Origin of the sequence: Enhygromyxa salina (genome assembly GCF_002994615.1) — a bacterium.
Taxonomy (GTDB): domain Bacteria; phylum Myxococcota_A; class Polyangia; order Nannocystales; family Nannocystaceae; genus Plesiocystis; species Plesiocystis salina_A.
The window spans coordinates 1-54,472 of sequence record NZ_PVNK01000211.1; the positions used below are offsets into that span (position 1 = coordinate 1).

44 protein-coding genes and 2 pseudogenes are annotated in these 54,472 nt (G+C 69.0%); 21 read left to right on the plus strand and 25 right to left on the minus strand.

Translation table 11 applies throughout. The features are described from left to right. Window positions 1-502: 502 nt before the first annotated feature. On the minus strand, window positions 503-1,753 hold the full coding sequence (locus tag ENSA5_RS24705; RefSeq protein ID WP_106394159.1) for a threonine/serine exporter family protein: 1,251 nt from the start codon (window positions 1,751-1,753) through the stop codon (window positions 503-505). Window positions 1,754-1,818: 65 nt separating this feature from the next. Between ENSA5_RS24705 and ENSA5_RS24710 the strand changes: the two genes are divergently transcribed. From ENSA5_RS24710 to ENSA5_RS24745, 8 genes are all read left to right on the plus strand, one after another. Further along, window positions 1,819-2,325 carry an Lrp/AsnC family transcriptional regulator gene (locus ENSA5_RS24710; RefSeq protein ID WP_106394160.1) on the plus strand — a complete coding sequence of 169 codons (507 nt, stop codon included), beginning with the start codon at window positions 1,819-1,821 and terminating at the stop codon, window positions 2,323-2,325. 15 nt (window positions 2,326-2,340) lie between these two features. Further along, window positions 2,341-3,162 carry a lysophospholipid acyltransferase family protein gene (locus ENSA5_RS24715; protein WP_106394161.1) on the plus strand — a complete coding sequence of 274 codons (822 nt, stop codon included), beginning with the start codon at window positions 2,341-2,343 and terminating at the stop codon, window positions 3,160-3,162. A gap of 34 nt (window positions 3,163-3,196) precedes the next feature. Next, entirely contained in the window at window positions 3,197-4,135 is a 939-nt protein-coding gene (locus ENSA5_RS24720; RefSeq protein ID WP_106394162.1) for an NAD-dependent epimerase/dehydratase family protein, read from the plus strand. Continuing rightward, complete coding sequence (ung, locus tag ENSA5_RS24725; protein ID WP_106394163.1) at window positions 4,135-4,821, plus strand: uracil-DNA glycosylase; 687 nt, start codon at window positions 4,135-4,137, stop codon at window positions 4,819-4,821. Before ENSA5_RS24720 ends, ung begins: the two co-directional genes overlap by 1 nt. 29 nt (window positions 4,822-4,850) lie before the next feature. Then, entirely contained in the window at window positions 4,851-5,795 is a 945-nt protein-coding gene (locus ENSA5_RS24730; RefSeq protein ID WP_106394164.1) for a UbiA-like polyprenyltransferase, read from the plus strand. Window positions 5,796-5,981: 186 nt separating this feature from the next. Next, on the plus strand, window positions 5,982-6,842 hold the full coding sequence (locus tag ENSA5_RS24735; protein ID WP_106394165.1) for a hypothetical protein: 861 nt from the start codon (window positions 5,982-5,984) through the stop codon (window positions 6,840-6,842). A 109-nt stretch (window positions 6,843-6,951) separates the two neighbouring features. Then, window positions 6,952-8,361 carry a cystathionine beta-synthase gene (locus ENSA5_RS24740; RefSeq protein WP_106394166.1) on the plus strand — a complete coding sequence of 470 codons (1,410 nt, stop codon included), beginning with the start codon at window positions 6,952-6,954 and terminating at the stop codon, window positions 8,359-8,361. 2 nt (window positions 8,362-8,363) lie between these two features. Further along, entirely contained in the window at window positions 8,364-9,548 is a 1,185-nt protein-coding gene (locus ENSA5_RS24745; RefSeq protein ID WP_106394167.1) for a cystathionine gamma-synthase, read from the plus strand. Window positions 9,549-9,733: 185 nt separating this feature from the next. Here the strand turns inward: ENSA5_RS24745 and ENSA5_RS24750 are convergent, their stop codons facing one another. The 3 genes from ENSA5_RS24750 to ENSA5_RS24760 are packed head-to-tail and all read right to left on the minus strand — an operon-like array spanning window position 9,734 to window position 11,202. Further along, window positions 9,734-10,129 (minus strand): helix-turn-helix domain-containing protein, encoded by a 396-nt coding sequence (locus ENSA5_RS24750; protein WP_106394168.1) that lies wholly within the window; start codon window positions 10,127-10,129, stop codon window positions 9,734-9,736. Then, window positions 10,126-10,584: a hypothetical protein gene (locus tag ENSA5_RS24755; protein ID WP_106394169.1), complete on the minus strand. Its 459-nt coding sequence runs from the start codon at window positions 10,582-10,584 to the stop codon at window positions 10,126-10,128. Before ENSA5_RS24755 ends, ENSA5_RS24750 begins: the two co-directional genes overlap by 4 nt. Window positions 10,585-10,626: 42 nt before the next feature. Then, window positions 10,627-11,202 carry an RNA polymerase sigma factor gene (locus ENSA5_RS24760; protein ID WP_181198107.1) on the minus strand — a complete coding sequence of 192 codons (576 nt, stop codon included), beginning with the start codon at window positions 11,200-11,202 and terminating at the stop codon, window positions 10,627-10,629. 77 nt (window positions 11,203-11,279) lie between these two features. On the opposite strand from ENSA5_RS24760, the gene ENSA5_RS24765 reads away from it, so the two are divergent. Beyond that, the gene (locus ENSA5_RS24765) at window positions 11,280-12,884 is read left to right on the plus strand and encodes a serine/threonine-protein kinase (RefSeq protein ID WP_106394170.1); all 1,605 of its coding nucleotides are present in this window, start codon (window positions 11,280-11,282) and stop codon (window positions 12,882-12,884) included. Here the strand turns inward: ENSA5_RS24765 and ENSA5_RS24770 are convergent. From ENSA5_RS24770 to ENSA5_RS39815, 5 genes and pseudogenes are all read right to left on the minus strand, one after another. Further along, window positions 12,881-13,393 carry a hypothetical protein gene (locus ENSA5_RS24770; protein ID WP_106394171.1) on the minus strand — a complete coding sequence of 171 codons (513 nt, stop codon included), beginning with the start codon at window positions 13,391-13,393 and terminating at the stop codon, window positions 12,881-12,883. The genes ENSA5_RS24765 and ENSA5_RS24770 overlap by 4 nt on opposite strands. A 171-nt stretch (window positions 13,394-13,564) precedes the next feature. Beyond that, window positions 13,565-15,118 carry a DUF2357 domain-containing protein gene (locus tag ENSA5_RS24775; RefSeq protein WP_106394172.1) on the minus strand — a complete coding sequence of 518 codons (1,554 nt, stop codon included), beginning with the start codon at window positions 15,116-15,118 and terminating at the stop codon, window positions 13,565-13,567. Beyond that, window positions 15,109-17,361, minus strand: a complete 2,253-nt coding sequence (locus ENSA5_RS24780) for an McrB family protein (protein ID WP_106394173.1) — start codon at window positions 17,359-17,361, stop codon at window positions 15,109-15,111. Before ENSA5_RS24780 ends, ENSA5_RS24775 begins: the two co-directional genes overlap by 10 nt. Before the next feature lie 273 nt (window positions 17,362-17,634). Further along, window positions 17,635-17,793 (minus strand): transposase domain-containing protein, encoded by a 159-nt coding sequence (locus ENSA5_RS39340; protein WP_258183006.1) that lies wholly within the window; start codon window positions 17,791-17,793, stop codon window positions 17,635-17,637. A gap of 24 nt (window positions 17,794-17,817) precedes the next feature. After that, window positions 17,818-17,934 (minus strand): annotated as a pseudogene (locus ENSA5_RS39815) (IS66 family transposase); the annotation flags it as partial. 172 nt (window positions 17,935-18,106) lie between these two features. Here ENSA5_RS39815 and ENSA5_RS38175 point away from each other — a divergent pair. Then, complete coding sequence (locus ENSA5_RS38175) at window positions 18,107-18,262, plus strand: RCC1 domain-containing protein (RefSeq protein WP_181198108.1); 156 nt, start codon at window positions 18,107-18,109, stop codon at window positions 18,260-18,262. Between the two features lie 138 nt (window positions 18,263-18,400). Beyond that, window positions 18,401-20,071 carry a glycosyltransferase family protein gene (locus ENSA5_RS24795; RefSeq protein ID WP_106394176.1) on the plus strand — a complete coding sequence of 557 codons (1,671 nt, stop codon included), beginning with the start codon at window positions 18,401-18,403 and terminating at the stop codon, window positions 20,069-20,071. A gap of 160 nt (window positions 20,072-20,231) precedes the next feature. Here ENSA5_RS24795 and tnpB read toward each other — a convergent pair whose 3' ends face one another. Both tnpB and tnpA read right to left on the minus strand, forming a co-directional pair. Continuing rightward, window positions 20,232-20,567 (minus strand): IS66 family insertion sequence element accessory protein TnpB, encoded by a 336-nt coding sequence (gene tnpB, locus ENSA5_RS24800; protein ID WP_106394177.1) that lies wholly within the window; start codon window positions 20,565-20,567, stop codon window positions 20,232-20,234. After that, entirely contained in the window at window positions 20,561-20,905 is a 345-nt protein-coding gene (tnpA, locus tag ENSA5_RS38180; protein ID WP_181198109.1) for an IS66 family insertion sequence element accessory protein TnpA, read from the minus strand. The genes tnpB and tnpA overlap by 7 nt, the downstream gene beginning before the upstream one ends. Between tnpA and ENSA5_RS39820 the strand changes: the two genes are divergently transcribed. Further along, window positions 20,899-21,408: an IS66 family transposase gene (locus ENSA5_RS39820; RefSeq protein ID WP_181198110.1), complete on the plus strand. Its 510-nt coding sequence runs from the start codon at window positions 20,899-20,901 to the stop codon at window positions 21,406-21,408. The genes tnpA and ENSA5_RS39820 overlap by 7 nt on opposite strands. Here ENSA5_RS39820 and ENSA5_RS24810 read toward each other — a convergent pair. The 4 genes from ENSA5_RS24810 to ENSA5_RS24825 form a co-directional block, all read right to left on the minus strand. After that, on the minus strand, window positions 21,405-22,859 hold the full coding sequence (locus ENSA5_RS24810) for an ATP-binding protein (RefSeq protein WP_106394179.1): 1,455 nt from the start codon (window positions 22,857-22,859) through the stop codon (window positions 21,405-21,407). The genes ENSA5_RS39820 and ENSA5_RS24810 overlap by 4 nt on opposite strands. Window positions 22,860-22,944: 85 nt before the next feature. After that, the gene (locus ENSA5_RS24815) at window positions 22,945-23,349 is read right to left on the minus strand and encodes a hypothetical protein (protein WP_106394180.1); all 405 of its coding nucleotides are present in this window, start codon (window positions 23,347-23,349) and stop codon (window positions 22,945-22,947) included. A 47-nt stretch (window positions 23,350-23,396) separates the two neighbouring features. Then, window positions 23,397-23,918, minus strand: a complete 522-nt coding sequence (locus ENSA5_RS24820) for a hypothetical protein (RefSeq protein ID WP_146156078.1) — start codon at window positions 23,916-23,918, stop codon at window positions 23,397-23,399. 454 nt (window positions 23,919-24,372) lie between these two features. After that, window positions 24,373-26,115: a peptide-N-glycosidase F-related protein gene (locus ENSA5_RS24825; protein ID WP_181198111.1), complete on the minus strand. Its 1,743-nt coding sequence runs from the start codon at window positions 26,113-26,115 to the stop codon at window positions 24,373-24,375. Window positions 26,116-26,203: 88 nt separating this feature from the next. Between ENSA5_RS24825 and ENSA5_RS24835 the strand changes: the two genes are divergently transcribed. Continuing rightward, on the plus strand, window positions 26,204-27,190 hold the full coding sequence (locus ENSA5_RS24835) for an NADP-dependent oxidoreductase (RefSeq protein WP_106394184.1): 987 nt from the start codon (window positions 26,204-26,206) through the stop codon (window positions 27,188-27,190). 74 nt (window positions 27,191-27,264) lie between these two features. On the opposite strand, the gene ENSA5_RS24840 is transcribed toward ENSA5_RS24835, so the two are convergent. After that, window positions 27,265-27,654: an AgmX/PglI C-terminal domain-containing protein gene (locus ENSA5_RS24840; protein WP_106394185.1), complete on the minus strand. Its 390-nt coding sequence runs from the start codon at window positions 27,652-27,654 to the stop codon at window positions 27,265-27,267. Then, the gene (locus ENSA5_RS24845; RefSeq protein WP_181198112.1) at window positions 27,651-28,325 is read right to left on the minus strand and encodes an OmpA family protein; all 675 of its coding nucleotides are present in this window, start codon (window positions 28,323-28,325) and stop codon (window positions 27,651-27,653) included. Before ENSA5_RS24845 ends, ENSA5_RS24840 begins: the two co-directional genes overlap by 4 nt. Before the next feature lie 454 nt (window positions 28,326-28,779). Here ENSA5_RS24845 and ENSA5_RS24850 point away from each other — a divergent pair, with 454 nt between their 5' ends. After that, window positions 28,780-29,472 carry a hypothetical protein gene (locus ENSA5_RS24850; protein ID WP_106394187.1) on the plus strand — a complete coding sequence of 231 codons (693 nt, stop codon included), beginning with the start codon at window positions 28,780-28,782 and terminating at the stop codon, window positions 29,470-29,472. Between the two features lie 52 nt (window positions 29,473-29,524). On the opposite strand, the gene ENSA5_RS24855 is transcribed toward ENSA5_RS24850, so the two are convergent. From ENSA5_RS24855 to ENSA5_RS38190, 5 genes are all read right to left on the minus strand, one after another. Further along, window positions 29,525-31,354 (minus strand): HEAT repeat domain-containing protein, encoded by a 1,830-nt coding sequence (locus ENSA5_RS24855; RefSeq protein ID WP_106394188.1) that lies wholly within the window; start codon window positions 31,352-31,354, stop codon window positions 29,525-29,527. Beyond that, window positions 31,351-32,913, minus strand: a complete 1,563-nt coding sequence (locus ENSA5_RS24860; protein WP_106394189.1) for a hypothetical protein — start codon at window positions 32,911-32,913, stop codon at window positions 31,351-31,353. Before ENSA5_RS24860 ends, ENSA5_RS24855 begins: the two co-directional genes overlap by 4 nt. A 38-nt stretch (window positions 32,914-32,951) precedes the next feature. Next, window positions 32,952-34,217: an AAA family ATPase gene (locus ENSA5_RS24865; protein ID WP_258183007.1), complete on the minus strand. Its 1,266-nt coding sequence runs from the start codon at window positions 34,215-34,217 to the stop codon at window positions 32,952-32,954. A gap of 16 nt (window positions 34,218-34,233) precedes the next feature. Continuing rightward, window positions 34,234-35,556, minus strand: coding sequence for a hypothetical protein (locus ENSA5_RS38185; RefSeq protein WP_181198113.1), 1,323 nt, complete (start codon window positions 35,554-35,556; stop codon window positions 34,234-34,236). Between the two features lie 222 nt (window positions 35,557-35,778). Then, window positions 35,779-37,353, minus strand: a complete 1,575-nt coding sequence (locus ENSA5_RS38190; RefSeq protein ID WP_181198114.1) for a hypothetical protein — start codon at window positions 37,351-37,353, stop codon at window positions 35,779-35,781. 81 nt (window positions 37,354-37,434) lie between these two features. Between ENSA5_RS38190 and ENSA5_RS38195 the strand changes: the two genes are divergently transcribed. Then, window positions 37,435-38,865 (plus strand): FHA domain-containing protein, encoded by a 1,431-nt coding sequence (locus ENSA5_RS38195; protein ID WP_181198115.1) that lies wholly within the window; start codon window positions 37,435-37,437, stop codon window positions 38,863-38,865. A gap of 40 nt (window positions 38,866-38,905) precedes the next feature. On the opposite strand, the gene ENSA5_RS24875 is transcribed toward ENSA5_RS38195, so the two are convergent. Then, window positions 38,906-39,979 (minus strand): hypothetical protein, encoded by a 1,074-nt coding sequence (locus ENSA5_RS24875; RefSeq protein ID WP_146156079.1) that lies wholly within the window; start codon window positions 39,977-39,979, stop codon window positions 38,906-38,908. 449 nt (window positions 39,980-40,428) lie between these two features. Between ENSA5_RS24875 and ENSA5_RS24880 the strand changes: the two genes are divergently transcribed. The 5 genes from ENSA5_RS24880 (at window position 40,429) to ENSA5_RS24900 (ending at window position 51,679) form a co-directional block, all read left to right on the plus strand. Beyond that, window positions 40,429-41,862: a serine/threonine-protein kinase gene (locus ENSA5_RS24880; RefSeq protein ID WP_106394191.1), complete on the plus strand. Its 1,434-nt coding sequence runs from the start codon at window positions 40,429-40,431 to the stop codon at window positions 41,860-41,862. Further along, window positions 41,859-42,539 (plus strand): L-type lectin family protein, encoded by a 681-nt coding sequence (locus ENSA5_RS24885; RefSeq protein WP_146156080.1) that lies wholly within the window; start codon window positions 41,859-41,861, stop codon window positions 42,537-42,539. The genes ENSA5_RS24880 and ENSA5_RS24885 overlap by 4 nt, the downstream gene beginning before the upstream one ends. A 141-nt stretch (window positions 42,540-42,680) precedes the next feature. Next, window positions 42,681-47,033 (plus strand): serine/threonine-protein kinase, encoded by a 4,353-nt coding sequence (locus tag ENSA5_RS24890; protein WP_106394193.1) that lies wholly within the window; start codon window positions 42,681-42,683, stop codon window positions 47,031-47,033. A 78-nt stretch (window positions 47,034-47,111) separates the two neighbouring features. Beyond that, window positions 47,112-50,945 (plus strand): serine/threonine-protein kinase, encoded by a 3,834-nt coding sequence (locus tag ENSA5_RS24895; RefSeq protein WP_106394194.1) that lies wholly within the window; start codon window positions 47,112-47,114, stop codon window positions 50,943-50,945. A 131-nt stretch (window positions 50,946-51,076) separates the two neighbouring features. Further along, a complete protein-coding gene (locus ENSA5_RS24900; protein WP_146156081.1) occupies window positions 51,077-51,679 on the plus strand; it encodes a hypothetical protein in 603 nt (200 codons plus the stop codon). Window positions 51,680-51,687: 8 nt separating this feature from the next. Here ENSA5_RS24900 and ENSA5_RS24905 read toward each other — a convergent pair whose 3' ends face one another. Next, the gene (locus tag ENSA5_RS24905) at window positions 51,688-52,545 is read right to left on the minus strand and encodes a hypothetical protein (protein WP_258183009.1); all 858 of its coding nucleotides are present in this window, start codon (window positions 52,543-52,545) and stop codon (window positions 51,688-51,690) included. Between the two features lie 168 nt (window positions 52,546-52,713). Beyond that, window positions 52,714-53,604, minus strand: coding sequence for a Cys-rich lipoprotein (locus tag ENSA5_RS24910; protein WP_506737590.1), 891 nt, complete (start codon window positions 53,602-53,604; stop codon window positions 52,714-52,716). 640 nt (window positions 53,605-54,244) lie between these two features. Here ENSA5_RS24910 and ENSA5_RS38955 point away from each other — a divergent pair. Beyond that, window positions 54,245-54,472 (plus strand): annotated as a pseudogene (locus ENSA5_RS38955) (hypothetical protein); the annotation flags it as partial.

A 54,472-nucleotide genomic window follows, 5' to 3' on the forward strand; every position in this document is an offset into this window, starting at 1 on the left:
CCTCCCCCCTCCAGCAAGCACGAACGAGCCCCCCTCAGGGGGGCCACGCAAACCACTGCGGACCACATGACAGCCCACCGAGCGAGGGAGCGCAGCGACCGAGCGACCTGCCGCGCAGCGGCAGTGCGTGGCAAAGTGCAGGACGCCTGCGGGGGTCAAAAGAACCCCACCGAGCGACCTGCCGCGCAGCGGCAGTGCGTGGCAAAGTGCAGGACGCCTGCGGGGGTCAAAAGAAGCCCACCGAGCGACCTGCCGCGCAGCGGCAGTGCGTGGCAAAGTGCAGGACGCCTGCGGGGGTCAAAAGAACCCCACCGAGCGACCTGCCGCGCAGCGGCAACAAGCCCAAACGAGCCCTCCAGCAAGCACGAACGAGCCCCCCTCAGGGGGGCCACGCAAACCACTGCGGACCACATAACAGCCCACCGAGCGAGGGAGCGCAGCGACCGAGCGACCTGCCGCGCAGCGGCAGTGCGTGGCAGAGTGCAGGACGCCTGCGGGGGGTCTAAACCGCCCTATGTTCGTGGGCGGGTCCGCGCACGTGCGGCAGCGCGACCGTGTTCGCGACCAGCACCCCCGCGACCAGCGAGGCCGCGATCAGGATCATGCGAAACGCCGCCTCGACCCCCGCGAGCGCGTCGTTGCTCACGAACAAGGTCACGCTCTGAAACCCGAGCGAGCCCGGGACCAGCAGCAGCAGACAAGGCAGCAGGATCACCGCGGCCGGCAGCCGCCGCCAGGCTGCGTAGCCGTTGGCCGCGAGCCCGACCGCGAACGCGCCCGTGAACGCCCCGAGCTCGGGCCCCGCGACCGCCCCAGCCAGCCGCGCGAGCTCGGCCGCGACGACTCCCGTGATCGCGATCGCCGGGACGTCCGCGCGCCGGACCTGGAACAGCACGCAAAAGCCGATCGGCGCCAACATCAGCGCCACCATCCTCGTCCACGGCGCGAGCTCGGCCGTGAGCGCGGGCGCGAGCGCGTAGCTCGTGTCGATCGGCAGCGCCCCCGCCAGCGCCCGCGCGACCGCGACGCCAAAGGCCATGGTCATGAACACGGTCAGCGCCCCGGCCAGCCGCGCCGTGCCCGAGACCAGGTGGCGCGTGGCCAGCTCGGTCATCGCCACGGTCAGGCTCAGGCCCGGGACCAGCACGATCAGGGCCGCCAGCGTCGTCACGTGGCTGTGAACGCCCCCGATCGCGCGGGCCAGGATCAGCGAGAGCAGCGCGGCCAAGAACGCGGCCAGGGGCGCAAACACCCGTCCGAGCCCAGTCCGGCGCCCGGCCGCGAGCGACAGCAAGCCGACGCCCAGGCCGAGCCCGAGCGAGCTCAGCGAGTCGCCGAGGTTGCCGCCAAAGAAGCGCGCGGCTCCAGCCGAGGCCAGGCCCGAGGCCAGGACGATCGCGCTCGAGCCATAGATCGGCGGCGCCGCGGCGGCCCGCCGCAGCGCCCGGCGACCCGAGACCGGGTCGCGCAGACCCGAGCGCACGTCGGCGATGACCGCGTCGAGGGCCACGAGCCGACCGAGCTCGGCCTCGCCCGCGTCCGAACGAATCATGTGCGCCCGCTGGCGCCGGCCACCGAACGCGAGCTCGACCGAGGTCGGCGTGGCGAACACCTGCAGCCGGACCCCGAGCGCGGCCGCGCACGCCATCAGCGTGTCCTCGAGGCGGTGGGCGGGCATCCCGTGGCGGTGCAACAGCTTGGCAGCCGTGGCCAAGAAGGCCTGGGCCTGATCGCGCGTTTCACGAACGTTCATTGGAACCTGTTGACTGGGGTCGAATTTATAACGATATTTTCACGCGTCTACCGAATTGAACTCGGATGAACACGGAAACTCGACCCCTCGACCGAATCGATCACGAAATCCTCGGGGCCCTGCAAAACAATGCGCGGCTGAGCAACAAGGAGCTGGCCGCGAGCGTCGGCCTGGCGCCGTCGAGCTGCCTCGAGCGGGTCAAACGACTGATCCAGGACGGTGTCATTCGGGGCTTCCACGCCGATGTCGATCCCGCGGCCCTCGGGGTCGTGCTCGAGGCGCTGGTCTTCGTTCGCCTCGGCCGCCACCAGCCCGAGCTGCTCGAGGGGGTGTGGACGCAGCTCGCCGAGCGCCCGGAGGTCCGCGACCTCTACTACGTCGCCGGATCCCACGATCTCGTCGTCCACGTGGCCGTGCGGGACGTCGAGCATCTGCGGTGGTTGGTCACCGAGCAGATCTCGAGTCGGGCCGAGCTCGGTCAGCTCGAGACCTCGCTGATCTTCCGCCACCGTCGCAGCGCCGAGCTGCCCGACTACGCCCGCGAGCACGCGCCGCAGCCCCGGGGGCGGTGATACACTTCCGCGCGCATGTGGCGGCGAGTGATCAGCGACGAAGTGCGCGAGCGAATCGAGCGGCTCGACCTGCCCTTCAACCGCTGGGGCCTCGATCCCTACGGCATCTCCAAGGATCACCTCGGGCTGTTCCTGACCGTGCTCGGCCAGGCCCACAAGCACTACTTCCGCGTCCGAACCCGCGGGATCGAGAACGTGCCCGGGACCGGCCCGGCGATGCTGGTCTCGAACCACTCGGGCGGGCTCCCGACCGACGGCGGCATGATCGTGGCCTCGATCTTCTTTGATCGTGAGCCCCCGCGCCTCGCCCACGGCATGGTCGAGAAATTCGCCCAGAGCTGGCCGTTCATGGGTCCGTGGTTCTCGCGCGTCGGCCAGCTGCCGGGGCTGCCCGAGCACGCCAAGCGCCTCCTGCTCGACGGCCGCCTCCTGATGGTCTTCCCCGAGGGCGCGCGCGGGACCGGCAAGCTCTACCGCGACCGCTACCAGCTCGAGCGCTTCGGGACCGGGTTCATGCGCATCGCCCTCGAGACCGGGGTCCCGATCGTCCCGATCGCCTTCATCGGCGGCGAAGAGGCGATCCCAACCATCTACCACGCCAAGTACCTGGCCAAGCTGGCCAACGCGCCCTACTTCCCGATCACCCCCTACATCTTGCCGGTCCCGCTGCCCGTCAACTGCGAGGTCCTCTACGGCGCGCCGATGCACTTCGAGGGCACAGGCAACGAGCCCGACCACGTCATCGACGGCTACGTCGCCCAGGTCAAGGCGCGGGTCGAAGAGCTGATCGCCGAAGGACGCGGGGCGGGCGTCAACCACGAGGCCGAGGCCAGTTGAGCCGACCGGTCATCCGTGGCCTAATCTCAGACTCGTGAAGGTCCTGATCACCGGCATCGCGGGCGCCCACGCCCAGCTCGTCGCGCTGCGCCTCGTCGACAACGGTCACGAGGTCATCGGCATCGACGTGCGCCCGTGGCAGGGCGCGCCGCGCGGGGTGACGATCTTCCAGACCGACGTGCGCAAGCGGCCCGCGGCCGACGTGTTTCGCGTGCATCGGCCCGACGTCGTCATCCACATGGCCACGGTCACGCACTTCAACGCGAGCGCCGAGCAGCGCTACCGCGTGAACCTGCGCGGGACCCAGGCGGTGTTTCGCTACTGCGACGAATTTGGCGTCAAGAAGGCTGTGTTCGTCGGCCGCCACACGATCTACGGGGCCGCGGCCGACGCTCCTTTGTACCGCAACGAGGACGAGCCGCCGCTCGCGGTCTCGACCTTCCCCGAGCTCGCCGATCTCGTCGCCGCCGATCTGTACGCCAGCCGCGCGCTGTGGAGCTGCAAGAACATGCGCACGGTCGTGCTGCGCCTGGTCTACGCCCTCGGCCCCAGCGGTCGCGGGACCCTCGCCAGCTTCCTCGCCGGACCCCGGGTGCCGATGGCGATGGGCTTCGACCCGCTGTTTCACGTCATGCACGAGGACGACGCGGCCAAGGCGATCGTGCTCGCGGCCGAGTCGGAGATCGCCGGGGTCTTCAACATCGCCGGGCCGCCGCCGGTCCCGCTCTCGGTCCTGTGTCGCGCGACGCACCGCACGGCCGTGCCCCTGCCCGAGTCGGTGCTCAAGCGCGCGCTCGGTCGCTTCGGGCTGCCGCGGCTCCCGCCCGGCGCGATCGCCCACCTCAAGCACCCGGTCGTCGTCGACAACGCCGCCTTCGTCGAGGCCACGGGCTACGACTACGGCTACGACGAGCACCAGACCATGGCCTCGTTTTGCGACGCCAACATCCTCCGAGAAGATCGAGGCCTGTGATGAGTGACGCCTTTGGCGAGCTGCCCCCGAGCTGGGAGTCGGTCCTCGGCGACGAGCTCGGCGCCCCCTACTTTCGCAAGCTCGAGGACTTCGTGGCCAAGGATCGCGCCGCCGCCGAGGTCTTCCCGCCGCCGCAAGAGGTGTTCGCCGCGTTCGAGCACACGCCCTTCGACGAGGTCCGGGTGCTGATCCTCGGCCAGGACCCCTACCACGACAACGACCAGGCCCACGGGCTGTGCTTCTCGGTCCGACGCGGGGTCAAGGTCCCGCCCTCGCTGCGCAACATCTACAAGGAGCTCGAGTCCGACGTCGGCGTCACGGGCCCCGAGCACGGCTTCCTCGAGGCCTGGGCCGGGCGCGGGGTCCTGCTGCTCAACACCGTGCTCACGGTCCGCGCCCACAAGGCCAACTCGCACCGCAAGAAGGGCTGGGAGACCTTCACCGATCGGGTCATCGAGGCGCTCGCCGCCCGCGAGGATCCGCTGGTGTTCGTGCTCTGGGGCAAGCCCGCGCAAAAAAAGATCCCGCTGATCGAGAAGCACGGCGACCACCACGAGATCCTCGCCGCGGCCCACCCCTCGCCGCTCTCGGCCCGCAACGGCTTCTTCGGCAGCAAGCCCTTCTCCGGGGTCAACGCCGCGCTCGAGCGCTGGGGCAAGCCTGCGATCGACTGGTCTCTAGACTAGATCGTCTCGGGAGCTAAGCTGCGGCCGAGATGGCCGAGGGCGAGACCGTGAAGCCAGCCGAGAAAACCGCGCCCGGCGGCGTGTGGACCACGCTGGTCCGCTACGCCAGCCTCGTGAAGATCAGCCACACGATCTTCGGCCTGCCCTTCACCCTCGCGGCTGGGATCCTCGCCCACCGCGCGGCCGTCCACGAGGGGCTCGGCGACGGCGTCGGCATGACCGCGCTCAAGCTGGTCTGGATCGTGGTCGCGTTCACGGGCGCGCGGACCACCGCGATGGGCTTCAACCGGATCGTCGACCGCAAGATCGACGCGGCCAACCCCCGCACGGCCACCCGTGAGCTCCCGGCCGGAGCGATCAGCCTGCGCGCCGCCGTGGCTCTGACCAGCCTCGCAGCCTTGGTGTTCATCGGCGCAGCGGCGGCGCTCGGCCCGGTCGCGCTCGCCCTCTCCCCCCTGTGCCTGGTCGTGATCTGCGGCTACAGCCTGTTCAAGCGGTTCTCGTGGGCGGCCCACCTGATCCTGGGCGTCGCGCTCTCGCTCGGCCCGGCCGGGGCGTGGGTCGCCGTCACCGGCGGCCTCGACGGCTTCGCCATCCCGGGGGTCATGATGGTCGCGGTCGCAACCTGGGTCGCGGGCTTCGACGTCATCTACAGCCTCCAGGACCACGACTACGACGCCGAGGTCGGGCTCCACTCGATCCCCGTCGCGTTCGGCGTGCGCGGTGCGCTGTGGTTCTCGGCCCTGCTCCACGTGGTGACCGCCGCCGCGCTCGTCGCCCTGCAGCTGCTCGCGGGGCTCGGCGTCGCCCACATCGTCGGCGCGGTCGCGGTCGTCGCGATCCTGATCTACGAGCACTGGATCGTGCGGCCCGACGATCTGAGCCGGATCGACAAGGCCTTCTTCGATCTCAACGGCTGGATCAGCATCGCCTACTTCGCGGCGATGATGATCGACGTGCTCGTGCTCGCTTGAGCGCCCGAGGGAGCCCCGTCCATGGCCGCGCCCCCCTGCTCGCTTCACGCTTTGTGATCCGCGGCGCCCCCGGCCGGGTCGAAACCCGGCGCGGGCCCCAGTCGGTTTGACAGCCGCCCCGGGTGCCCGGATGCTTACTCGGTGACGCGTGGGTCGAGGCGGAGCCTGAGTGGGCATGGGGCGACCTTGATCGGGGTCGCCCTGCTCGCGCTCGCCGGGCCCAAGCTCGCGCGAGCGGCCGAGCCCGAGGCCGCGCTCGAGGGCCCGGCGCGCGCGCTGGAGGCCGAGCTCGACGCCCGCGCCCAGGACAACCTGAGCGCCCCTCCCCTCGCGCTCACGATCCCCGGCCTCGCCGCGCTTCAACCGGCCCCGGCCAGCCTGTTCGCGCCATCGGTCCTGGCCAAGCGCAGCCGCGACCGCGAGTTCGACACCTCGCTCGGCGAGAGCGATCCCCGCGTCCGCAGCCTCCCTCGCACCCACCGCTTCCGCCTCACCCTCCACGCCCAGTGGGTCAAGCTCACGCGCACGCAAAATCCCTCAACCGGCGAGTTCGAGCGCTTCCACTTCGCGCCGATGATGCTCGACCTCGGCTACCAGGCCCAGTTCCTCAAGTACGTCATGGTCCGGCTCGCGGTCGCGGCGGGCGGAAACGTCGCCAACACCCGCAACGCGATGCCGATGACCGTGTTCCCCCAGGCCTACGTCGGCTTCCAGCACAAGATCATCGGCCTCGCGTTCGGCTACGGCTTCGACTGGACCATCCCGCCGACCTTCGGCGCGAGCGCCAACACCAGCACCGCGCTCGAGCAGCCCGTCATCACCCGCAACCATGTCGTCATGGGTGAGATCAGCGCGACCAGCCGGATCGACAAGGTCGCCCTGACCCTCGGCCTGACCCTCGGCGGGATCCAGTCGGACCTGACCCACTTCGAGACCTACAACCGCAAATTTCGTTTTTACCTCGGCCTCCAGTTCGGGGCCTTCTTCGACGGCACGAAACGCCGGGAGAAGAAAGCCCGCAAGAAGGCCGAAGCCGAAGGACGGTGAGCGTGCTCGCCATGCGCGGGCCGCGGGCCACGCCGACCGTGCCGCAGCTCACGCGTTGCGTGATCTGCCGCCCTCGTCCCCCGCTAGGTCGACGTTTTATGGTCCGCCCATGCCGAAGCTCATGCCAGGCGCGGTGCCGTCGATCATCGAGGCGATCGGGAGCACCCCGATCGTCCGACTGAACGCCGTCACCGCAGACATCGAGTCCGAGATCTACGTCAAGGTCGAGTACATGAACCCGGCCGGGTCCATGAAAGACCGCGTCGGCCTCAACATCATCCGCGACGCTGAAGAGCGCGGCATGCTCGGACCGGGCGGGACGATCATCGAGGCGACCTCGGGCAACACCGGCGCGGGGCTCGCGATGGTCGCGGCGATCCGCGGCTACAAGTGCATCTTCGTCATGCCCGACAAGATGTCGCAGGAGAAGGTCTCGGCCCTGCGCGCCTACGGGGCCAAGGTCGTGATCTGTCCGACCGCGGTCGAGCCCAGCGACCCGCGCTCGTACTACTCGGTCGCGAAGCGTCTGGTCGAAGAGACCCCCGGAGCCTTCTACGCCAACCAGTATCACAACCCCGCCAACCCCGAGGCCCACTACGTCAGCACCGGGCCCGAGATCTGGGACCAGACCAAGGGCGAGTTCGACGTGTTCGCCTCGGGCATGGGCACGGGCGGCACGCTGTCGGGCTGCGGGCGCTACTTCAAGGAGCGCAAGCCCGAGATCCAGATCGTCGGCGTCGATCCGGTCGGCTCGCTCTACTACGAGTACGTCAAGACCGGGCGCATGACCAAGGCCTTCTCCTATTATGTGGAGGGCATCGGCGAGGACTTCTTGCCCTCGACCATGAACCTCGACATCCTCGACGACATCGTCCAGGTCGACGACCGCGAGTGCTTCATGATGACCCGCGAGCTCGTCCGCCGTGAGGGCATCTTCTGCGGCGGCTCGTGCGGGGCCGCGGTCATGGGCGCGATCAAGTACGCCCGGAGCCTCGACGAGCCCAAGCGGATCCTCGTGCTCTTGCCCGACAACGCCCAGAAGTACCTGTCGAAGATCTTCAACGACGACTGGATGCGCAGCAACGGCTTCCTCGACGAGCGCGAGAACGAGGGCACCGTCGCCCACATCCTCAAGCGCAAGCCCCAGAAGCTGATCACGATCGACGCGGCGACGACCGTGCGCGACGCCGTCGCGACCCTCAAGAGCCACGGCATCTCGCAGCTGCCCGTGCTCGACGAGGACGGGCGCCACTGCGGGATCGTGGCCGAGATCGACCTGCTCAACTTCCTGGTCGAGCATGAAGGCAGCGCCCTCGACACACCGATCGCCGATCTGATCGAGAGCGACTACGCGACCGTCACCCCGCACACGCGCATCACCTTGCTCAAGCGGATCTTCAACGACGCCAAGGTCGTGCTCGTGACCGAGAACAACCGCCTGCGCGGGCTCCTAACCAAGATCGACCTCATCGACTACCTCGCGCGCGACGCCGCCGCGGGCAGCAAAGGCAAGGAATAGCCATGGCCGAATACAAGCGCGACGACGACCACTGTGGGCCCGAGGCCCGAATCGAGACCCTGGCGATCCACGGCGGCCAGCACAGCGAGCCGGTCACGGGCGCCGTGATGACGCCGATCTTCCAGACCTCGACCTACGTTCAGAAGTCCCCGGGCGAGCACACCGGCTTCGAGTACAGCCGGACCCAGAACCCGACCCGCTTCGCGCTCGAGCGCGCGATCGCCTCGCTCGAGGGTGGGACCCACGGGCTCGCGTTCGCCTCGGGCTGCGCGGCCACGACCGCGATCATCCAGCTGCTCGACGCGGGCGACCACGTGATCGCGGGCGACGACATCTACGGCGGGACCTTTCGCCTGTTCGACAAGGTCATGAGCCGCCGGGGCCACCGCTTCAGCTACGTCGATCCGCGTGATCTCGGCGCCGTCGAGGCCGCGTTCGAGGACGCGACCAAGCTCGTGTGGCTCGAGACCCCGACCAACCCGATGCTCAAGCTCGGCGACATCGCGGCGATCGCCAGGATGTGCAAGGAGCGGGGCGTGCTCCTGGCCGTCGACAACACCTTCATGACCCCGGTGTTCCAGCGCCCGCTCGAGCTCGGCGCGGATCTGGTCGTGCACTCGACGACCAAGTACATCGGCGGCCACTCCGACGTCGTCGGCGGGGCGATCGCCACGGCCAGCGCCGATCTCCACGACCGCCTCCACTTCATCCAAAACTCGTGCGGGGCGGTCCCCGGGCCTCAGGACTCCTACCTGACCCTGCGCGGGATCAAGACCCTGGCCCTGCGCATGCAACGGCACGAGCAAAACGCGCTCGCCGTGGCCCGCTACCTCGAGGCCCACGCCAAGGTCGAGCGGGTGATCTATCCAGGCCTCGCCAGCCACCCGCAGCACGAGCTCGCGAGCCGGCAGATGTCGGGCTTCGGCGGCATGGTCAGCTTCTACTTGAAGGGCGGCCTCGACGAGGCTCGGCGCTTCCTCGAGGCCGTCCGCGTGTTCACCCTGGCCGAGAGCCTCGGCGGGGTCGAGAGCCTGATCGAGCACCCGGCGATCATGACCCACGCCTCGGTGCCCAAGGAGAACCGCGACAAGCTCGGGATCGCCGACGGCTTCGTGCGCGCGAGCGTGGGCATCGAGCACCTCGACGATCTGCTCGCCGACCTCGAGCGCGCGCTCGCGGCTTGCTAGATCTTGAAGGGGGGCCTTCGCAGGCCCCCCTCCCCTGGATTTATCCAAGTTTCTTCGCTTCCAGCGGACTAGCAGATCTCCGCGCCGTCGACTCCGGGGAACACGAGCTCGCTGTCGGCGTCGACGAGCTCGCGCTGGGCCTCGCCAACGTGGATTGGGCCCGAGAGAGCCCTCCCCCAGGTCGGCTACACGTCATGGACTGTGCCGCTGACGTCGAAGGCGTCGAGTTCATCGAGCAGGGTCCGAATCACGTTGGTAGCGAACGCGAGCACTCCGGGAGCACGGCCCGCGAGCAGGCCAAGCAGCTCACGGGACGCGTCGTCGATCTGCAGCTCGAAGCTCTCGAAGCTCTCGAAGAGGGTACTCACCAGGAGGTCGAGTCCCCCGGTGAGCTTGCGGATGGTGTCGAGGCTCGGAGAAAAAGCCCCATGCTCGAGCCGACGGATGGTGTCCGCCGACAACCCGCTACGTTCTGCGAGCTGCTCCTGTGTCATGCCACGGGCCTTCCTCAGCTGTCGGATGTGCTTGCCAAACGCAGCGCGCTGAGAATCCAGAGGCGGAGTCGACTTGGGCTCGGTCATGGCGCCTCCGCGTCGAGCGCCCGGTAGCGCGTCGTGCTCGTCTTGCCCTTGCGCTCGGCCTTCCCCGCTTCGATGAGGCGTTTGAGCCCCTTCCTCAGTTTCCAGGGAGGCCCGCCGACGCGCGCAGTCAGGTAGCAGGCAGCGACGTCCCCTTCAGCCTCTGCGAGCACCCTGTAGAGGTAGTCGTCAAAGTTCGCGCCGTGGGCCCGCTTGGCGAGTTCGAGTCGCCGTCGGTCGATCAACGGGCCTCCATCCATCGGGAGAGCGAGAGCCTCGCCCTCGGGATCGTCGAGCAGCTCACCGATGGTGACCTGACGCAGCGCGGGCCCCCGGGGGCCGTTGTACAGGTGCTCAAAGACATCGCCGAGCGTCCAGTCGAGGTGTGCACGCAGCACGAGCGCTACGGCGCGACGTTCGGCTTCGGCGAGGAGGGGGTCGAGGTGGGAGGCCGCCATCGCCCCGCGGTCGTCGCTCGGGGTGAAGCGTTCCCGAGAAAATCAGCTTGGCGGCGTCGGGGTTTGTCGGGGAGGCGACGTTGGTGTCTCGGCGCGCCGCTGGACCCGGTCGGCGAGCTCGGTCTGCGCGCGGTGGCGGCGAGTTCGAGCCGTTGTCCGCGAGATCCCTTCGTGCTCGGCAAAGGACCCGGCGTCGCCCCCTTCGAGATCGTGCTCGATGACGTCTCGGTAGTGATCGGGGAGCTGCTCGAGCTCTTCGTTGGCCAGCTCCCACCGCTGGCGCCAACGCGCGTGGGAGCTCGGGCTCCGTGCGGGAGCCAGCGGCTCGTGCTTCACCCCCTCCGCGAGCTCACTGCGGCGGTATCGGGCGCGCAGCTCGTTGTGCGCGAGGTTGCGAGCGATCCCGAAGACCCACCCCCGGAGGGACTCCCGCGCCTCGAAGCCCGGGAGTTTGTCCAAGAGGACCACGAGGGTGGCCTGGGTGAGATCCTTGGCGACATCGGGCCCGAACCAGGACGAGAAGTAGCGGCGAAGCTCAACTGTCAGAACCGGCGCGAGCCTGGCCCACGCACCCCGCTCCTCGTCGCGGACGGCACGGAGTAGCTCGTCGAGGTCCATCCCGGGTGACCATACAGCCGACGCCCCCGTGACCCAAGAGCTGATCCAACACGCATGCCGGATGAAGCCGCGCACCCATGCGAGTACGCTCGACCTGGACCGGAGCAGCCTTGCCCTCAGATCCACCATCAGACGACGAAGTCGACGACGCCGAGCTCGACCGCCTGGCCGCGGGGCTCGAGCGTCGTGACATGCCAGAGGACGTGGCTGAGCTGATGTGGGCCATCGCCGAGAAGACCTTCGTGCGGATGGGCGAGCCGAACGCCGAGCCGTACTTGTTCGAGGGCTTCGAGGCGCTCGACACCAAGTTCGGCGGCATGGGCATGGTGATCGAGGCTCGTGATCCGCAGCTCGACCGCAAGGTGGCGATCAAGCTGTGGGTGAGCTCGGGACCCGAAGCCGAGGCTGCCCTGCTGGCGGAGGCGAAGCTCCTCGCCAAGCTCACCCACCCGAACGTCGTGACGGTGTACGAGACCGGGCAATGGAATGGCCGGGTGTACTTCGTGATGGAGTGGGTCGAGGGGCTGGACGGCCACGAGTGGATGCAGACGCCGCGCGACTGGCGAGAGCTCCGTGATGTCTTTGCAGGCGCGGGAGCCGGGCTGGCGGCCGCTCACGACGCCGGGGTTCAGCACCGCGACTTCAAGCCGGCGAATATGCTCATTGGCAACGATGGTCGGGTGTTGGTTGCCGACTTCGGCGTCGCTGAGAAGGTCCGCGCGTTCGACTCGGATGACGATCACCCGGCGCCGCTCGTCGGGACCCCCAGCTACATGGCTCCCGAGCGGCTCCGCGGCGAGCGAGGCGACCCTCGCTCGGATCAGTTCTCGTTTTGCGTGGCGCTGTGGCGTGGGCTCCACGGACAGCGCCCCTATCCGGGCGATGCACCCGACGAGTTGCTCGAGGCCATCGAGGCCGGCGCGATCCGAGCTGGCTCGCCAGACTCCAGCGTCCCACACTGGCTCAGCCGGGTTGTCCGCAAGGGGCTCGAGTACGATGCCGAACGCCGCCATCGTGACATGCACGAGCTCGTTCGTGCGCTGCTCGATGAGCCCGACGGTGGGGGCGAGTTCTCTGACGGTGAGTCAGATGAGAAGGAGACGCTCGTTCCCGGTGAAGGGCTGCTCAACGTACCCGTGGCAGGCAAAGACCAGCCTCGGAAAGCGTGGCAGATCTTCTTGTACGGCTCCATGACGGGCATCGTGCTGGTGATGATGGTGCTCCTCGGCCTGGCGATTGTCCGCGGCCAGATCGAGCGTACCTTCTCGGCCGATCAGCCCACGCCCCCGCAGATATCCGAGTCCGAGTCCGAGTCACAGAGGCCAGAGCCAGCCGATCAAGCCCAGCAGACCGAGACGGGTGACGAGGACCCCTTCGACGCGATCCTTCAAGCCATCGAGCGTGGCGAGTTCACCGAGGCCCACAGCTCGTGGCTGCGCGAGCGCTCGGTTGATGGTGCCCCGGGTCTGACCGACCACGAGTCGTTGGCGATCGGCCGGGCGAGTTTTGAGCGGGCTGTCGAGCTCAGGACGACCGCGCCTACCGGGTCAGATGAGGCCGAGTTTCTAGCCGCGTCCATCGCCTTGTACCTTAAAGACTCCGGGGACACGGCCGACACGCGAGGCGCCGGAGAACGGCTCGGGCAAGATCTGGAAGAGCTGCGCGGGGCCAAGGCTCGCTAGTCGAAGCAGTCCACGGTTCCATCCACATTCTGGATGCCGTGCTCACACCAGGCGAGGTAGCCCATGCAGTCGTCCAACTGCACCACCGTCTCGACCTCCGTGCAGTCGCTCGCTCCACAGCAGATGATGTCTCCGAGCGGACCTGGTGTGATCGAGAGCCCAGCTTCCTGGCAGTGCCCGAAGTCGCACACACTGGGAAAGGGCTGGTAACAGACGACCCCTCCGGTAGGGGTCACGGTCGCGTGCTCACAGGCGTACCTCGAGCCCGCTGTGCACTGCCCCTCGCGGTCGGGGAGCCAGCACGCGGCCCCTGTCGCGTCGTGGACGCAGCACACGTCTGAGTTGAACCGTGGTGCATCTGGGCCAGCCCACTCGCAGAAGCGCGCGAAGGTCTGCCCGATCGCGTCCGTCAGCGGCTGGCCGGCTGAATCGAGATAGACGTCGGCGCACAAATCGGGGCTCGTCGCGAAGGTGTTGAGAACGGTGGTGAGAATGATTGAGAGCGTCATGCGCGGACGCTAGCACGCGCAATACGCGCCGAATCCGCTGCAAGAATGGCCTGCGACGAGATCGCGGTCGAGCCGCACGGATGGGATGGGCAGTCTCAGAAACGACCCACGCAACGAAGAGCGAATTGTGGAGAGCGCCGACCACCAGGTCGTTCACGCTCGCATCTGAGATCAACCCAGCAACGCGGCAAGGGCCTGCTCCAACCGGTTCGTGCAGCGCGGCCTGGCAACCACGACTCCAACACCGTGCGCCTGATGAAACGCGTCCTTCTCGAGCCACGGTGCCCCGCCCGCGGCGGGAACCACGAGCAGCGCGCGTTCGGGCGGGTGCCCGCGCCAGCGCAGGGCGTCGTGGTACAGGTGCGCGCTCGTCATCGCGTCGAGAACGTTCGCACGAGACACGCGGTACTTGGCGTCCAGGACTATCCAGCGTGCGCTGTCGCCGGTCTCGACGCTGACTACGAGGTCGGGGAAGCGCGTGACGTTCAGCGATCGAAACTCGTGCTCTTTCTTCATCGACCACGTCGCGCACTTGACCTGGAACCCGAGCCAGACTCGACGTCCCGCGCCGTCGCTTCCGCTCCAGGCCAGGTCGGCCGGCGGCGAGGTGACGGTCGCCAGCTCCTCGAAGCCGAACGACTCGCGTAGCAGACGACGCGCGGTCACAAAGCACCAGCGCTCGTAGAGCTCCCACGTTGGTGGCAGCCACAGATCCTCGTCGCGCGGCTCACCCTCGAAGCCCAGGCCCAGCGTTCGCCAGCCGAGCTTGTAGGTGCGCGAGTAGACCGGGTGCGCGCTAATCGTGTTGAGCCCCCCCGCGGTGATCTGCGCGCGCGTCACCGCCGACAGCACGGGCCCGCGCAGCGCCCGGACGAGATGACGCTCGAGCCCGAGCAAGTAGCGCTCGCGGACCGGCCAGCGCTCGGCCAGCGTGGTCCGCGTTCCAGACTCCCGCTCCCGCTCGACCTTGACCGCCAAGCGCTCACGACAGTCGACGACACGCCGCAGAACACTCTGGGTCAGCGCCTTGATGCAGCGGTTGGCGGCCTCGTCGACGTGTGGCTCGACCACGGGCGCGTCCAGCCGCGGGGCCGGCCCGGAGTTCGCGGGTTGTTCTTGACCGACGAGCAGCGACGCGAGCTGTGGGTTGCGAAGCGCCTGAAACACGGTCCGTCGATCGGCGCGCCGGACCTGGGCGAGCGCGAGCATGCGTCGCTCCTGACGTAGACGACGCACCGGCGCAGCCAGGACGCGCTCGAGACTCGACAGGAAGTCCTTCGCGTAGGTCCGCAGCTTCCCGTAGGCGAGCAGCGGGTCGTCGAGCTGACCCAGGCTCCCGGTGCGCGTCGTCGCAGGTTCGCTGCCGAGGACGAACTCTGGCTGGGCTTGGCGAAGCTCCGCGATGATCTCCGCGAAGCGATCGCGCCCGAGCTTGTCCGGGTTGGGCGAGACGTCGAGGCGCAGCACGTGTTCGGCCCCGCCGCGAAGGTCGACCAGGCGCGCCCGGACCTCGCCCGCGTAGAAACTCGGCTTCCAGCGCCAGCGGGATTGGCCAGCGCCGTGCTCGACCGCGACGGGTTCGTCATCGATCTCGAGGCGCCAGTGCTCGCCCTCGCTCGCCAGCTCAGCCTCGACGAGTTCGCGGAAGCCCTCGATGGCTTCGCGCGCGTCGACGAGGTTGAGCTCCAGATCGGGGCGAGGCCGCGCGTGCAGACTCAGCGCCAAAAACGCGCGCTCCCAGTGGTTGTGAGGTCGTGTTCGAGCTCTTCGAGCTTGCTCAGGCAACGCTCGAGCTTGTATCGCTTGGCGACCTTCTTGGTCTCGTCGAGGGCGGCGCGGAAGCGGGGCGAGTCGTCGCCGCGCAGCTTGGGCACGATCTTGGCGTAGACGATCGCGTCGAGGGCCGCGTCGAACTCCAGTTGGCCACCGTGCTCCTGGTTACGAGCGAGAAAGTCGACGACGTCGTCGACCACCCGCCAGCCAAAGTGCAGCCGCGCGGGCACCAGCGCCTGCATGAGCTCGGTCAACGCCGTCCGCAGCCGCTCCGTGTCCTGCTTGCCGAGATTGGTCCGGTCCCAGCCGGCGTAGTCGTTGATGTCGATGTCCCAAAATTCGAGGGTGAAGGCGCGATCGAGAACCTTGTCCGAGAGCCCGTGGGTGGTCTCGTCCATGTTGACGGTGCCGATGATCACGAGGTTGCTCGGGTAAGGGATCCGCTTCTCGACACCGTCGTGCATGTCGCCCTCGCTGTGGAGGTCGATGCGATCACCGGTCTCCATCGCGGACAGGAGAGGCGCGAGGTACTGCTCCGGGCGAGAGAGGTTCATCTCGTCGAGGATCAGTACGTGCGGGGCCTCAGGCCTGCTCACGGCCTGGCGCAGGAACTCGAGCACTGGGGTGCGGACGTAGGCCGTGGGCTGGATCGGGTTCACGTAGCCGAGCAGTGGTCCAGGGTCGTACCAGCCGGGCTGGACCGCGATGATCTTGACACGTGCGCGCGCCGCCTCGCCGCCGCCAGCGAGGGCGAGGCCGTACTGACGAGCGAGCTGGGTCTTGCCGGCGCCGGACAGACCCGTGAGCACGGCGAAGTGCCGGCGCGGATGGGCCCAGAGGCCGGCGTGGAGCTCGGCCACGAGGGCGCGGGGGAAGTTGTAGGTCAGCCCGGCGTAGAGTTCGTCGAAGGGTGACTTTTGAATCCCTCCGACATCGGTCGTGAGGGCTTCTTCCTCCTCGTCGGGCTCGTCGGCTCCGTCGGGTTCGTCGATCGGTTCGAGGATCGCCGGCTCCCAATGGATCTGCTTGGCCCATTCCCGACCGCGTTCGGTGAGCACCCACAACCTGTTTTCTGGTGTGAAGAGGCCGAGGTGGTTGCACCACCCCACAATCGCGCTCGGGGCGACGGTTCCCGTCCACCCTGGGTTGGCCTTCTGGATCGCGCGCAAGAGATCGGTGTTTCGGATCGGGCCGTGGTCTCGCACGTGAATGAGAGCCAGGTCGAAGCCGAGTATCCGCGTCAGCAACCACTTGGCGAGTTCATCGGGGTCTCCGGTCTCGAGCACCGCGCGGCCGGAGGGGGTCAATTTGTAGACGCGCCCATCTCGATAGACCACGCCCAGCTCTCCTTGCAGCACACTGATGGTCGTGCCATGGCTCGAGTCCTTCTTGCCGGGCTGCTCGGTACGGAGAAAGTCGATGAAGTCCTCCCGCGTCAGCCCCCCCTCAACCGCCTGGAGCATCGCCAACACGGATTGGAAGTAGCCCCGGCTAGCGGTCATCCCTTTGCGACGTCGAGCAGCCGGCAATGGCTTGAGCTTTGCCTCGCCTGTGTTCGTAACAACCTCGGTGACGTCTTCCTCCGTCTCGGCGTTGCTCCGGTGCAGGTGCATCAGCCACGGCAGGCTCATGCGGGCCGCGAGCGCGTCGTAGTCGTCGTGGGCGACCGGGCCGAGGACATCGTTGAGGCGGCCGACGATCGCCCGGTTGACCGCGAGCGCGCCCTTGGGGGGATCGGCGAGGAACCAGCCCGCGATCTCGTGCAGCAGCCTGCGGCTGGCCAGGGTCGTGAACTCGGTCGGGAACAGCGCGGAGAGCAGACGGAGGATCTTCAGCCATGGGGTGCGGCGACCCTCGAATTGCGCGACGAGGCGGTCGAAGATCGTCTTGATGTGCGCGGCCTTGATGACCTTGCCCTCGGGGAGGGGGGCCATCGCTTCGGTGGCGAGCCACTCGCGGAAGTCCTCGTCGTCGAGGGCGACGTCGACCTTGACCGAGCCCATGCCGGTGCTGGTAATTGCCTCGGACTCCCACAGCTTGCGCTGGAACTCGCGCGATCGTCGGAGCTCGGGGGGCGCCTGCGCAACCTCGCGGAGCAAGGCGGCGGCGCCCTGGCGCCAGCCAGAGACCCAGTCGGGGGGCTTGGCCTCGACGGTGTTGCAGAGCGAGCGGAGATCCTCGTCGGTGTAGGCCATGGGAGCGGTTCGATCTAGTAACATGCCCGCCGAGTGCCCAGGCCCACGAAACGCTCATGCCTCGAAACCCTGACCCGGGCGAGCTTGCTCGAGCTTGCCTCTGCTTTCGACGTCGAGGTCAACGTAAGGTGACGGTGAAGGCATCTTGCAGACGCACGGAGCCTGTGGCAGCGCCCAGCTCCGCAGCTCGCGGCTCTGGACCCCGACCTCGGCACCATGCTGCTGAGCCTCGGCCAGAGCGTGCTCGCGCTCGAGCGCGCAGGCTCGATCTGCTCAGGCTGCCGAAGCGACGGCGTCCGGCGACCAGTTCTGCGGCAGCAGCTCAGCCAGTCGCTTCTGCGGCCACCCATCGGCGATCCGCGTCAAGACCTCACGCAGGTAGGCCCACGGCTCAACGCCGTTGAGCTCGCAGGTGCGGATCAGCGAATACATGGTCGCCTTCCGCCTCCCGCTCGCGTCGTTCCTTGCAAACTGCCAATTGTTCCGGCCGACCGCGATCTGCCTGAGGGCCCGCTCGGCGGCAGTGTTGTCCAGAGGTAGGCGACCATGGATCCAGCCTTCGCGCGCGCGCAAGAACTCGCGCGTCGCGTCCGCCTTCCAGTCGGGCGTGTACTCGAAGTAGGAAGCCTACTGCTGGGGCAGCGCGGAATTTGGCCAAATCGGCTCGGGTGATCTCGAAGACATCGGCGACGACGAAGCTCCTACTGCAGGCGGACCGCTGGATGTCGGTGGTGCGATCCGCATCTTGGATGCAGGTTTCTTCCACACCTGCGCGGTCAACGAGTTCAACGAGCTACGCTGTTGGGGGAACAACGACACGGGTCAACTCGGGCAGGGCCACACGAAAACCCTCGGCGACAACGAGGATCTTCTCGACATCGAGCCCATCTCGCTGTTCTGAAGTCATCGATCCTGTCGCCCACACGCGCGCGAGATGGGCGGCCCCGTGTCGGTCGGGTACACTCCGCCATCAATGTCAGCGGATGCCCCAGCCCTCCGCTACCCAGCCCTCGGCAGGCTGCTGGCGCATCCTCGGTTTGTGTGGGTCGTCGTGGGGGTGTGCTTGCTGCTCGGGCTCGCGTCCCTCGGCAACGGGCTGCTCGCTGACGACCTGATGCACTACCAGTTCCTCTCGGCCCACCGCGCGGGTCGGAGCGAGGCAGCCTGGTGGGACATGTTCGTGCTGGTCGAGCATGACCCGAGGCGAACGATCGGCATGCGGACCTCGGGGCGGTATCCGTGGTGGGTCGACCCGAACCTGAGGATCGCGTTCTTTCGGCCGCTATCGGCGGCGACCCATCACCTGGACTTCTGGCTGTGGCCCAACTCACCGGGCCTCATGCACGCGCACAGCGTCGTCTGGCACGCCGGGGCCTGCGCCATGGCGTGGGCCGTGGCTCGACGACTCAGCTCGGATCCTCGCGTCGCAGGGCTCGCGGCGATCTTCTACGCGCTGTCCTTCACCCACGTGGTGCCGTGGAGCTGGCTCGCCCACCGCAATGGTCTGGTCTCAACCTTTTGGGCGCTGGCTTGCCTGCTGGCCCATATTCGCTGGCGATCGGATCGCAAGTGGATCGCTGGAGTGGTCGCGCCCGGCCTGCTTGGCGCCGCGCTGCTGAGCGCCGAGGGAGCAGTGGTGACGCTGGCGTTCTTGGTGTCGTACGAGCTGCTCGTCTCCAAGGGCCGGCTCCGGTCGCGGCTGCTCGCCCTGACCCCGGCGCTCGTGACCGTCGCTGCGTGGCGCGTGGTCTACAAGCTCCTCGGCTACGGTGCCCTAGGGTCGGGGGGCTACATCGACCCGATCGCCGATCCCCTGAATTTCTTGCTGGCTTTGCCCGCGCGCTGCGGCTCGCTGATCGCGCTGAGCGTCTCGCCGCCGTTCATTCCAGACCTCCCGTTGTGGTTGTGGGCCGCCTCAGCCTTCGGTGTCGGGATCGCAGCGCTGGTCTTCGTGCTGTCACCGGACTCCAAGCGCGGCGCCGCCCGCTTTGGTCTCCTCGCTGCGTCCTTGGGGTGCCTGCCCCTGGCGGCGAGCTTCCCGGTCGATCGCCTGTTGGTGTTGACCAGCTTTGGCATGTCGCTCGTGTTCGCGGAGCTCGTCGACGGGGCCTTGTTGCGTCGAGCCGGCGCGGCGCGGACCCTCGGCGCGGCTTGGGTCGGGGTCATTCACCTCGTCGTTCCGACGCTCGCCGACCCCTACGTGTCGAGTCACCTCGAGGCGGTCCTGCTCGTTCACAGCGACGCCCACGGTCCAGACCTCCCCGGCGAGGGCTTGAAGCGCAAGGGCCTGATCATTGTCCACACGCCGGACTATCCGGCCGCCGACAAGCTCGCCGCCAACCGTGCGCGCCGCGGCCTCAGCGTGCCCAACTTTGTGTGGATCCTGCACTCTGGCCCGGCCGAGCCCGAGCTCGAGTGCGTCGACGAATCCTCAGTCGTGGTTCGGGAGCCAGAGTTTGGCTGGCCGGTCGGTGGCTTCGCCGTCCAGTTTCGAAACACGAGGGCGACCCCCTTTCGGGTCGGGGACACCGTCCGCACGGTCGACTACACCGCCGAGATCACCGAGGTCGAAGACGGCCAACCGACCGCGGTCCGGTTTCAGTTTCGAGCCAGGCTGGACCACGAGAGCTTTGTCTGGGCGACCTGGGACGAGGGCGAATTTGTCTGGATGAAGCGGGGGCCCTCATGCGAGCCCTCGCGCGGGGGCTGATGTGCGGTGGCTCGCGCATTTTGTTACTCAGCGAGCTGACCAAGCCGCTCTCGAGGGCGGCCACCTCCCTGCTCGAGGTTGAGCTCGTCGCGGCTTCCCACACTGGTATAAGGCAGCCTCAGCAGCGAAGTGTCACAGTTTTTTTCTCCGGCACCCACCGCTACCGCCGACGCGGTCCCGCGAGCTCGATGCCCTCGAGGATCAGCATCAGCTCGGCCGCTTCGACCTCGACCTTGACCTCGCCGAGCCCGGGACGCTTCGGCGCGCGGAACGTGCCTCGCTCGATCTGCTTGTAGTAGATAATCCAGCCCGTGCGATCCCAAAACAGGATCTTCGCCCGGTTCCCGCGGCGGTTGATGAACACGAACAGGTGGCCCGGCATCGGATCCTCGGCGAGCAACGAGCGGGTCACGTTGAACAGGCCGCCGAAGCCCTTGCGCAGATCGACGGGGTCGAGGGCGAAGTAGATCCGCACGCTCGGCGGCAGGCTCAGCATACCGACCCCACGACGCGGAGGACGCGAGCGAGGAGCTCGTCGTCGACGCTGCGCTCGACGTGCACGCGGGCCTGGCCGAGCTCGATGACCAGCGAGGATGACCTCGCGCTCGGGAGCTCGCCGACCACGGCGACCTCGGCGAGCCTCGGCGGCGCCAGGTAATTCTTGGCCCAGCGAGCCAGGCGCTGCTCGTCGATGTCGTGGCGCTCGCAAGAGGCCCGCCGGCTCATGTCGCTGTCGCGCCAGGCCTGGACGACCGTCGCGGCGTCTGGACGGGTCCAACGGCGCTTGGCGGCGAGGGAGGCGAGGTCTCGAGGGTCTACGCGTCGAGTTGGCATCCGCCGATCGTCGGCGTCTACGCTCGCTGGCGACAGATGTCCTCACCGAGTGCTTACCCGGCGCCGAGCGCCTCGCAGCCCGCCGCGAGCACAGCACCCCCTGCTACGACGACATGGTGTCGTGGTGTCGAGCCTACGAGCCTGACGTGCCGCCGAAGTCGCCGCTCGGTCGCGCGATCGGGTATCTGCTGAAGCATCAATTGGCTTTGCGTCGTTTCGAGAGCGACGGCGGGATCCCGATCGACAACATGGCCGCGGAGCACAACTTCGTCCCGGTCGCGCTGACGCGGAAAAACTTTCTGTTCGCGGGGCGCGCTGAGAATCCATGGAGGTTCGCGGCGAGCACCTCGTGGACAGGACGGCGTTCGATCACGACCGAGACGATACACCTCGTGAAAGACCGAGATCGCGCAATATGCGCGAAGGAGGGAGGGTGTTGGGTTTCATGGACCTGTCCACCGTGCTCGGCTACGGGCTGGAGGAACTGCATGGATGACAGCTAGTCACTTTCGATCAGTGGTAGCTGTTCGTCTGAGTTCTCTGAGTTCTCTGAGTTCTCTGAGTTCTCTGAGCGCACTTTCCGGTAGCGCCGATTGAAGCGACTAGCCTCTGCATCCGAAGGTTCGATTTTCTTTGCCTTGAGTAACCTCTGAAGACTGCGTTTGATCTTGTTCTCAGAGCCTTCACCAGTCAACTGACGAGCCTCGCGGTTAGCGATGGAGTCATGAGTCTCAAGGAACTCCATGATCTGGTCCTCGTAGGATGCTAGTCGCTGATGTTTTAGCGTAACCTCGACGCTGTCATCCATCGCAGCAATCTCTGGCGGCACCAGTCCTGCATCCCGCATTTCATTGAAAGCGGTGTCGAGGCCCTCGCCCAGATCATGATTGATCGGGTTGGGGAGCCGATGGATCATCCTCACTATATTCGGATTTCGGTTGAAGTGTGCCTCACGGATATTGTCGACGGTCACATTGCCTGGAAGTTTACCGGGCGACTTGATTGAGATTCGGTTGTCGTAGATTGTAACATGAACATCCGAGGACAAACTGTAGTCCCGATGGAGGATCGCGTTGACCAAAATTTCGTGAACCGCTTTTGCGGGATAGGCGACCCTGACAACCTTGTCGCCAACCGAGTATGTACTGTCCTTCATGACTTCAAATATCTTCTCCTTGCAGGCGTTGGCGAGGTGTTCGATGGGCCCGTTTATTACAGATGTGCCCTCAAGCTGCGAACGCTTGTAGTCTTTGTCAATCGTCTGCATTCGAATGATCTTCACGCTGCACTTTGAGGGAATGACTTCTTGTGGCTCCGGGTCAAAGAGGAGAGCGCAGGCAACTGAGGGCCGGCGAATGCCATTCACCTCTGGCAGCAACCGGTTGCGTCGAAGAAGGGTTTGAGGGTCTTGGGATGTACCCACTCGCCCGATAAAGTCCTTCAGGAACGGCGAGCCAACAATGTCATCGATCTCAAGATTGGGGACCTGGGTGTCCTCAAATTTGTAGAATCCTTTGGCATATGCAAGCCGAGTCACTGCGTCGCCCTTGATTTTTTGGGAACTCGCATTGCTCCGTGCATAGCAGACGCTACCTGATGTATAGTGAACGACGGATGACTTTGGAATAATCAAATGGAGAATGTAGCCCGCTGATGGCTCATGAAGGAACTCAGTCTCCACACCTTCAACGGCTGGCTGAGTGTTATGCAGCAACTCGGCGATGTGGGCGTTGGCATCCTCGGGTTTTTCAAAACCACGGAGGCGCTCTCCGGCTTCACTGTGGTCGGCGATCCCAACGTAGAGATCGCCTCCGTCAGAGTTCGCCATCGCCACAAACGTTTCTTGGAGTTTGGCTGGCTTAATCTCCTTTGCTTTGAAGTCCAGGAGGTACCCTTCCTCCTGACTGGCGATTAAGTCTAGTTCACTCCTACTCCGTTCCGAGACGTCGAACATTGTTCTCGCTCCTCACCGCCGAGCCTACCATATGGATCCAACTCCGTGTACTGCGCGCGGGGGGCGCGCGACCGTGGGCGCCGCGCTACAGACAGGCATCAAACGTAGTTTGCACACCAGCGGGCATACTCGGGCAGGCCGCGGTCGCTACCATGTAGTCGCCTGTGCACGCGTCGTATGCACCCTCTTCGCATTCGACGTTCGCATCCAGGCACTGAAGGTAGGACTGGAGCGCCATGTTCACGCAGTCCAGGTGTGCCTGGGCATCGTCTTCACTGCCAGCAACCGCGTCGTCGAGGCACTGGCGCTCGGCGATCGAGACTGGCCCGTAGGCGTCGTCGCACTCGACGCGATTGGCGAAGCCCAGGTCTTCAGGACAGCGACAAGCGCTCGCACGGGTGTCGGTGATCAGCTCGTCATACTCAGTCAGCTCAGCAGAGATGTCGGGCACAGCCGAGCACGAAAGCATGGCGCCGAGCAGGAGCGGCACAGTCGAGCGGAGCGCACGCGCGATCGTACGCGCATCCTACACCGGTGTCAGTCCTCGGTCATCTGGCTGAGGCCCCAGAGGCCGGCAGCGGTGAGCACAACACTGCCCGCCGCAACTCCGAGCGCGACCCGGCCTCGATTGCTCGTCGTTGACTGCGGCGACGCGGTGAGCTCACCTCGCGCGGGCCGTCGGCGCCGAGGCGCTCGCTTGCGGAGGTTCGCGGCGCCCGCGAGAGGGGAGAGGCGAGAGAACTTCGGCCAGATCGCCCCCCGCTTGGGCCTGATCTTGGGCCGGAGTATCTCGTGCCCGCTGACCCCGGGGCTCCCGTGCAGCGATTTGTTGACGGGCGATGCTTTTACGCCGGCCTTGGCGAGCTCGGCCCGGTACTCGGGATCGCTCACGTGGCGCAAGTCGACGAGCATGCGCTTCGTGCTCGACAAGAGCTCTCGGCACGCCGTCATGAAGTGATCCGCGAGCGCGACCTGGCTCGAGTCCGCGACCGCTGCATCGGACGCCCACTGCTGCTCGCCGCTCGCGTCGTAGCGACGAAAGACCCCGTTGCCGGCCACGACCACACCCGCCCGGGTGCGCGCCGAGTATCAGCGGCGTGAACAGAAGCTCGCTGGCCGCCTGTCCGAGGGCCACCGTCCAGGCGGGGTCGCGCTGGGGGGCGTCGGTCGCCCACCCGCTCGTGCAGGTGAAGACCGACTCCCCCGGCACCGGTACGGCGACCGGCTTGGCCTCGAGCAGCAGCTCGGTCCCCGGATCGCTGCAGTCCCGGGCCTCGTCGGTGCCGTCGTCGGTGCCGTCGTCAGTGACCTCGTCGGTGCCCTCGTCCTCAGCGGCGGGGCCAGTGCAGGCTGACAACAGCAGCGTGGCGAAGATCGAGAGCTGACGGGGGAGCGGTCGCAAGTAAGCCATGGGACATGGCTGGCGTACCACGAGCCGGCTGGTTCGATCGTCATCTCGCTAAGTTCGACGCCCCACGGGGTTCGGTCGGGTCTTGCACCCAGGCGCTCGTCGCTACTCGTAGAAGACGACGTAGCTGCTGAGCAAGATCCGCCCCCGGTTGCCGGTCACCGGCGCCCCGCCAAACATCCCGACGTAGTCGATCGTGTTGACCTGGCCGAGGGTGACCTCGTCGGTGATGTCGACGATCCAGGGCTGGACCGGCTGGCCCGGACACCAGCCCGCGCGACCCGGCGTCCAGTTGCCCCACTGGCCCGGGACCACGCCGATGTCCGCGGCCTCGCCACAGCGCTGGTTGACGACGTCGGCCGGAAATTCGCGCGTGTATGAGGCGCCGCCGTTGACGGTGAACTGGTGCTGGTGGTTGCACCACTCGGCGCAGTTACCCGTGTCTTGACCGTGGCCCGAGATCAACGCGACGAGCTCGACCTTGGTCGCGCCCTCCGGCGGCGTGAACTCGACGCTCGGCCAGTCGTCGTTGTAGGTGTCGTTGAAGCCCTTGTTGCCGGTGAAGGCCGGGATCAGGGTCTTGCTGGCGCCGGCCTGCCCGGTGTTGCGGAGGCGAAAGCGCATGTCCCAGGTCGAGGGGTTCATGTTCCAGCGCATGCCGAAGCGGAAGTAGTGGTCGCCCCCGCCCGCGACCAGGCCGAGCATCGGCGTGGCGTCGAACACCCACTTGCGCACGCCCGCGCGGGCGTAGGGCGTGATCCAGCGGAACACCTCGTGGACCGCCCCGTCGCAGGCCTCGGTGTCGCACCAGTGGACGAAGGCCTCGTAGTCCCAGTGCCCGCAGTCGTCGCCGGGGCTCGGCCCGCACTCGCCGGTCACGACGACGTCCATGGTGTCGAAGCCGGCCATGGTCGCGGCGTCGGGGAAGCTCGCCGTCCACACCTGATTGTTGAAGTTGTTGGCGAAGGGGCCATCTTGGCCGCCGGGGCCGTCGGGCGGGAACTCAACCTGGTCGAGGATCGCGACCTCGGTCACGTCGGCCTGGGCGGCGAGCTCCCGCTCCTGGGCGTGACGAAAATTGTAGTAGCGCGGCGTGTAGGCCAAGACCGCGGCGGTCTGGGCGAAGCTGCCGCCGCCCGTGTCGCTGGTCGAGTTGGGGTACTCCCACTCCTGGAAGCGATCGATCGCCGCGACCATGGCCCCGGGGTTTTGAGCGTAGAACTGGCCGAGGCTGCCCCCGAGGCTGGCCGGCGCCTCAGTCACGAAGTGCACGCGCAGCGACCAGAAGTCGATCGCGTCCTGATCGAGGGCGGCGAGGGCCTGGCCGATCTTGGTCTGCCACGCGATCGCGCCCGCTTCGGGGTCCGCGTCGTTGTTGACGAAGAACCAGTGGACGTTCTGCGGCGCGCGCTCGAACAGCTCGGCGTTGAAGCTGTTGCGCAGCGAGTCGCTCGTGCCGTCGCCGAGATGGTTGACAAACACGTAGCTGTCGCAGCCCGAGAAATTCTCCGCCAGGTTCCAGGTCCCGAAGGTCGTCTCGACCGTGAAGTCGCCCGCGACGTCGCCCCAGTCGGCCCCGGTGCCGTCGAGCAGCTCGGCGACCGGGAGCCCGAGCTCATCGCAGATCTGGCTCGGGTCCTCGCCGTCGCCGTCGCCGTCGCCGGGATCGCCGTCTCCGTCGCCGCTGTCGCCGTCGCCCCCGGTGCCCGTGCCCGTGCCCTCGCCCTCGCCCCCCGTGCCGGTCTGTGTGCCCGAGTCCGCGTCGCCCGAGGGCTCGCTCGCGCATGCGGGCAGCGCGAAGGGCAGCGCCAACAGCAACACCAACGAACGGACACGCAACTCGCTCATTGCGCGACGATAGCGAACAGCCCCGTGTTTGACGAGCGAGGCGGCGGTGTGCGAATCAGCTCGACGACCTCGGGGTCTCGGGGCTCAAATGCGCGCACAGGTCTACTCGGAGTACGGCGGCCCAGAGGTTCTGGAGCTGCGCCAGGACCTCCCCGAGCCGCGGCCCGCCGCCAACGAGGTCCTCGTCGAAGTCCGCGCGTCAGCCATCAACCCGATCGACTGGAAGCTGCGCAAGGGCCACCTGCGCCAGGTGCTTCGCCAGCAGCTCCCGTTTACCCCGGGCCGGGATTTTTGCGGCGTCGTGCTCGAGTGTGGTTCAAACGCGACGACCGTCGCCCGCGACGACGCGGTCTTCGGGATCACGCCTCTGCGCGGCCCCGGCAGCCACGCCGAGCGCATCTGCGTGTCCGAGCAGCACCTCGCCCTCGCGCCGCGCCGCCTCCACGGGATCGAGGCCGCCGCGGTTCCGCTGGCCGGGCTGACCGCGATCCAGGCCGTCGACGCCGCGCTCGTCCGACCCGACGAGCGCGTCCTTGTCCATGGCGGTGGCGGCGGCGTCGGCTCGCTCGTGGTCCAGTACGCCCTCCACCTCGGCGCCGAGGTCCTCGCAACCGCGAGCGCGCGCAACCAGGACTATTTGCGCGCGCTCGGGGCCGAGCCGATCGACTACCACCGCGAGCGCTTCGAAGATCGGGTCCACGGACTCGACGCGGTCATCGACTGCGTCGGCGGGGAGATCGAGCGGCGCTCGTTCGCGGTCCTGCGCCGGGGCGGCCGCCTGGTCGGCGTCGCTGGCCCCGACCCCGACGGCGAGGTCAGCCTGCCCAACATCGCCAAACATGGGCTGCGGGCGTCGGCGCGGCTGCTCGGCCAGCTGACTCGCGGGCGTCGCTATCGCTTCGTGACGGTGCGCGTCGATCACCGTCGCCTCGCCCACCTCGCGCAGCTCGTCGACAAGGGCGTGCTCGAGGTCCGCATCGATCGCAGCTTCGGGCTCGACGAGCTCGCCGCGGCCCACATCGCGAGCGAGCGCGGCGAGGCCGTCGGCAAGCTCGTGCTCGACCACCGCGGGTAGATCCGGCCGCAGACGGGTTAAACCAAACAGGAGCGGCGACTGCCGCTCCTGGTTGGAGAGCGCTGCGAGCGAGCTCAGCTGGCCGGCGCGGCGGCGGGCTGGGCCTCGAACTTCCAGCGGAAGGTCGCCTGGCCCTCGCGGGCGTCGGGCGGATCGAGCTGGAGCCCGTCGATCGCCGTGACCACGCACTGCGAGAGCTCGGCCGGCGCGTCGCTGCTGGCGTCGACGACCGGGTTCATGATCTTGCCGGTCTTCTTCTCGACGCTGAAGTTGACGACCACGGTCCCCTCGACGGTCTCGTTGGTCGCAAGCGCGACGTCGTAGCAGTCCTTGATGTCGGCGCCGCGGGTCTCGACGAGCTCGCGGGTGACCTCGCGGTAGCTGTCGGGGTCGCGGGCGATGAACGAGCACCCGACGCTGAGCAGCAGCGGCGCGATGACAGCCAGTTTGATCGTGGTCTTCACTTGGCCTCTCCCTTGTTGGCGGTGTCGGGAGCCGCGACCCTGGCCTGGGGCACGGCCTTGCTCTCGACGACCCTCTCCTCGCCGGTCTCGGGGTCGATCTCGACCACGTTCTTGACCTCTTCTTGCTCGACGATGATGAACTCGACCCGGCGGTTCTTCTCTTTGTTCTCGGGCGAGTCGTTGGCGACGATCGGGATGTCCTCGCCATGACCGACGGCGGTAAGGCGCTCGGCCTCGATCCCGTGCTCGACGAGGTAGCTCATGACCGAGTCGGCCCGCTTCTGCGACAGCTTCTTGTTGTAGTTCTTGGACCCGTCGTCGTCGGTGTGGCCCTCGATCGAGATCTTCTTGATCCGGGGGTTCTCCTTCACGACCTGGGTGATCTCGTTCATCAAGTCGAAGGACTCGGCCCGGATCACGGCCTTGTCGACCTCGAACAGGATCTTGTCGTTGATCACGATCGCGGCCGCGGTGACCTCGACCCGCTTGGGCTTGGGCGGCGGCTCGGGCTCGGGCTCGGGCTCGGGCGGCGGTGGCGGCGGCTCACCGATGACGGTCAGCGCGTCCGTATCCGCGAAGATGGTCGGACCACAGGCCAGGGCCGGCAGAGCCAGAAAGGCCGTGGCCAGGGTGATTCCGACGGTCCGGGGGTGCTTTCGATGTTGGCGCATGGGGGATTCCCTCGTCCGCCGCCGATCAATGGGCCGGTGACGGGTCCCGACATCATCGAAGTCGATCGCGCCTTTGGCAACCCTTTGCGAAAACTTGTTCGCGCCTTCCCAGGCTCGGCTCGGCGCCATTGGCACGCGCGGACTCGCGCCAACGAACCAAGGAGAGTAGCCTCCGCAGATGGCCCCTCGCTGCGTGGCTCCGCTGTATCTGATCATGCTGGTGCCGAGCCTCGCCTTTGCGGCTCCAGCCGACGAGGGACCGCAGATCCAACAGCCGTCGAGTCCTGCGACCCCCCCCGCAAAAACCGTTGGTCCCGACACGACTGAACCTGAAGACGAAGATCAACCAGTGTCCGAGGACACCGCGGATGCTGACGCCGCAGATCCGAGCGAGCTTGTCTCCATGTCCCCGGACACAGCGGCACCGAGCGCTGAGCCAGTCGAACCCGCGCCCGTGACCCCCCCGGACGCTGCAGCGGAGGAAAAAGATCTCTCCAACCTCCTGACCAGCGACGAGCCCGACGAGACCCCCCGTGTCCGCGCGTCGAGCCCCAACAACGCGGCGCGGGTCGATCGAAGCGAGCGACTTCGAAACTACTACGCGCGGACCTACCGGCCCGAGCACAACCCCTCGCGCCTCTACTTCGCGGCCCGCGGAGCCTATGCGCTGTCGGGCACGAGCGAGGGCTTCGGCGGCGGGCGCATGGGCCTCGCCAACGTCGAGCTCGGCCAGACCTGGAACATGATCGGCTACGGGGTCGGGGCTGCCCTCTACGCGGGCGAGCTGACCTTCGGCGAGGACGGGGTCGAGAAGTTCGGCGGCGTCCTCGTCGGCGGCGGCCCGAGCCTCGGCCTCGGACGCCTCGGGCTGTTCGGGCGCGGCTACATCGACGCGCGCCTCGGCTACAACTTCTTTTATGCCCCGGTCTCGACCACCCGCGTGGGCATGGCCGATCCCCCCGACGCCGCGCCCCACGGGCCCAAGCTCCAGCTCGACGCGGGCTTGCTGCTGCATGACTCCGAGCGCCGTCGCTTCCGCCACGGGATCGGGGTCAGCCTCGGCTGGCAGCTGCTCGTGCACAGCTTCGCGGGCGAGTATCCGATCCTGAACACCTTCAACGTCGGCTTCAGCTACTTCTTCGGGTAGCAGCCCCTCGAGCATCGTCGTGCGCGAGGGCATGGCTGTGAGACGAAGCCCCTCACCCGCCCATGCGCTGGGCCGCGTCCTCGAGGACCGAGCGATAGGCTGGCGGGACCAGGTCGATCTGCTGCCGAATGTAGGGCGCGAGGTCGGCGTTGTTGAGCTCGGAGATCGCCGCGGTCACGTGGCTGATGTAGCTGTGGTCGGCCTCGCGCAGGCGGTCACACAGGAAGTCCAGGGCCTCGACCGTGTTGATGCGCCCGATCGCCTTGACCGCGGCCGTCCGCGCGTCGTCGGCGTCGGGCAGATCGCGGGCCTCGAACACCCGGCGGAGGCGATCGAAGGCGTGGGGAAAGTAGAGGTTGCTGATCGCGTCGGAGGCCTTGGCCCGGACCTCGGGGTCGTCGCTGCGCAGGGCCTTGCTGAGGGTTGAGAAGCTCCGCTTGAACCTCAGGGCCCCGAGCGCGTGGGCGACCTCGCGGCGGACGGCGGCGTCGCCGGTCGCGTACATCCGCTCGAGCGCGGCGATGACCGGATAGGCGCGGATGCCCTTGAGCCGCCGGACGATCTCGACTTGCGAGCGCGGCTTGTCGCGGCCGGTCTTGCCGAGCTCGAGCACGAGCAGCAGGGCGTGGCGGCGAACGTAGTCGGGGAAGCGGCGGTCGGCCATGACGCCCGCGGCGATCAGCGCGGGGTCGCCCTCGAGCTCCCACTCGGCGAGATCGACGTACCAGACCTCCTCGAACTCCGGGAGCCGCTTGAGGAACTCGGGCACCGGGACCGGGCGGGGGGCGTCCTCGGGGTTCTTGCCGAGGCGCTGGAGCAGCCTGCGGTAGCGCTCGCGGCCTTTGATCTCGAGCTGGGCGACGCGGCTGTAGACCTCGGCCGCCTGGCGAAAGGCGCGAACGGACACGTAGGACTCGGCCGCGGCGAGGTAGGCGTTCTCGACGATCTGAACCGGGTGCGCGTGGGCGGCCGCGTCGTCGCCAGCTTTGAGCCAGGCCTCGCCCGCGCGCAGGCGCAGGTCGTCGCCGTAGGGCAGCCCGGCCCGGGCGCAGTAGTCGGCGGCCTCGCGCAGGATCCCGGCCACGGCGTGGTACTCGCCCGCGCGCCGGGCGAGGGTCACGAAGCCCTCGTAGAGGCGCAGGGCGTCGAGCTTGAGCGCGTCGTCCCGCAGGATCCGGACGCTGTTGAGGTAGCCCTCGGCGACGTTCTCGAACGCGCCGGTCTCGAGGCCGATCCGCGCGAGCAGCTGGTAGCAGTCGAAGGCGCGCTCGCGCAGGCCCTCGGTCTCGAAGCGATCCGCGACCTCCTCGACGGCGGTCGTGGCCTCGGCCAGAGCCTGGCGCGCGCGCTCGGACTCGAGCCGATGGAGGCACAGGCCGTAGTTGATCCGGGCCAGGGCTTGCTCGTAGGGCCGCTCGGCCAGGAGGTCGGCCCGGCGCCCGTCGATCAGCTCGCTCCACAGCTCCGCCGCCTCGGCGTCGTGGCCCGCGCGCTCGAACTCGATCGCGCGGTGGATCGGCATGTGGGCGAGCTCGAACCATGTCGCCGCGTCGCGGTGGTGACCGGCGCGCGAGAGGTAGACCCCGAACAGGCGCACGGCCTGCATGTCCGCGTCGCCAGCGTCGATCTCGACGCGGAGGCGATCGAGCTGGGCCTTGCCCGGGGCCTCGGTCGAGCCGAGGTAGGCCCAGCAGGCCGCGGCGTCGCGAAATTGGCCGAGGGCCCGGAGCGACTCCGCCATCGCCCGCAGCCACTCCTCGTACTCGAAGTCGATCCGATCGACGACCTCGATCAGCTTGCGGAGCTGGGCGAGGGCGTCGTTCCAGCGCCCGGCTCGCATCGAGGCCTCGGCCCGGACCCACAAGACCGCGGTGTCGATCACCCGGGCCTCCGCTCGCGCCCGCGCGAGTCCTCGGCGACGCCGCTGACCTGGCTGCGGGCGGCGTCTTCGAGATCACTCTCGACCTCGGAGATGATCTGGCGCGCCCGCGAGGCCCGACGACCGTGGGCGATCGCGTCGTCGTCGATCACGTGAACGCGATGGAGCGCGTCGAGGTAGCCGAGGTTGAGCGGGCCGCGTGGGAGGATGAAGACCCCGTAGATCGGCGCGCGGCTGGCGAGGAGCTGGACCTCGGACGCGGGGAACTGGGCCTCGCCGTGGGTCAGCATGTAGACCAGGGTCGAGGCCGCGTCGCGCCGCGGGGCCGAGAGCTCGGCGTTGAGCTGGCGCAGGACCGCGGCGTAGTTGCGCCCGCGCTCGGCCCGGAACTGGAGCACGTAGGGCACCTCGACGTGGCCGGCCGCGCCGACCTTGACGCCGTCGTAGAGCCGGCTGTCGAAGAAGCGCAGCACGACCTCCTCGCCGAGCAGCGCGAGCCGCTTGCACAGCGCGAGCGCGAGCCCGCGCGCGAAGACCTCGCGCACGCCTCGCATCGACGCGCTGCCGTCGACGAGCACGTAGTGGATGCGGCGCTCGTTCTCGTACTGCTTCTCGTGGGTGTAATAGAACAGCTCGTGGTCGACGAACTTTTGCTCGAAGACCTCGTCGTCGAACGCGAGCTGGGTCAGGACCATGTTGTCGATGTGGCCGATCCGCTCGATCGACGCGTAGCCGTCGATGCCGAAGGTCTGCTGGCCCATCTCGCGCCGGACCTCGAGCAGCGAGGGCAGCAGCTCCAGCGAGAAGTCGATGACGTCGGCCAGCTGCGGCGACAAGATCACGTTGTAGAGGTCGGCGAGGTCGACGCCCGCGACGCCGCCTTGGCCCGTGCGAAACAGGCCGAGCAGGCGCAGGGCGTCGACGTCGATCTGCTCGGTCTCGAGCAGCGGCAGCAAGCGGTGGCTGGTCATGGTCCGGAGCCAGGCCAGGGCCAGATCCTGATCGTAGCGGGTGTAGGCCGAGCGCGGATCGATGCGCGCGTACTGGACCACGTCGACGGGCAGCTCGCGCGGGCGCGCGACCCGGGCGTCCTCGGGCAGCTGCGGCGCGACGCTGGCCAGGACCCGGGCGAGCACGACCCCGACCATCGGATCGCGGTGCTTCCAGGCCGCGGGCTGACGGACCAGCTCGGTCTCGCCGAGCTCGACGAGCAGCTGGCGCCAGGCCTCGCCGAGCCGCGGGTCGCCGATGCCCTGGGTGACCGAGGCCGGGCGCCCGAGCCCGCACATCAGGCAGCCGACGTCGTGAATGATGACCAGCGGGACCGCGATCCCGAGCCGCGCGAGCACGTTGTTCCACGCGACCGCGCGCATCAAGGCCATCGGGCCGACGCCGTCGAGCTCGCTCAGCGCGAGGCTGCCGACCTGGCGCTCGAGGATCGGCATCAGCTCCCGCGGCGGCGCGCCCCGGGGCTCGCGCTCGTCCGCGCTGCCCTGGCCGTGCTCGCGCGAGGTCTCGCGCCCGTCACGGCCCTTGGCCTTGTCGCTGTCGAGCTCGGCCACGACCTCGTCCTCCTGCCCTTCCCTACCCTACCCGCGGCTCAGACGAAGCGGCTCGACGCGAACATCGTCTCGAGCAGCTTGTCGACCTCGCCGATCATCCGCTCGGCCGCGGGGTTGTCCTTCATGCGCTGGAGGGCGGCCTTGATGTCGCCGAGGTTGCGCAGCTGCGAGAACAGCTGCATGTCGGACAGGACCTCGGCGCTGGCGAGGGTCTCGCGGATGATCCGGAGCTCGGCGAGCAGGTCTTGGAGGCTCGTCGGCGTCGCGCCGATCCGCTGCTGCTCGGGGTGCTGCTCGTACCACGCGTCGAGGATCGGGCCGACGATCTCCTGGAGGATGTCCTGCTGCTCGGGCGTGTTCCACACGTGGCGGAGCACGAAGAAGTCGGCGTCGTTGACCTGCTCGCGGCCGTCGAACACGGCCGAGGCCGCGAACAGCTTGAGCATCTTGACCACGCGGCGGTCCGAGAGCCCGATGCCCTCGGACCGGATCTGGAACACGAGGCCCTTGTAGGTCGCGAGGAATTCCTCGTCCATGCTCTCGAGCAGGCGACCAAACTCGGCCTGGATCGTGACGAGGTCGCGGGCCGAGACCGTCGCCGTGGCCGCGACGCCGCCGCCGGCCTGGGCCTCGAGGGCCTGGGCCTCGAGCGCGGCGCCCTTTTGCAGCAAGCCGCGAAATTGATAGCTGTCGAGGTAGTCGACGCGGACCCGAAGCAAGAAGCGATCGAACAGGGCCGAGAGCGCGTCGTCGTTGGGGACCTCGTTGCTGGCCGCGAACATCGAGATCAGCGGGACCCCGATCGTGGTGTTGCCGTGGGAGAAGCGGCGCGAGTTGAGCACGCCCAGCAAGCTGTTGAGGATCGCGCTGTTGGCCTTGAAGATCTCGTCGAGGAACGCGATCTCGGCCTCGGGCAGCATGCCCTCGACGCGCCGCCGATACGCGCCCTGGCGAAAGGCCTGGATGTCGACGGGCCCGAAGATCTCGTTGGGCTCGGTGAAGCGCGTCAGCAGGTAGTCGTAGTAGCGGGCGTCGATCGTGTCGGCGAACGCGCGCACGAGCGCGCTCTTGGCCGTGCCCGGCGGACCGACCATGACCATGTGCTCACCGGCCACGGCCGAGATGAACAGCAGACGGATGGTCTCTTCTTTGCCGAGGAATTGAGCCTCGAGCCGTCGGGCGCCGTCTTGCAGACGCCGCGCGAGCTCGGGGATCGTCAGCGCCACGGACACCGTGGGCTCTTGCTTCTTGCCGAGCCCCGCGCCGACGGACGGCTTGGCTGGCGGTTGCAGCGGTTGGGTCATGCAGGCTGTCTTTCTACTATTCGCGTATTCGCCGGACCAGGGTCGCGTGCAGGTTGTCCACGACGTTGCGTGGGACCAGCCCGGCGAGGTGATCGCGGTACTCTTCCCAGCGGCGCGCGAAGCCCTCGTCCACGGCTCCGGCGCCACCGCGGGGCCCTCGCGACGCCTCGGGCTTGTCGGTGGGGCTGTCAGCGGCCGGATCCAGAAAAAAGGGCCGGCCGAGGGTGCGCTCGAGCGCCGGCAGGAGCAGCGGCAGGGCCAAGAAGGTCTGCACGGCCCAGTCACGGGCGCCGAGCCCGATGCTGATGCGGGCGTCGAATTCGAGCACCTTGAGCACGTGGAGGTGGATCAGCGCGCCGACCACGGCGCCAAGGTCGGCCGCCTCGGTCGGGATCGCCGGGGCCGGCAGGGCCGGCTGCTCGTCGCCGAATTCGCGGTCGAGCTCATCGTCGAAGCCCAGGTTCTCAGCGCGGGCGGCCTTGGCTGCCCGCTGCATGGCCGCGGCGCCGCCCGGGACCCCCGCGATCTCCACGTCACCAAACACCGGACCGTGGAGATCGAGCGAGCGCAGCAAGCTCCCGGCCACGACCCCGCCGATCCGCAGCCACTCGCGCTCTTGGGCCCACGCGTGACACACGGCCCGGGCGTAGGGTCGCGCGCGCAAAAACTCGACCGCCATCAGCGGGGTCCAGCCGGGCGGCGCCCAGGCCGGCCGCAGCAGCGAGGTCAGCGGGCTGACCCACATCACGTCGGGGAGCAGACGATCGACGATCGTCGCGTGCGGCTGGTCGATCCAGCGGACGAGCTCGGTCCGGACGTCGGCGACGCTCGGCGAGAACAGGCCAAAGCGGCGGCGCGGGGGCTCCTGACCGCGAAAGCGAAACTCGCCGTCGGGACCCGAGACCACGTGATCTTCGCGGCGCAGATCCAAGAAGGCCCCGACCGCGAGGTGACGCGCGAGCGCGTCGGCCATGTCGACCGGTCGCGCGAAGGCCAGCAAGCTGCGGGTCTCCGTCTCGACCTTTTGCCAGGTCGACGTGCGCGTCCACACCCGCTCGGTGTCCGGGTGATCGAGGGCCAGGACATCGTGGAGCCCGAGCCACAGCGACAGCTCATCGGCCCCCGGATCTGGCAGCGCCGGATCGGCGACCAGGCGCTGGCCCACGCGCCCGCGCAAATGGACGAAGCTCGGATCCAGCAGCGGCCCAGCCTCGGTCAGCATCTGCTCACGATCGTGGGCCGAGAGCGGCGCCTCGACCTCAACCTGCCCGCCCCCAAGCAGCGGCTCGACAAAGCGCGCGAGGAACCCCGCGGTCGTGTTGAACGGCGGCGCAACCAAAGCTACGCGCCCCCCCCACCACGACACGACCCCGCAAAGCTCATACCAGCCCCCCAGCGAGGAACGAGCGACGCCTGTGGGGAGCAAGACAAGCCCCCCTCTGGGGGGCCACGCAGACCGGCGCGAGGCTCATCCCAGCCCACCGAGCGAGGAACGAGCGACCGGCCGCTTGCGGCCGTGCGTGGCAGAGTCGCCGACGCCTGTGGGGGGCAAGACAAACCTTTAGCTATCCTGGCTGCGGAAGCCCCACAGCGCGAAGCGGCCGAGGCGTTGGTTGGTGATCGTGCCGGGCTCCAGCGCCGGGAGGCTGGGCTCGACGAGCTCGGCCTCGGTCGTCTCGAGCGTGCCGATCGCGGCCGCGTCGAGCGACATCATGCGCTCGTCGGCGATGTGGATCGGGTCGCGGCCCGGGCCCAGGAACACGGCCCGGTCGTCGCCCTCGAGCCCGAGCAGCTCGCGGATCAGATCGGCGCGCAGCCGCGGCCACAGCTCGAAGCCGTCGGGTACGAGCACGCCCGGCGCGACCTCGCAAAAGCGCTGGCCGAGCGGAATCACGGTCCCGACCGAGAGCGCGCGGCCATCTCGTGCGAAACGCGCGCCTCCCCCGAGGACCAGGAGCCCCTCGCTCAGCGGGACCAGGCGTGCGGCCGCGAGCGCGCTCGGTGGGACCAGGTAGACCAGCCGCCGCAGCAGCTCGAGCTCGCTCCAGGCGATCAGGGAGGCCCGGGGCTCCCGCGCCATCGACGAGGGCCGGAGCCGGAGATCGACGTGGAGCTGACCCGCCTCCTGCATCTGGACCGGCTCGACCTCGAACTCGGCCTCGCGCAGGTGGACCTCGGTCTGGACGAGGTAGCGCCCGTCGACGAAGCGCGGGGCCCCGTCGATGCGCTCGACCCTGCCCGCGCGCCCTCGAAACAGGTACATCTCGTCCCCGGGCAGGCACGAGCTCGCCGACGCCAGGTGGATCGCGTGGACCCAGCCGGCCTCGACGGCGGCTCGCGGCGAGACCGGAACCAAGAGCTCGACCCCGGGGATCGGCCGCAGCACGTCGAGGATCCGCCCCGGCGGGTTGCGCAGGCGCAGCAACAGGCTTGGGCGGCGATCCTCCGCGAGCCCGACCCGGACCCCGGCCATCGCGATCTCCTTGCGCCACAGGTAGGCCAGCACGCGATCCGCGATGCCCGGCGCGACCAGCAGCAGCGCCATGTCCCGCATCCCGCACAGCTCGGGATCGGAGGCGATCCCCTGCATCGGCAGCGCGACCGCGCGCAGCTCGAGGCGCTGGATCAGCTCGATCGGGTCGATGCGATCCTCGCTCTTGTAGCGCGAGAAAAACTCACGGTCGACGACCAGGACCTCGTGGGCCGACAACCCGGCGCTGTTGCCCTCGCGCGCGAGCAGCTCGGCGACGGGGACGGCCAGATCGTAGCCAAAGGGCGCGAGGGACTCTCGGTAGCGGACGAACACCGAGCCCGCGCCAACGTAGACCTGACTGCGGGCCGCGCCAGCCAGACGCGAGAGCCGATCGAGCGCGTAGCCGTCGGTGGCCTCGCAGCGCATCAGCAAGGCCGTGCCGCCGCCACCTCGGCGCGCGCGCTCGAGGGTCATGCTGGGCAAGAGGTCGTCGAGGCTGGCCTCCACGCTGTAGGCGCCCAAGAAGGCCACGCAGCGATCGAGGGACTCGAACACGACCAGCGCCTCGCGCCCAATCGCAATCCCGCGGGCGTCGGGCGCCAGACCCTGCATCCGAAACCGAGTCTGGCCGGCCGCGACCGGGTCGAGGATGCTCTGCGCCACCGCAGGAGGATGCCGGGCGAGGGCGGCCCCGGCAAGCCAGCGGGAACCATTATAAAAAGAACCAGGAGCGACCCCGAGACGATGAAGCCACGGCGCCAGGGCCAAGACGACGAGACCGGCGCCGACGAGCGAGCGCGGCGGCCCCGAGACCGCGCTCAGCTGCGCGCGGCCTTGGCCCTCGAGGAGGCCGGTGAGCTGCAGGAGGCCGCGCGCATGTTCGAGTACGTCGGCGAGCACGCCCAGGCGGCCAGCTTGCGCCTCGAGCACGCCGACACCCTGCGCGACGAGCAGCAGCGCCTCGCGGTCCTGCGTGAGGGCTGCGCCCGCAACCCGGCCACGACCCACCAGGGCCAGGCGCTGCACCGCGCCCTCGGTGAGGCCCTCCTGCGCGTGGCCGAGGCCGTCGAGCCCGGCGCACGTCGGCGCGCGCTCGCGCTCGAAGCCGCCCAGGCGCTCGAGGCCGGCCAACGGGCCGGCGCCGCGGGTCGCCTCTACGAGCAGCTCGGGCTCCTCGCCCGCGCGGTCAAGGCCTACACCGAGGCCGGGGCGATCGAGCAGCTCGAGGCCGTCCACGAGATCCTCGACCAGCGCGACCAGCAGCAAAAGGAGCAGCGCAGCCTCGAGCTCGAGGTCGACGCCGCGCTCGCGACCGGTCGCCGCGGGCTCGCCCACGCCCTCTTGCTCGAGCACGTGCGTGACGCCCAGCGCGAGGGTCGAACCCCCCTGCCCTCGCTCGCGCTCGCGCTCCACGATCTCGAGCGTCGGTTGATCCGCGGCCGCGCGCTGTGCCTGAGCGTGCGCGAGATCGCGGCCGACGACACCCCGAGCCCGGAGCCGACGGTGGTCCGCGTGATCGGGCGCCCGCAGCTGCGCCTCGGTCGGGGCCCGCAGTGCGAGCTGACGATCTCGGGCGCCGCGATCTCGCGGGAGCACGCCGAGCTCGCCCTGGCCTTCAGCCCCGAGGGCGAGCCGCACCTGGTCGTGCGCGACCTCGGCTCGCGCGCCGGCAGCTTCCTCGACGGCGAGGCCCTCGCGCCCGGTGAGGACTGGTCCCTGTTCGACGACGAGCTCCCCGGCGCGCGGGTGCTCGCGCTCGGGATCGCGTCGAGCTTCGAGCTGTGGTCACGCCGGGGCCCAGGCGGGGGTCCCCAGCGCGCGCCAGCGGGCCGGGCAGGATCCTCGACGGACGAGGTCGACCACGATCAGCGCCCCCTCGCGCTCCTGCGCGAGGCGGGTCTCGACCTCGCCGCGGATCGCCTGGCCACCGCCTGGACCGCCTTCGCTCCCCTCGGAGGGCCGCTGTGGATCACGCCGACCCGGCGCCTGCCGGTCGCGCTGAACTTCGAGGGCGAGCGCGTCGTGGCCCTCGCGGCCCCGGGGGTCAGGGTCTCGCTCGCTGGCGCCCCGGTCGGTCCGGGCGAGGCGATCGAGCTCCTGGTCCACGATCGCGCCCGCTTCGAGCCCCCCGGCGACCCGGCCTTCGAGCTCGAGGTCTGCGAGCTCTACAGCTGAGCCCGGGGCGACCGCGATCGGCCGCGCCCCCCTTCGCGCGTCACAGACAGATGATCCGCGCGAGCACACGCGGTCGCAGGTAGGCGTCGAACGAGCACTTCGGGAGGCCGAGCTGGGCGACGATCCGCGAGTCGAAGGTCGCGAGCAAACGGTCGAGGTGAGCGCACAGCTCGGTCGGGACCACGCCGTATCGCCGCCGACGAAGCAAGGACTGCCACGGGTAGTACAGCCGACTCGCCAGCGGTCCGCCCGCGAGCGCGTCGAGGTAGACCTCGACGTCGGCGGCGCCCGGCTCGCGCAGCGCGTCGAACCACGCGGCCGTGCGCAGGCGGTGGAGCTCGGCGTCGGCCGACAAGACCGAGCGCGGCGCAGACGAGGCCTCGGCCGTCGGCGCCGCCGTCGGCCCGAGATGATCGGCCACGGCCATGGCCCAGACGTCGCCGACCTCCCGCGCGACCCGCCGGAGCTGCCGCGCCAACTGGGCGTAGGTTGGCGAGTGCGAGGCCGTGATGTGCAAGGTCGCCACGGCCTCGGCCAGGCTCCGACTCGCCGGATAGCCCGAGGGGACCGGATCGCCGTGACTCAGGCGCGCGCGGATGATGCACGCCAACGAGCGCCAGCCCTCGGCCGCGTGCTCGTGGCGCCCGAGATACCGGATCGTGCGAAGCATCTGGTGCCCCGCGTGGGTGACGGCGAGCGGCACCCGGGCGCCACGCGCCACGCGGAGGGCACGGGCGGCGAGCTCACCGACGAGCTCCGAGGGCTCGAGCTCGGCGATCGTGAGCTCGACGAGGCGGGCCTGGCCGTGGGCGATGCGCTGGCGAACCCCGGGCTCCGCGATCTCTCCGATCACGCTCTCGAGCCCGCGCCCCGTCAACGCGCGACAGTGGTCGCGCATGTCATCGTGCAGATCGATCCAGGCCTGATCGAGCTCGTCCATGGCGATGCTCGACAGCCCCGCGATCGTCAGGGCTTCGAGCACGGTCACGAAGGTCGGAGCTCCGTCCGACTCTCGCGCGTGCATGGCCGCCCAGACCCGCGCACGGCAGCACTCGCGGGCCTCTCGGTATCGACCCGAGGCGTACAGCCCACGCAGTGGTTGGAGAGAGTCCATGACCTTTCAGAGCTTCTCGCCGAGCTTCGGTCGGCGCGTCAACCCTCCCGCAATCGGGGGGTTCGGGTCTCACCTTTTGACCTCGCTGATAAACGATAGCCGAGTCATTGCCCCACGTCGTGCAGCGTTGGTGATTTTCACCCCATTCGGTTCCAGAGGCCCTGCGATGGCGAGCACGGCGCCGCTCGACACCTTCGGCGACGGGCTCAACCCCGACATTCCGGTGACCGCATTTCGCTTCGCCCAAGCCCGATACATATGGCGATCAATTCCTGCCAAGTGCCAACATAAAAGCCCGGACCTTTCCTGTAATTGCGCCAATGGTCGTTCGGATGTGGGGGTACGGTTGAGTTCGGAGGCGGGTCAGTCGATGGCCCAGGCGTGTGCGGCCTCACAACAAATGCGACGGTCGCACACGGGCGCCAAATTGGTACCTTCCCGTCCGAACCATGAGCGAGTCCCTGGCACCCACGCGCGCGCGCAGGCCCTTCGACGGGGCCAAGACTCCGCTCGCAGCCGCGATCTCGGCGATCCTCGCTCGCTTTGGCGAGGGCGCGACGACGCCCGATGAGCTGGCGGAGCTGCAGGATCTCGTCAACGAGCTCGACGCCAACGCGCCGCTCTCGGTCATCGATGAGCGGATCCGGGCCCTGTCCCACGCTGGCTACCTCCGCGGCGCCGTCGTCGCGGTCGTCGATCACCTGTCCCGCCACCCGCGGCTCGACATCGCCCTGCGCCTGGCGAGCGAGCTCCTCGACGCCCTCGATCCCGAGCTCGGCGTCGAGCTGGCGCGGGCGATCCTCGCCGTCCCCGACCCCGGCGACGAGCGAGCGCTGACGGGCCCGGCCCGCGCCCGCGCCCGGGCCGAGCGCTTCGAGCTCGAGATCTCGACCAACCTGATGCTCGGCGAGCACCTGCTCGAGCGCGGAGACATCAACCGGGCGCGTCGCCACTTCGAGGCCGTGCTCGCGATCGACGTCGATCATGCGCGCGCGCTCCGGGGCTGGTCGAGCTGCGCGCGCGAGCTCGAGCGCCGGGGCCAGTCGACCGAGCATCGCAGCCGCGGGCTGTCGCTGCTCGACGGCCTCGAGGCCCTCGAGCTCGCCGGCGGCGTGGGCCTCGATCGCTACGAGCTCGGCCGCCCCCTCGGCCGAGGACGCCACGCGGTCGTCTACGAGGCCTACGATCGTCGGGTCGGCCGCTCGGTTGCGATCAAGCGCCTGCTCGGCGACGACGCCCGCCGCGACGGGATCCCGGCCCGGGTCGTCGAGGCCCGCTTCTTCGCCGAGGCCGAGACCCTGGCCAAGGTCCGCAGCCCCCACGTCGTCGCGCTGCTCGACGTTCAGCCGCGCCACCGCTTCGTCGCCCTCGAGCTGTGCCGCGGCGGCAACCTCCGCCTGGCCATGCGCAGGCGCCTGCTGACCCCCGCAGATCTCGGGGCGGTCGCCGAGCAGCTGCGCCTGGCCCTGCGGGCGGTCCACGCCGCGGGCGCGGTCCATCGCGACGTCAAGCCGGCCAACATCTTGGTCCGCGAGGCCCGCGCCGGCTCCCCGATCGCGCTCGCCGACTTTGGCCTCGCGATCGGCAACGAGCCGCGGGGGTCGAGGCCCGGCGCCAAGGTCCGGGCCGGGACCCTTCGCTACCTCGCGCCAGAGATCAAAGCCGGAACCCCCGCGAGCCCGGCCAGCGACATCTACGCCGCGGGCGTGGTCATGCTCGAGCTCGCGATCGCGCCCGCGCCCCTGCCCTCGGACTTCGATCGCCTCGACCTCGACTTCGACCCCCGGACGCTGCTCGCGGAGCTTGTGCCCGACGAGCACTTCACCGAGCTGCTCGAGCGACTCCTCGATCCCGATCCCGAGCGCCGCAGGTGGGCCCCATGACCAAGCTCGACCGAACCAAGCTCACGCTGCGCTCGTCCGGCATCGCGCTGTGCGTCGTCGCTGGCGTCCTCGCTGCCTGTCAGGAGATCCCTCGCACCTACACGACCGCCAGCGCAGGCGCCCGCGTGATCTTTACCGACAACTTCGACCGCGGGGTGCTCGGCAACGACTGGCTCACGACCGGCTCGGGCCCGACCCTCGAGCGCGGCGCGCTGCGCCTCGCCGACCTCCACAACCACCCCGTGTGGCTGCGCAAGGCCCTGCCCCCAGACGTGCGCATCGAGTTCGACGCGTGGGCCGAGACCGACGAGGGCGACCTCAAGGTCGAGCTCGCGGGCGACGGCGAGAGCTACGCCAAGACCGCGAGCTACACCGCGACGGGCTACGTGTTCATCCTCGGCGGCTGGAACAACTCGCTCAACGTCATCGCCCGGCGCGACGAGCACGGCGACGACCGCATCGCCGTCCCGGTCGACCCCAAGATCGAGCCCGACCGACGCTACCGCGTGGCCATCACCCGCCGCGGCGGTGAGCTCCGCCTCGAGCTCGACGGCCGCCTCGTCGCCGAGATGGTCGACGGCGCGCCGCTGCTCGGCCCCGGCCAGGACCACTTCGCCTTCAACAATTGGGAGGCGCCCACGCGCTTCGACAATTTGGTGATCTACGCCCTCGACTGAGCCCTGGACTCAGGCCGCGCTCTGGCCGCACTCTGGCCGCGCATCGACCCACTGACCACGGTCGGGGCCTGAGTTGGCACGGGACGCCCGCCATGACGCGGGCCCCGTGCGGTGGTAAAGCCAGCGCCAGAGCTCCGCCCCATGACCCAGGATCTACCCCGCCCCTTCGGCCGCTACGTGCTGACTCGCCTGATCGGCGAGGGCGGCATGGCCGAGGTCTACCAGGCCAGCGTCCGCGTGGCCGAGGGGCTCACGAAGTGGGTCGTGATCAAAAAGATCCGGGCCGACTTCGCCGACGATCGCGACTTCACGCGAATGTTCGTCGACGAGGCCAAGATCGCCCTGAGCCTCAACCACGCCAACATCGTGCAGGTCTTCGACTTCGGTCAGATCCACGGGACCTTCTACCTGGCGATGGAGCTGATCGAGGGCGTGGATCTCATGCGCCTGTTCCATGCGGTCCGCGCTCGCGAGGACGGCTTCCCGGCGGTCATCGGGGCCTACGCCGGTCACCAGGTCGCGTCGGGGCTCGCCTACGCCCACCGCAAGTGCGACGACTACGGCGCCCCGCTCGGCATCGTCCACCGCGACGTCAGCCCCCACAACCTGATGCTCAGCTGGGAGGGTCAGGTCAAGATCCTCGACTTCGGCATCGCGCGCACGCGCAAGGCCTGGGACAAGGGCCACTCGCCGCCCGAGCTCGAGACCATCAAGGGCAAGGTCGCGTACATGTCGCCCGAGCAGTCGATGGGCCGCCCGGTCGATCAGCGCTCCGACATCTACTCCCTCGGCATCGTGCTCCACGAGCTCCTGACCGGCGAGCTCCTGTTTCGGACCCGCGATCGCCTCGAGGCCCTCGAGCGCGTCCGAACCCAGCCGGTCGCGCCGGTCCTCGAGCGCGCCCCGGATCTGCCCGACGAGCTCGCCCACATCGTCGACAAGGCCCTCGCGCGCGACCCCGACCAGCGCTGGGACTCCGCCCGCGCGATGCAGTCGGCGCTCGCGCAGTTCCTCCATCGCGCCGATCCGGTCGTCGACGACGAGGTCGTGTCGCAATTCTTGGGCGCCTATCGGGGCGAGGAGCCCCAGCAGGGCGCGGTCCGGGCGGTCAACCGGCCCGCGTCGGGGCTGTCGGTGGTCGAGACCCGCGAGATCGGCGACAGCAACCTCCCGCTGCGTCCGGTCCGCACCTCGGCGCGCTGCGTGTTGCTCCACGCCAGCTTCGAGCGCCACATGGGCGCGACCTCGCCCGACGTCCGCCCGCTGCTCGAGCTCGTCCAGGACATCGCGTTCAAGCGCGAGGCCCACGTCCAGCGCATCCACGAGCGCGGCGCGCTGCTCGTGTTCGGGACCATGCTCAGCGCCAGCGACGACGCCGAGCGGGCGCTGCGGGTGGCCCGAACCATGCGCGAGAGCGTGGCCGAGTACGCGCCCGGCGTCGACCTGGGCCTGGTCCTGCTGACAACCCACCTGACCCTGGTTCGCGGCGAAGACGGGACCCTCACGGTCGAGCTGCCCCCGGGCCTCGCCGAGCAGCTCGACCGGGTCGGTCGCCACGTCGTCGAAGAGCCGATCATGGTCGCCGGCGAGCTCGTCGAGCGCCTCCGCCGGGCCTGGCGCATCGGCGAGGCCGGGTGGCTCGACCCGCAGATCCCCGAGGAGGCCGCCGGGTCCCCGTGGGCCGCAGACTTCCAGCGCGTGGCCCCGGTCCTCGGGCCGCTGTCCGAGGCCGAGCGCCGCAGCCAGCAGACCTGGATCGGCCGCAAGTCGCTGTACGGACGCGAGCTCGAGCTCAAGGCGCTCCGCGACAGCTTCGCCGAGGCGATCCGCGGACCCGGCAGCCGCAGCGTGCTGATCCGCGGGGCCCCGGGCATGGGCAAGCGGGCGCTCATCGATCGCTTCGTCTCGTCGCTGCCGTCGAGCGCGTGCGCGGTCTTGCGGGGCGTCGGCCAGTGGTCGACCCGCAACCAGCCGCTGGGGGTGTTCTTGACCCTCCTGCGTCGCTTCTTGCGCATCGAGTCCGACACCCGGCTCGAGACCATCGTCCGCAAGCTCGAGGACTACGGCGTCCGCGAGCCCGAGCAGCTGGCCACGGCGCTGGTCTCGGCCCTGGGCCTGTACTTCGGCGCCGAAGAGGGGGAGCTCGACCCCCACCAACGCCGCGAGCGGATCCATCGGCTGATCCGCCGACTGATCCGCTCGCTCGCCCAGCGCCGCCCCGTGCTGATCGTGATCGAGAACCTCCACTTCATCGACGAGCCGAGCCTGCGCGTGCTCGAGGAGTGGACCGACGCCAACCACCCGCTGCCGATCCTCGGGATCTCGACCGCGCGCCCGGGCCCCCGCGCCGACGCGCTCGCGCGGCGCGGCGGGGTGACCGTGGTCGAGCTCCACGAGCTCGACGCCGCCGCCGCCCGCGAGATGATCCTGCGCCGCTTCGAGGACCCGCGCGAGGCCGCTGACTTGAGCGAGGCGATCCTCGCCCGGACCGGCGGCCACCCGCTGTTCATCGAGGAGATCCTCGCGTCGCTCCTCCACCGGGGCACGATCGCCTGGAACGCCCAGGCCCGGCACCTCCTGGTCCGTGAGCGAGGCGCCGAGATCGAGCTGCCGCCGAGCATCGAAGACGCGCTCGTCGCCCGGGTCGACGAGCTCGCGCCCGCCGAGCGCGAGACCCTCCTCGGCGCCGCGATCCTCGGCCGGAGCTTCCGCGCGGCCGAGCTCGCCGAGCTCCTCGCTCGCCCGGTCAGCTCCAACCTCGACGCGCTGATCGAGGCGGGCCTCGTCGAACACGAAGTTGAAGCGCCCAGCCTCCCCCCCGAGCGGACCGCAAAAGATCTCGGGCAAAGCCCGAGCCGGGCGGATGAAAGCCGCTCGCTGTGTTTCTCGACGGTCAGCCTCCACGAGGTCTGCAAGACCCAGCTCCCGCCCGGCTCGCTCGAGCAGCTCCACGGCCGCGCGGCCGAGATCAAGCAGCGCCGCAGCGACTACGTCGCCGGCCGCGACGACGGCCCGATCGCCGACCACCTGATGCACGCCGGCCGCGATCACGAGGTCTTCGGCCCGGCCATGCGAGCGGCCCGGCACGCCGAGAACGTGGCCGGCAACGTCGAGGCCTACTATTACCTGAGCCAGGCTCTGCGCGCGCTCGAGCCCGACGATCCGCGCCGCTTCGACGTCCTGCTCGAGCGCGAGCCGATCCTGCGCGCGTGGGGTCGGCGGCGGGCCCAGGGCGCCGACATTCGTCAGCTGCTCGCGGTCGCCGAGGCCCTCGACAGCCCCGATCGCGACCAGAAGCAGGTCGTGGCCTCGCTCCGGCTGCTTCGCTTCTACCTCGAGTGCGGCCGGACGCACCGAGCCACGCGCCTGGTCCCCCGGCTTCAGGCCAAGGTCCACGCGCTGCGGGAGTCCGAGCGCTACCTCGCAATCCTCAGCGAGCTCGAGAGCGAGCTCAACTTCGCCCGCGGCCACTTCGAAGAGGCCGAGACCATCGCCCGCGACGCCCTCGCCTTTTGCGCCAACGACAACCGCGGGATCCGCCAGCGCGTCCAGCTGCTGCGGGCCGTCGGCCGGGTCCAGCTCGGGACCGGGCGGCTCGAGAGCGCGGGCGAGACCTTTCGTGAGGCCCTGCACCTCGCGCGCAGCATCGGCCACCGCCGCTTCGAGGCCGAGGCGCTCAACAACATCGGCGAGGTCGCCGGCCGCAGCACCCGCTACCAGGAGGCGATCGACTGCTTCAAGGCCGCGCTGGCGATCGACCGCGACCTCGGCGATCGCTTTGCGACCGGGGTCAAGCTCGCCAACCTCGGCCTCGCGTACACGGCGATCGGGCTCTACCGTCGGGCCGAGCGCTACCTCCGAAAGGCCCTCGAGCTCCACGAGGCGATCGGTCACCCGGGCCTGCTCAACGACGTCATGGTCAGCCTCGGGATCGTCGTCGCGCGCCTCGGAGATCCCGAGGCTGCCCACGTGCTCCTGACCGACGCCGCCAAGGTCGCGGCCCGGCGCGGAGATCTGCGCACGCAGCTGCGCGCGGAGGTCCGGCTCGCGCGGGTCCTGGTCACGACGCCAGTCGACGAGCTCGGCGAGGCCGACCCGAGCCCCGAGGCCATCGCCGAGGCCGATCTCATCGCGACCCGCGTCTACGATCGGGGCCGGGCCGAGGGCCTGCGCTCCAGCACCGCGCGCGCCGCCCATGTCCTCGCGCTCATCGCGGCGCAAAATGGCGACATCGAGGGTGCGATCGGCCACGAGCGCGACGCCGAGCGCCTCGTCCGCCTCGGCGCGGCGCCCCTCGACGGTGTCCGCTCGCTCCACCACCTCGGCCTCCTGCTCCGGGAGCAGGGCCACGAGTCCGAGGCCCGCGCGCTCCTGTCCGAGGCCGCCCGCGCGGTCCAGAGCCGCCTCGACGACCTCCGGGACCACGAGCTACGCGAGGGCTATCAATCGCTGTCCGACGTGCGCCGAATCCTCGCCGACGGCGGAAAGTACTGAGCGTTTTTAGTAGCCTCTCGGTGACCAGGGCATGTTCGACAGCTCACCAGACCGAGAGCTCGAGGGGCGCAGCGCCCGATGACGGACGCGCTCGACTCCCTCCTCGATCGCTTCGAGGCCCTCGGCCCGCTCGGCGAGGGTGGCATGGGCACGGTCTCGCTCGCCTACGACCGGCGGCTCCGAACTCGCGTCGCGCTCAAGACCGTCGGGTATGTGACCGGCAAGGCCCTGCTCCGCTTCAAGCACGAGTTTCGCTCGGTCAAGGGGCTCTCGCACCCCAACCTCGTCAGCCTCGGCGAGCTGCTCGAGTCCGAGGGCCAGTGGTACCTGTCGATGGAGTTCATCGACGGGCAGAGCTTCCTCGACCACGTCCGCCCGGTCGCCGAGAGTCACCACGACTACATGTCCACGGCCCGACCGAGCCAGGTCTACGAGACCGGCAGCGGGCCGGGCAGCGGGACGATCGAGGGCAGCGTCACCGCGGTCGGCGGCAGCTTCAGCGGCGAGCACAAGACCGGCGGCAACGGGGCCGAGCTGTTCGAGGAGGGCCGCTTGCGCCACAGCCTCCTCCAGCTCATCGACGCGACCCACGTGTTGCACGAGGCCGGCCGGGTTCACCGTGACCTCAAGCCCTCGAACGTGCTCGTGACCCACGCCGGGCGCGTCGTGATCCTCGACTTCGGGCTGATCAGCGAGTTCGATGACGAGCGCGCCAAGCGAGAGACCAAGGTCGTCGGGACCCCGGCCTACATGGCGCCCGAGCAGGCCTCGGGCCTCCCGACCGGGCCCCCGGCCGACTGGTACGCCGTCGGCGTGATGCTCTACGAGGCCCTGTGCGGCCAGTGGCCGGTGGTCGGCTCACCGCTGACGCTGATGGCCGACAAGCAGCTGGCCGTGACCACGCGGCCCAGCGAGCTCACCCATCAGCACGTGCCCGAGGATCTCGAGCAGCTGTGCATGGAGCTGCTGCGCGTCGATCCGGACGCGCGCCCGAGCGGCGAGACGATCCTGCAGTGGCTGGGCGCCGGGCCCAGGGCCTGGGGCGGCGTCCGCGACGACGGGCCCGAGGTTGCGAGCCCCCGCGAGCTGCCCTGCGTCGGGCGCGAGCGCGAGCTCGACGAGATCGCCGCGCTGTTCGAGGCCACCCGGACCAAGCAGGCCCAGCAGATGCTGGTCTTGGGCGACTCCGGGATCGGCAAGTCGGCGCTGGTCCGCGAGGCCGTCGACCGCTTCTCGGCTCAGGTCAACGCCCGGCCCTGGGTCCTGCGCGGCCGCTGCCACGAGCACGAGCAGGTCCGCTTCAAGGCCTTCGACACCCTCGTCGACCAGCTCAGCATCGAGCTGCCCGAGCGCTTCGGCCTGGCCGAGATCCGCGAGCTGCTGCCGCGCCAGGCCTGGCTGCTGTGCCGCGCGTTCCCGGTCCTGCAGCGGGTCCACGCGTTCGCGGAGATGGGCGTGCGCCACGGCTCCTGGCAGCACCGCGGCGCGCTCCAGCGCCAGATGTTCGCCGCGTTCCGCGAGCTGTTCTCGCGCCTCGCGGAGCGCAGCCACCTCGTCCTCGTGGTCGAGAACCTCCAGTGGGCCGACCCCGACAGCTGGGCGCTGCTCTCGGCCCTGACCTCGGGCACCGACGCCCCGCCGATGGCGGTCCTCGCAACCGGCCGGACCGAGCTGCTCGACGCCCCGCCCGAGCCCGCCCTGCCCTTCTTGGCCTCGCCGACGCTCGAGCGGATCACCCTCGGCCCGTTGACCAGCGCCGACGTCACCAAGCTCGCCGAGCTCCACGGTCGCCCCGTCGACGGCGACTCGGCCCTCGCCCACTCGCTGATCGAGGCCGCCGCGGGCCACCCCTTCTTCCTCGACGTCCTCCTCCGCTCGACGACCGACTTCGAGGATGGCGATCCGCCCTCGCTGACCGAGTGCCTGTGGACCGAGATCGCCAAGCTCGGCGAGCAAGAGCGGGCGATGCTCAACGTGCTCGCGATCGCCGAGCGCCCGCTCGCGCCGCCGGATCTCGCGGCCCTCGCCGGGCTCGACGGCGCCGGCCTCAACCGCGGCCTCGACATCCTCCGCGCGCGCCTGTGGATCCGCTCGAGCAGCGGCGCGCACGCCGGCCGCGTCGAGGTGTTCCACGATCAGATCCGCCAGACCCTGCTCGCGCACCTCGACCCCGACCAGGCCCGCGACACGCACCTGGCGATCGCGAAAATGCTCGAGGAGCTCGGCGAAGATCTCGAGCGCCTCGTCACCCACTTGGTCGGCGCAGGGCGCGAGGTCGAGGCCGCGCGCTGGGCGATCGAGGCGGCCGACGCGGCGATGGACGCGATGGCTTTCGAGAGCGCGGTCGAGCTCTACGACCTGGCCCTGCGCCACCCTCCCGACGACCGGGTCAGCCGCCAGGAGCTGCTCGTGGGCCGCGCCCACGCCCTCGCGTGGACCGGGCGCGGGGTCGAGGCCGCCCACGCCTACCTCGACGCCGAGACCAGCACCGTGTCGGTCGCCTCGGGGCTCGAGCTGCGGACCAAGGCCGCGATCCACCTGCTCTCGGCCGGCCAGCTCGACACCGGCTTCGATCTGCTCGCCGAGCTCGGCCGCGAGATCGGCCTGCCGGTCCCCCGCGGCGAGACCACGACGACCCTGCTCCTCTTGCGCGAGCGCGCGCTGCTGCGGCTGCGCGGGTTTCGACCCCGGCCCAGCGAGATCGAGCTCGGCTTCGAGGAGCGCCTGCGCCTCGAGATCTGCTCGGCGGTGTCCCGGGTCTACGCGTTCCACGACTTGTTCCTGGCCGGCTACTTCACGACCACCTACGTGCGCCTGGCCCTGCGCAGCCAGGATCCCGACAAGGTCGCGATCGCCTTGAGCCTCGAAGGGGTGACCCGCAGCTACCTCGGCCAGAACACCAAAGGCGAGGCGCTCATGACCGAGGCCGAGGCGATCCTCGCCCGGCTCGACGAGCCCGATCCCTTCGCGGTCGCCTGCGTCGCGCTCCAGCGCGGCGTCCACATCGGCCTCGTCGCCGAGGACTGCGAGTCCTACCGCGACAGCATCAACGTCGCGCTGCGCAAGCTCCGGCGGTCCGGACGCGCCGATCGAGGCGACGACGTCGGGGTCGCGGTCCGGGGGATCATGACCAGCCTCGCGCTGCTGATGCGCGCCGTGGCCAGCGCCCGGGCTGGCGACCTCCGCTCGCTCGAGGGTCAGCTGCGCGAGTACCTCGACGACGCCCGCGGCCGCGATGATCGCTCGGCCTTGATCCACGGCTATGTGAGCCCCGACTTCGGCATGACCCACCTGGTCCAGGGCCGACCGAAGGTTGCGCTCGAGACCCTCGACGAGGGCATGGCGCTGCTCGAGGGTCTCGGCTTCTCGCTCGGCCACCTGTCCGCGCTAGTCAGCAAGGTTCGCTGCGCGATCTACCTCGGACAGCCGGCCGAGGCCCTGCGCGCCGTACGAGAGGTCCGGGGTCCGCTGCGCAATTCAATGACGACGCGGGCGCCCGACGCGAAGGCCGAGGCGGTGAGCGCCGAGGCCTCGGCGCTCCTGGCGGCCCGCGCTCAGGGTCACGAGGTGTCCCGGCGCGTGCTGCTGCGCGCGATCAAGTACCTGCTCAACTATCCGGGCAGCTACCACCGCGCCCGCGGCCAGGCCTACCACGGCGTGCTCCTCGCCCAAGATGGCGACCGAGAGGGCGCGCGCGAGAGCCTCGAGGCCGCCCTCGCCAGCTTCGAGCGCTGCCGGGCCCTGCCCTACGCCGCCGCCACGCGCCTCGCTGTCGCTTCGCTGATCGACGATCGCAAGGGCGGCCTCGACCACCGCACGCAGGGACTGCGCTTCTTCCTCGACGCTGGCGTCGTCGAGCCCGAGCGCTTCGCCGAGGCGTTGATCCCCGGCCTGGGCCTGGCCAAGCCCTGACCCGACCCAACGCGCAGCGGGCGGCCATGGGAGCGAGGAACGCGAGCGACCGGCCGCTCGCGGCCCGGCGTGGCGAGGTGCAGGGCGGCTGCGGGGGTCCAAACAGCCGTGGTCACTGCTACTATCCCTTCGTGCTCGACCGCATCGCGCTCTCTCTCGCGTTTGTCGGCCTCTGCGTCGGCTCGATCGGCTGCGCGACTCAGGCCGCCGTGGTCGCCGCCGACGGATCGCACCGCCTCCTGGCCCGCGACGCCAACACCGGGATCACCGTGGTCCTGACGACCGAGACCTGGGAGGGCGACTCGGCCTACGGCGAAGATCTGACAATCGTCCACGTCCTGGTCGCCAACATGGGGCCCTCGCCCGTGTTGCTGGCCCCGGGCGACTTCGAGCTGCGAGATCGCCGGGGCTTCGACTACGTGCTCTACGACGCTGGCGGCGCGTTTCAGGCCGTGCCCGCTGGCGCCGATCCCAACGCCTACGCCCAGCAACAGCTGGGCTACGACCCCGGGCGCAGCCTCAACTACGAGACGGTCCGAACCGACGACGCCGAGCTCGGCCGCCTCGCGCTGCCCTGGGGCGTGCTGCTCCCGGGCACGCAGATGCGCGGGTTCCTCTACTTCGAGGATCTCCGCGACAGCGCCAACCACGCCACGCTGAAGTGGCACGCTCAGACGCCGGAGCACCAGCCGCTCGCCGAGTTCGGCTTCGACCTCCACGTGTCCCGGCGTTGAGCCCACGCTCAGGCGCCTGGCAAGATGCAAAGGCCCACGTCTTCGTAGGTCGGGGGCGCGAGGCCCTCCTCGAAGAAGGGCGTGCACTCGGTCCCCTCTTGCGGGCAGTCCGGCGCCGCGAGGTCACAGTAGGCCGCGCAGCAGCTCGATCCGGAGCAGCTCGGGAGCACCTCCGCGGCGGCGCAGGTCAGGCCCGGCGCGCAGTCGTTGATGTACGCGCAGGCCTCGGCCTCCGGGATCTCGCCAGCCGTGAAGATGCATTGAAAGTCGTTGTTGGCCCAAAAGCAGCCCAGGCCCTCGGAGCAGCCCTGAAGCAGGGGATCGCAGGTATCGATGCACAGCGTGATCGAGCCTTCGTTGGCGATCAGACACGAGGTCCCGGGGTCGCACAGGGGGCTGTCGGCGCTCCCGTCGCAAAACGAAGTGCACACGCCCTCGAGCTGCCCGTCGACCTCCATCACGTCCCAGCAGTGTGACTCGGGCCCGCAGGAGTCCGTGGCCAGCGAGGTTCCTTCATAGGTGCAGCTGTCCCCGGGCTGCCCCTCGCCGAGCACGGGCACGCACTTGTTCGCGTCCCAGTTGCCGCCCGTGCTCCCGTAGGGGACGCACTTCTCGCCGCCGGGGCAGTCTTGCGCCCACGGATCGCACTCGGCCTCGCCGTCGCCGATGTCGGGCACGAAGCTGGCCTCGCCCTCGGTCGTTTCGGTCTCGTCGCCGTCGGGATCCCCGAGATCGCTGGCCCCACTCGTCTCGGTGGCTCCAACGTCCTCGCCACCGGTCTCGCCGACGAGCTTCGGGCCGTCGCCACAGGCGAGGAGTCCGGCGCTTGCAATCACCACTAGCCAACGGTTAGCTTCCTGCATCATGAAACTAATATACCTACTTTAAATATTAAAGCAAAGTAAACTCACCCGTTCATCTTCTTTATTAATGAATGTTGAAGTTCATGAATTACTGGCAGTGAACAGGAGCTCGAGAACCACGAAAAAGGCCACCCTCGCGGGTGGCCTTCTCGTCGTTGGAGTGAGCCTGAATCAGGCGCCGGGCAGGATGCAGACGCCGACGTCCTCGTATCCGGGAGGCGCCATGCCTTCCTCGAAGAAGGCGGAGCACTCGGTGCCCGCGAGCGGACACACCGGCTCGCTGAGGCTACAGAAGTCGCCGCAACAGGCCGAGCCAGCGCAGTCCGGCATCACTTCGGCGTTGAGGCAGGTGTCACCGACCTCGCAGTCGTTGATGTAGCCGCAGGTCTCGCCGGTCGGGATCTCGCCCGAGGTGAAGATGCACTGGAAGTCGCTGACTGCCCAGAAGCAAGCGAGGCCCGCAGCGCAGTCCTGCAAGAGGGGGTCGCACTGGGTGATGCACATGGTGATCGACCCTTCGTTGGCGATCAGGCACGAGGTGCCTGGCTCACAGATCGGGTCGTCCGCGGTGCCGGAACAGAAGGCGGTGCACACGCCGACGTTCTGGCCGTCGACGTCCATGACGTCCCAGCAGTGGGAGGTCGCGTCGCAGTCGTCGGTCGCCTCGACGACGCCGGCGTAGGTGCAAGTGTCACCGGGGACGCCCGCACCGGTCACGGGCACGCACTTGTTGGCGTCCCAGTTTCCGCCCGTGCTCCCGTAGGGGACGCACTTCTCGCCGTCGGGGCAGTCCTGCGCGAAGGGATCGCACTCGGACACGCCACCAAAGTCGTCTTCGGGCACGAAGGTCAGGCTCGTGCTGGGATCCTCGGTGTCGGTGCCGTCGTCCTCGCCCTCGCCGGAGTTGCCGGTCTCGCCGGGGTCACCGTCGCCGTCACCGTTGTTGGTGTCACTGGCCGTCGCCGCGCCGCTGTCAGCGGGCTGATCGTCCTTTGCACAGCCAGCGAGCGCCAAGCTCATCGAACCGCACAGCATCATGGAAAGCACAAGCGTCTTCTTCATTTTTTCCCTCGGTTTGAAACTTTCTCGTCGTGGATCTGGGTGATCAACAGCCATGTAACACGATGGGCCACGTGGCTGGGTATGCGTGTGGCACGCGTGTGATGAGCCAAGCGCGTTACTCAAACCATTACATACCGAAACGAAAAAACGCAACACTAATTCGAGCTGCCAATTCTCACTTTCTAGACAAAAGTTATCTTGCTGGCGCAGTCTCCACCGAAATTTCATGAATTTAGTTCACAAAACAGTCTTATCCTGCGGAAGAAGCGCCTCTTCGCCATGGGATCTCCGACCATGAGATCCCTCTGCGACGAAACCCGAGCAAAACACGACGGCGATCACTCGTACCGCCGCCGCGCGTTCGCGCGGATCCGACTCGGTTGAGATCGCCGCCTCGTGGCGAAATTACCGGTTTTCTCGCCGATCATCACCATTTCTGGCGTTGACACCCGAACGAGCTTGTCTCTATCCTGCGCGTCGCCATACGCGGCTCACATCGAGCCCGCAAGCGCATGCATCCAAGGGAGCCGTCTTGAGCGCACCGAAGAAAGGAAAGGACCTCAGCGCCTTAAAGGCCCGTCTGGCCAAGAAGGCTGCGGCCGGAGCCCCAGAGGCCCCAGCTGACAGCCCCGCGCCCGACGTGCCCGCCCCAGGCGAAGTCCAGGCCGCCGTACCGGCACCCGGGGAGGTCAAGCCCCCCGTCGCCGACATCCCGGCCCCGGGCGAGGTCAAACCACCCGCAGCCGACGTTCCGGCTCCGGGCGAGGTCAAGAAGCCGGTCGACATCCCGGCCCCGGGCGAAGTGCTGCAAGCGCAGCCCGAACCCGCCCCAGCCCCGGCGGCCGCCGCCCCAGCGACCGCCGCCCCC

What these genes read in the sequence shown, in the direction of transcription:
- ENSA5_RS24705 (WP_106394159.1), bottom strand. Translation starts at nt 1,753, where the DNA reads ATGAACGTTCGTGAAACGCGCGATCAGGCCCAGGCCTTCTTGGCCACG.
- ENSA5_RS24710 (WP_106394160.1), top strand. Translation starts at nt 1,819, where the DNA reads ATGAACACGGAAACTCGACCCCTCGACCGAATCGATCACGAAATCCTC.
- ENSA5_RS24715 (WP_106394161.1), top strand. Translation starts at nt 2,341, where the DNA reads ATGTGGCGGCGAGTGATCAGCGACGAAGTGCGCGAGCGAATCGAGCGG.
- ung (WP_106394163.1), top strand. Translation starts at nt 4,135, where the DNA reads ATGAGTGACGCCTTTGGCGAGCTGCCCCCGAGCTGGGAGTCGGTCCTC.
- ENSA5_RS24730 (WP_106394164.1), top strand. Translation starts at nt 4,851, where the DNA reads ATGGCCGAGGGCGAGACCGTGAAGCCAGCCGAGAAAACCGCGCCCGGC.
- ENSA5_RS24740 (WP_106394166.1), top strand. Translation starts at nt 6,952, where the DNA reads ATGCCGAAGCTCATGCCAGGCGCGGTGCCGTCGATCATCGAGGCGATC.
- ENSA5_RS24745 (WP_106394167.1), top strand. Translation starts at nt 8,364, where the DNA reads ATGGCCGAATACAAGCGCGACGACGACCACTGTGGGCCCGAGGCCCGA.
- ENSA5_RS24750 (WP_106394168.1), bottom strand. Translation starts at nt 10,129, where the DNA reads ATGACCGAGCCCAAGTCGACTCCGCCTCTGGATTCTCAGCGCGCTGCG.
- ENSA5_RS24755 (WP_106394169.1), bottom strand. Translation starts at nt 10,584, where the DNA reads ATGGCGGCCTCCCACCTCGACCCCCTCCTCGCCGAAGCCGAACGTCGC.
- ENSA5_RS24760 (WP_181198107.1), bottom strand. Translation starts at nt 11,202, where the DNA reads ATGGACCTCGACGAGCTACTCCGTGCCGTCCGCGACGAGGAGCGGGGT.
- ENSA5_RS24765 (WP_106394170.1), top strand. Translation starts at nt 11,280, where the DNA reads ATGCGAGTACGCTCGACCTGGACCGGAGCAGCCTTGCCCTCAGATCCA.
- ENSA5_RS24770 (WP_106394171.1), bottom strand. Translation starts at nt 13,393, where the DNA reads ATGACGCTCTCAATCATTCTCACCACCGTTCTCAACACCTTCGCGACG.
- ENSA5_RS24780 (WP_106394173.1), bottom strand. Translation starts at nt 17,361, where the DNA reads ATGGCCTACACCGACGAGGATCTCCGCTCGCTCTGCAACACCGTCGAG.
- ENSA5_RS39340 (WP_258183006.1), bottom strand. Translation starts at nt 17,793, where the DNA reads ATGTATTCGCTGATCCGCACCTGCGAGCTCAACGGCGTTGAGCCGTGG.
- tnpB (WP_106394177.1), bottom strand. Translation starts at nt 20,567, where the DNA reads ATGCTGAGCCTGCCGCCGAGCGTGCGGATCTACTTCGCCCTCGACCCC.
- tnpA (WP_181198109.1), bottom strand. Translation starts at nt 20,905, where the DNA reads ATGCCAACTCGACGCGTAGACCCTCGAGACCTCGCCTCCCTCGCCGCC.
- ENSA5_RS24810 (WP_106394179.1), bottom strand. Translation starts at nt 22,859, where the DNA reads ATGTTCGACGTCTCGGAACGGAGTAGGAGTGAACTAGACTTAATCGCC.
- ENSA5_RS24825 (WP_181198111.1), bottom strand. Translation starts at nt 26,115, where the DNA reads ATGAGCGAGTTGCGTGTCCGTTCGTTGGTGTTGCTGTTGGCGCTGCCC.
- ENSA5_RS24835 (WP_106394184.1), top strand. Translation starts at nt 26,204, where the DNA reads ATGCGCGCACAGGTCTACTCGGAGTACGGCGGCCCAGAGGTTCTGGAG.
- ENSA5_RS24845 (WP_181198112.1), bottom strand. Translation starts at nt 28,325, where the DNA reads ATGCGCCAACATCGAAAGCACCCCCGGACCGTCGGAATCACCCTGGCC.
- ENSA5_RS24865 (WP_258183007.1), bottom strand. Translation starts at nt 34,217, where the DNA reads ATGACCCAACCGCTGCAACCGCCAGCCAAGCCGTCCGTCGGCGCGGGG.
- ENSA5_RS38195 (WP_181198115.1), top strand. Translation starts at nt 37,435, where the DNA reads ATGAAGCCACGGCGCCAGGGCCAAGACGACGAGACCGGCGCCGACGAG.
- ENSA5_RS24875 (WP_146156079.1), bottom strand. Translation starts at nt 39,979, where the DNA reads ATGGACTCTCTCCAACCACTGCGTGGGCTGTACGCCTCGGGTCGATAC.
- ENSA5_RS24880 (WP_106394191.1), top strand. Translation starts at nt 40,429, where the DNA reads ATGAGCGAGTCCCTGGCACCCACGCGCGCGCGCAGGCCCTTCGACGGG.
- ENSA5_RS24885 (WP_146156080.1), top strand. Translation starts at nt 41,859, where the DNA reads ATGACCAAGCTCGACCGAACCAAGCTCACGCTGCGCTCGTCCGGCATC.
- ENSA5_RS24890 (WP_106394193.1), top strand. Translation starts at nt 42,681, where the DNA reads ATGACCCAGGATCTACCCCGCCCCTTCGGCCGCTACGTGCTGACTCGC.
- ENSA5_RS24895 (WP_106394194.1), top strand. Translation starts at nt 47,112, where the DNA reads ATGACGGACGCGCTCGACTCCCTCCTCGATCGCTTCGAGGCCCTCGGC.
- ENSA5_RS24905 (WP_258183009.1), bottom strand. Translation starts at nt 52,545, where the DNA reads ATGATGCAGGAAGCTAACCGTTGGCTAGTGGTGATTGCAAGCGCCGGA.
- ENSA5_RS24910 (WP_506737590.1), bottom strand. Translation starts at nt 53,604, where the DNA reads ATGAAGAAGACGCTTGTGCTTTCCATGATGCTGTGCGGTTCGATGAGC.